Source organism: Companilactobacillus halodurans (genome assembly GCF_009600985.1).
Classification (GTDB): domain Bacteria; phylum Bacillota; class Bacilli; order Lactobacillales; family Lactobacillaceae; genus Companilactobacillus; species Companilactobacillus halodurans.
The window spans coordinates 1-43,309 of the sequence record NZ_VDFP01000024.1 but is presented as its reverse complement, the minus strand read 5'-3'; the positions used below and the strand labels follow the sequence as shown (position 1 = coordinate 43,309).

Genomic DNA, 43,309 nt, shown 5'->3' with positions numbered 1-43,309 from the left:
TCTTGCATCAAGACGAAAAACCTCTTTCATTGTTTGTGGAGAACTCCAATGATACCTGATTTTTTCGTCTTGGTGTTTTTATTTTGGAATTTTATTGAAAGTGGCTAACTTGATTATAAAATTCGCCTAATTATTTACATTCCAAAAATACGTTTTAAATTTCCCAAAATCATTCCTAGTGCAATTAATACAAAAATTAATCTTGTAGAATTCATTTTTTTCTTCCCCAATAACCAATATGAAAACATAACTATAGCCAATGGGATTAATGAAGGCATGATTTGATTTAACATATCATTGATGTTCAATGTTACTTTTCCCATTTTGTATTTCAAATCTAATGAATAAGTTATGACTGATGGTATAAGAGCTCCAACTACTGTTAATCCGAGGATTGATGCTCCTTCTGTCAGTGTTTTCATACGTCCAGCAAACTCTGTTGCCAACTTTGTTCCCTGACGATATCCAATCCAAGTAAACTTATATCTTAGCCAAAGGATAGCCAGGCCGGCTACTATAGGTAATAATAGTCCTAACGCAGATCCTGAAAGAGCCATGTATGATGCAATTGAAAACACAATCGCCCTATAAATAGCCAGAAATATAGTATCTCCAACGCCTGCAAATGGGCCCATTAAACCTGTTTTTAAACCAACAATTGCCTCTGGATCATTCATACCTGTTTTTTCCTCAATACCAAGATCAGCTCCAATAATCAAATGAGACATTGGTTGACTAGTATTAAAAAATCCCAATTGTGTTTTTAAAGCTGTTTTCATTGCCTCTTCATCATTTTTATAAAGAGCTTTTAATGCTGGCATAACAACCCATGAATAACCAAGGCCTTGCATTCTTTCATAATTCCATCCCCATTGAAGTCCAAAAAGATTACGCCAATAAACCTTTTTTATGTCTTTATCAGTTAGTTTAGTCATCAATTTCTACCTCGTCATCGTCAGAATTATCTTCTTCGTTTCCTTTTCCAGAGGAACTTGAATGCTCTGAAGGATTATTTTTAAAAATAACATAAATTGCAGCCATAGCTAACCCAACAAGTGCTGAGCCCAGAATGGAAAAGTTCTTTCCTCCATAAGCCATTAAAACAAAACCAATAATGAAAAATGGAAAATATTTTTTAATTGGAAGATAACGCATCAAAATTGCAATTCCCATAGCAGGAAGGATAGTTCCTGCTGTCTTTAATCCATCCATAAACCACATTGGAATAAAACTATTAATTGCTGAAACAACACTTTGACCAAAGAATAAACCAATAGCAACTGGTAAAATTCGTGAAACAATCCAAGGTATCATACCCCAAATATTTTGCATTTCAACTTTCTTCCAATTTCCATCACTAGCAAATTTATCTGCGCGATGTTGAAAATACGTATTAGCCATACGAGCTAAAATATCAGTTTGAGTTAATAGCAATCCAATTGGAACTGCAAGACCAATCCCATAAGATGCTCCTTTATTAGCTAGGATTGCATAGGCTGTTCCCATAACAGAACCTGTTAAGAAATCTGGTACTGTAGCTCCACCAAATGTTGCAACTCCTAAAGTCATCAATTGTAATGTAGCACCAACCATTAATCCCGTTTTAAGATCACCCATGACAAGACCTGTTAAAGCTCCACCAAATAAAGGCGAATATGGTCCAAGCTGAAGGGATATTTGATCCAATACAGCTAAACTTACATAGATACATAAAACAATAATAATACCTAAAGAAACTGTCATGATAATTATCTCCTTTTTATTTTGTAATCGCTTACCACAATTCGAATTATATAAGCTTTTATACATAAATGCAACACTTTTTCATATTTTTATAAATTTTTAAAATTTATGATTTTTTGTTTCACTATTAAGTAAAATAATAGTTTCATAATTTAATACAATTTGTAAAATTATGAAACTATATATAATCAGTTCTAAACTTTTTGGTGTTGCTGAATAAATCAACACCAAAAAGTTTAGAACCCAAAATGACTCATAAATTACAAAGTATGTAATTTATGAGTCATTTTCTATTGAACATCATCAGGTTTTTCCATCAAGAGCCATAAACCCAAATAAACTAAAATACCTGGGAAAACAGGTGTCAATGTTAGTAGTACATAAATGATTCGTCCCAAAGTAAGATTCCAATCAAAATGATTACAAAGGCCACCAATCACTCCACTTAAAATGCGGTCGTATTGAGATCTTTTTACGGGAATATGCATTTTCTTATCCTCCAATATTTAGTAATCTGGATTTTCCATTAAGAGCCAAAGAACTAAGTAACCAATAATTCCTACTGCTGTCAGTGCCAAACTTAATAGTACCCAAAGAACTCTTGCAATGGCAGGATTCCAGCCAAAATGCTCGGATAGACCTCCTAAAACACCAGCAATAAGTTTATTATTTTGTGAACGTTTAATCGGTATGTGCATAAGTTGTTTCCCCCTTTATCTATAAATATATAATAATTTATTTTTTGACAATAGTACATTTAATGGACTTACATTTGACTTACAAATTCGTCACTAAAATTAAAAGTCCTTAAAAATTTGTTCATTATACAATTCACTGAATAAATCTTTACGTCCATGAGCTTCCAACCGTTCGTCATCTTGATGAGCCTCTTGTGCCAAACGTGCCATCAAAAAGTAGCAATTAGCTAACATATAGTGCGAATCGTGTTTAGCAATAAACGTAATCCCATCAATCAAGTAAGCCGTCGAATTTTGATAATCGTTCAATTTGAAATAAATCAAAGCTGTCAGATAATAAATAATATTTTGATTTTCGTCATAAGAAAATTCATTCCAATTACGAAAAGCTAAATCAATGTTATCCACAGCCGCAGTGCGTTTGTTTTGGAGAGCATAAATATAACCAATGGCTAAATAAGCTAAACGTGAAATAGTCGTTAAATGAAGATGATTAATTTCTGCCAAAGATAATCTCAAAGACTTCAAAGCCTCATCGATTGCATTAGTTTGCAGCTGAGCCACGCCTAAATAATAATAGTAAGCCTGAATTTGCTTAGAAGTTTCTAAATTATCAAGAACATCTTTTTGATTCAAAAAGTTTAAGAGTTGTTGATATTGGTGTGCGTTACACAACTTGTCGACAATTTCATTAATTTTATCGTTTTGACTAATTTTGAAATTAACCGCCAAACTGATTTCATTCAAGTCGACTTCCAAACGATTAACCAAATTGATCAACAGATTAGCATTGGGGACGTAAATATCATTTTCAATTGCTGACAACATTGATTGCGCACAAATACCATCAGCCAATTCCTTTTGAGTCATTTTCTTTTCTTGACGTAATTCCTTTAAAACCATCCCTAAATTTTTCATATCTTATCCCTGACTTCTACTTTTAATTACCTACTTCAATTTTAGATTAAAATTTAAATAATTGCACAAAAAAAGGATGATACCAAGCAGATATCATTCTTTAAATCAATCAAATATTTTATTGTAAGACCTTATAAGTCCAAGCGGCTTTTTCATATCCGTGAAATTCCGTTTTAATTAAAGCAGCAATTTCTTTTGTACGATATGCTTTTGAAATTTCATTATATGTCGGATTATTTTTATCTTTAGCATTAACAGAAATAATATTTACATAAGGTTTTGACTTAGCAGTTATCTTTTCACGATAGACTGCGTTTTGTGGATTAAGTTTTGCATCACTGGCAACACCACTATTAACACAAGCGGCTGTCACATCATCAAGAGATTTGGCAGTTTGACCAGCATCTAGAGATGAAATCTTGATACCAACTTTATTCTTGGTAATATCTCTTAAACTAGGAATCTTCCTGTTATTCAATTCAATCAAACCAGCACTTTGAAGTAATTGCAAGGCTCGACCTTCATTAGTAACATCATTGGGAATGGCAACTTTATCGCCTTTCTTCAATTGTTTAATATTTTTAATCTTTTTTGAAAATAGAGACATCGGAGCAACCACTGTCTCGCCGATTGAAACAATATTAGTTTTGTGCTTTTTGTTCCAATCACTTTGAAAAGTATACGTCTGGAAATCGTTCATATCGATTTCCCCATTAGCTAGTGCTGTATTAGGTTGACTGTAATCAGAAAATTGTACGATTTTGATTTTTATACCTTTTTTCTTCAAATTCTTTGCAACTTTCTCTAATTCTGGATCATTTGATCCACAAATTCCAACCTTAACAACCTTTTCTTTACTTTGCTTACTTGACTGATTGCCCCCACAACCAGCTAAAACGAATAAACTAAGTGCGGTAATGAACATTAGTAATATTCCCTTAATTTTATTCTTTAGCATGATTATCCTTTATCCTCCAAGATATATATTATTTAATCCCTTAATTTAAGACTTTATAATTCCAAGCTGGACTTTCGAAACCATGGTATTCATCATTAATTACTTTGGCAATATCTTTTGATTGATATGCTTTGACAATCTTCTTGTAAACTTTATTATTTTTATCTTTAGCATTAGCTGAAATAATATTTACGTAAGGCTTTGACTTAGCAGTGATCTTTTCACGATAAAGTGCCTTATTTAAATTCAATTTAGCATCGTTAGCAACTCCACTGTTAACGACTGATGCTGTAACATCTTCAAGCGATTTAGCTGTTTGAGCAGCATCCAAAGCTGAGATTTGTAAATTAAGCTTATTTTCAGTGATATCTTTCAAATTAGGAATCTTCTTGTTGTCTAACTTAATCAAGCCAGCACTTTCAAGCAATTGAAGTGCACGACCTTCATTTGTGGCATCGTTAGGAACAGCAATCTTATCGCCTTCCTTAATTTGACTGAGCTTAGTTATTTTCTTTGAAAAAAGTGACATTGGAGCAATCACGGTTGAACCAAGAGAAACAATGTTTGTATGGTGCTTTTTATTCCAATCATTTTGGAATGTAACAGTTTGAAAGGCATTCAGATCAATTTCACCTTGTTGCAAAGCGGTATTGGGTTGATTGTAATCTGAAAATTCAACGATTTTAATATTGATGCCTTCCTTTTTGACTTTCTTAGCAACAGCTTGAAGAACTCGATCATCTGAACCAGTTACTCCAATTTTAACTGTCGTATCCTTATTACTGCTGGCTTGAGTATTTCCACAAGCAGCTAAGACAAATAAACTAAATGTAGCAACAACTAACAACACTAACCCTTTTATTCTATTTTTCATTCTTACTCCTCCTCAACATAAAAAGACGCTCCTAACTAGACAAATAATTGTCTAAGATAGAAGCGCCTTTGCGCGATACCATTCTATTTCGAAAGTAAATTCACATCTACTTTCCTCAATAACATGTAATTACATGTGTGTACTTTAATGGGTACCAACCATTATCCCCCAAGTATCGGAGATACCAATCACGGATCATTTTCAGCTACAAGTCTGACCTCATCTCAACAACCAAGGCTTTCTGTACAGACTGTGGTAGGTAACCTACTCTTCCGATCAAATTGTTATCTAGTGTTCCAACTTCCGGACGGCAAAGTCACCAATTCCTTGAATGACAAAGACCAGTACCAGAATGAATAACATAGAGACGATAGTAACATCATTTTCAAACCGTTGATAACCAACGGAAATGGCCATGTTACCAAGACCACCACCACCAACAGCACCAGCCATGGCAGTTAGTCCAATCAAACTAATGATTGTTAAAGTTCCAGAACGAATCAACTCCGGCATACCTTCACGCAAGTAAACTCTAAAAATGATTTTAATTGGTGAAAGACCGATAGCTTCAGCCGCTTCAATCACCCCGTGATCGACTTCAACTAGAGCTAATTGAACTTGTCGAGCAAAGAATGGAGATGTACCGATGACCAATGGAACTAAGGCACCTGTAGGTCCAATCGTTTGTCCAACAATCAACTTGGTGAAGGGTCCGATAACCGCTAGCAAGATGATGAATGGAATTGATCTGAATAGATTGACTAACTTATCTAAACAGTTATAAAAATTCTTATGTGGCGTGATTCCATCATCAGCTGTGATTACCAACAAAATTCCCAAGATAATACCGATAATACCGGCAAATAATGCACTGACAAATGTCATATAAAGTGTTTGCCAAATGGCAACTACGAAGCCGTTATCTCCTTCCCAGTTAGCAACAACATTAGGAAGAAATTTATTTACTAAATCTGCCATGAACTATTCGCCCTCTTTCTTTAAACTGACTTCTTTAACGTTAACGTTCAAACTATTCAAATATTGGATAGCTTGTTCCACATTGTCGTCATCACCCGTTAAAGCAAACAACATGATTCCGACAGTGGTATTTTGTAATCTTTCAATGTTACTGAACAAAATGTTAGCTTCAACTTTAAAACGTTTGTACAATTCAACAACGATTGGTTCATTGGTAGAATCGCCAATGTAATTGAGTTCAATCAAACGACCAGCTAATTTATCAACAGTTCCACTATCTCTGATTTCGTCAAGGACTGAACCAATATGAGTTGAAGTATTAACGAAGTCTTTTGTCAATTGTTCCTTTGGATTACCAAAAATTGATAAGAGACTGCCTTCTTCAATCAACTGACCACTTTCCATAACGGCAACTCGATTGCAGATTTGCTTGATAGCGTCCATTTCGTGAGTGATGATTACAATTGTGATGCCAAGTTCTCGATTCAAGCGACCCAACAGATTCAAAATTTCGGTAGTAGTCTTAGGGTCCAAAGCACTTGTAGCTTCATCAGAAATCAAAATTTCTGGATCATTTGCCAAAGCACGAGCAATACCAACACGTTGTTTTTGACCACCAGATAATTGTGATGGATAGTTTTGGGCACGGTCTCCCAAACCAACAATATCTAGCAACTTATCAATTTTTTCTTTACGTTCAGCTTTACTTAAACCAGAATCACGTAATGGAAAATCAACATTTCCATAAACTGTTAATGAATTCATCAAGTTGAAGTGTTGGAAAATCATCCCAATATTTCGACGAGCCTTACGCAAATCTTTTTGATTTAATTCCGTAAGATTTTGATTATTTACAATAACAGTACCTGAAGTTGGTTTCTGCAATAAATTAATTACACGAACCAAAGTACTTTTTCCGGCACCAGAGTAACCAATTACTCCGAAGACGTCACCTTTATTAACATTGATAGAAACATCTTTAACAGCTTCAATCGTTTTCTCTTCATTATTGAAAGTGACATCAATATCTTTTAGCTGAATTATCCCATTTTGTTCTGCCATTTAATAATTACTCCCTTAGTTTACCCAAGAATTGATCAAAGAAATCAATGAAATCTAAGTAGTCTTGAATTCTAATATTTTCGTTTGGTGCATGGTTGCCAGCCTTAGAATAACTGACACCAGTTGAAATAATTGATGCATGTGTGTACTCGTTCAAGAGATACATTGGACCAGTACCAGGGCTTGATGGTAAAGCTTCAACCTTATCTTCACCACCGAAGAAATCTTTAGCAGTTCCAATCAATTTATCAACGATTGGACTGTTTAGGTCCCAACGATATCCTTTTTCACCAAGCAAATACTTAACTTTGATATCTTTAAATCCTTGGTCGTTTAGATATTTTGTTAGTTTATCAAATAAATCATGTGGATCTTGATTAGGAACCAATCGGAATTCCAATTTTGCCTTAGCTGCTTTAGGAGTGACGGTTTTAACACCTTCACCTTCCCAACCACTGCTAATTCCTTCTATATTAATAGTAGGATTGAAAGTTAAATTGTAATTAACCGATTTGTTCTTCAACAATGGAACTTGTAAATCCCATTTTTTCTTTAAATCTGGTGTGATAGCTTTATTAACTAAATCAACTTCTATTTGAGTAGGTTCAACAACATCATCATAAAATCCTGGAATCTTAATGTCGCCTTCTGGAGTTCTCAAAGCATCTAATGCTTGAGCTAATCTCCAAGAAGCACTGTCAACAACTGCAGCAAACGATGAATGCAAATCAATATTAGCTGAAGTAGCTTCTAGTTCAAAACAAAGAACACCTTTGTTACCACCAGTAAAGTTAAATTGTTCTTCTTCATTTTTATAACCTGACTCCCAGATTATCAAGTCAGCTGACAACTTGTCTTGATACTTCTTCAAGTAATCTTCCAAGTGACGACTAGCAACTTCTTCTTGTCCCTCAACTAAGAATTTGATGTTGCAAGGCAAGTCGCCATGTTCTTGACGATAAATCTTTAAAGCTGTGATACGACTAATTAAGTCAGCTTTACAATCGGAAACTCCACGTCCGATAAATTTATCATCTGTTACTTTTAATTCAAAAGGATCTGAATTCCAAAGTTCAAGTGGTTCTTCTGGTTGAACATCGTAGTGATTGTAAATCAGAATCGTGGTATCACTTGGCTCCTTTGGCTTTGCCTCCGCGAAGACGACTGGATATTCAAATTCGTTCCAAATTGTGGCATCGGCTCCAAAATCTTCTAAAAGATTTTTGAGGAATTCGGCTGTCTCAGTAATAGATTGATTCTTTGCTGAAACGGATGGTAGTGCGATATATTTCTTTAAATCTTCAATCGAATTCTGAATTGCTGGATCTGATAATTGTGACATTAGAAAACCTCCTCATTTTTTAACACCTAATTATTAAAGCTTTGCGTTCCAAGCTGGAATTTCATTACCGCCGTAAACCTTCTTGATTTCTTTAGCAACTGCTTTAGTTTGGAAGGCTTTAACAACCTTTTTGTAAGTCTTGTTATTCTTATCTTTCTTTTGAGTAACAATAATGTTGATCCAAGGAATTGAGTTCTTGTTAATCTTTTCAGTAACAACAGCTTTCTTAGGATTCAATTTAGCATCACTTGCAACATTTCCGTTAACGATTGATGCAGTTACATCACCCATGACACGAGCTGTTTGTGCAGCATCAACAGTAGTGAATTTCAAGTTTAATTTGTTCTCTGTAATATCCTTAGTTGATGGTAATGTCTTGCTATCATCTAATTTTAGAATCTTATTATATTCTAGCAATTGTAATGCACGAGCTTCATTAGAAGCATCATTTGGAATAGCAATCTTATCGCCATCTTTTAACTGACTCAGTTTAGTAATCTTCTTAGAATATAAAGCCATTGGTTGAATAACTGTCTTACCAATTGAAACTAAATCTGTTTTGTGTGCTTTATTCCAAGAATTTAGAAAATCAGTATGTTGATAAGCATTAATATCAACTGATCCTTGGTTCAAAGCTGTATTTGGTTGGTTGTAATCATTGAAAGTTTGAATCTTTAAATTGATACCTTCGCTCTTAACTTTCTTTTGAACAACTTTCCAAATTTCCTCATCTGAAGGATTGATACCAACTTTAACTGTTTTGCCACTATTTTGGTTGCCACAGCCAGCTAATACGAAAATAAATAATGCGGTAAAGGCTAATAATATAACCTTGCTATATTTCTTAAATTTACTCATATCTTTCTCCCACCTTAAACTAATACTTAACCAACTTAATTTATTTATTAAATAAAAAAAGCCGCTTCTAAATAATGAACATTTCTGTTCAAATTTAGAAGCGGCTAAGCGCGGTACCATTCTAATTCGAAATAAGCTTACACTTATTTCCTCAACAACGTACAAAAATTCTATACGCGTGTACTGTAAAGGGTACCGGCCATTGCATCTTTATCCAAAAAAGGATTCAGCGCACCAATCACGGGTCATTTTCATTCAAGTCGTTGCCCTCATCTCAGCAAATAGAGGTTTTCTGTACAAACGGGATTGAATTACTTCCCCCGATCAAATTGTTTAATAAATATCTTTTGTTAATCGTTGGTTAGATAATACAATCTAAATTTTAAAATGTCAATCCATAAAAATCAGATTTTTTTACTAACTTTCTAATTTTATATTTTCATGCCAAGTGTTATTTATAATCTTCTTTTATAAAAAAGCCGATATTGCAAGTGTTTGGCAACACTAGCGTTACGCCTTTTATAACGATAAATTATTTTGACATTTTAAATAAAAAATAAATAAATTACATTATCCTCACAACATTAATTAGAAAAATTAATTAATTGCTAAGAAAAAAGACCTCCCAAATCAATGGGAAATCTTTTCTTGCAATCATCTATATTCTATTTTCTAAATTATGATAATACTTCAACTGAAGCTGTTGTAACACCATATGAAGGAATTTGTGAACTTGGCATAGCAACGTCTAGTTGTTGTGAGTTTGAGTTAGCAAATGTTCCTGTGTCATTAACAGTTCTGTATAGTACGGTACCATCAGATAGAGTAATCTTCAATTGTGTACCCTTAGGGAATACTGATAGGTTAGCGGCAACACCGGAGTAACCCATGTTTGAACCTAAGACAGCTGGATCATAGAAGGAAATCTTAAATGTTCCTTGTGAAGTTCCTGTTGTAGATGAAGTTGCTTGTTGTGATGATGATGTATCAGTTGTTGAAGCTTGTTGTGTATTTGTATTGTTTGTGTTTGCAGCAGTATTTGCACTAGCTGTTTGTGTTGAAGCAGCATCATTATTTGTTGTTGCTTGTGTATTAGCAGTTGAGTTTGTTACGTTTTGTTGTGCTTGTGATGCTGTATCAGTTTGTGCTGTACTTTGTTGTGTTTGTGAAGCTGTATTTTGTTGTTGTGTATCTTGTTGAGTTTGTGATGCTGTATTTTGTTGTTGTGTTGTATTTGTATTATTAGTTGTAGCAGTATTTGTAGCGCCAGGCAATGTTACTGTTTCACCTGGGAAGATCAAGTCAAATCCGCCGACTTCACGGCCATTTGCTTGTTCCAGAGCGGAGATACTAATTCCGTTAGCTTCAGCAATGCTCTTGTAAGTATCACCCTTTTCAACTGTGGCCTTGTTTCCATTTGTAACAGCGGCTTGAGCTGTTGTGTTACCTGAAGCAAGAACTCCTGTCAAAACCATTGTACTTAATAAAGCGATAGATAAAACTTTTTTCATGAATTAATTACATCCTTATATTTAATATTGTTTAGCTCTCTCTCAATTGCTATGATGTTATACTAACAGCTCAGTATTACATGACAACGACTTGCAAGTTACAATTTAGGATTTTTATGTAATTTAAGTAATACTCATGAAATATTATTTTTTTAAGCAAAAATTAAGGTAATTTGGACTTTTATTGATGTGGAGATATATTCATGATATAGTTATATATATGAAGAAAAAACAAACAAGATTGTCCTCAAAACTACTAATAATGTTAGTTGCGTTGGAACTTATCGCATTTAGTTTAAATATGTTCTTCGAACCGCATAGTATTGCAGCTGGTGGAGCCACCGGAATTGCTATACTCTTGCAAGCAGGATGGAAAATCCCAACCTTCATCTCGGTTCTTGTCATAAATATTGTGATGCTAGTACTTGCTTACTTACATTTAGATAGACAAACAACCATTAAATTAACACTTGGAAGTTTCCTATTGCCTTTCCTCCTATATATAACTCCTGTCTACAACTTGATTCCTAGTAGCCGACTGGTTTCTATAATAGTAGGAAGTATCATTTTTGGAATTGGACTTGCAATTTTATATACTTTAAACATGTCCAGTGGTGGTACAACCGTTCCGCCTATGATAATTCATAAGAATTTTGGTATTGATAAATACATAAGTTTATTCATTATTGACGGTATCGTTTGTATCGGTAACATAGTTTTAGCCGATATGACCTCATTCTTATTAGCAGTCATGTCAGTTGGAATTTCAAGTCTCGCTATTAAAGTCTTTGGAACACTCCGACAGAGAAACTTGGTTACACAATAAAGGCGCACATATCAAAGCAGATTGTGTTTTGACATATGCACCTTTTTCATTTCATAAGAAAAGCCATTAACTAATTTTATTGATTAGTTAACGGCTTTTTTTAAATTTTATTTGAGATTTTGCTGATTTTCAGAAATAATTTTATTATTTGAAATATCTATTTTGATAACTGCATCCAATTCCGGATCTGCCTGTGCCAAGTCTGATTCGTAGACTAAAGTTTTGATTCCATCTACATCAGAATATTCATCAGGATCACCTAAGACATCAAGAACCTGATTGTACTTATCACCAATTTGAAGTTGTTTAAAATCATCCAAAGTTAATAGTTTCTTCCTATCTATATCCAAACCTTGAATAGATTTTGCAATTGCTTTGTTATTTTGAACAGTAACTTGAATAGTAACATTATTATTGTCACTAGTACTGTCCCAAGTTAAACTATACAAATCTGCACCAGCTTCAATCTGTTGCATCGAACTAGGCTGACCCAGAAGGTCCATAATAGCTTTCTTACTAAAGCCACGCTTTCCCGTTTTAATAGAATTATATTTTTGAATTAAACTAGGATTCTTTTTCGTCGATTCATTGGTTAAACTCTTACTTTGTTTAGTTGATGCTTGATCAGCTTTACCCTGATAGCCAGAGAAATTAGCAAAATAAGTTGTAGCCGAAACTATTATAAAAATAGAAAAAATCGTGATCCAGAACCAGTTTCTTTTGTAGAAAGGCTTCTTCTCGTTCTTTTCTATCATATTTTCATTCCTCCATCTACACCCAACATTTTAACAATTTTTATGCCAAACAACACCTTTTTAGTATCAATATTTATTTTTAATTTAATCGTTTGGTTTGCTAAAAAAAGGAAAGTTCGCTATTATTACTAGTGGACACTTTGGGGGTGTTCTGGATTCGACATGTGTAGTAGCGTGCAGGCTGCACTTAGGGCCTTGTGTCCCTTAAAAACACACAGTTTATTATAACTGCAAAAAATAATAATTCTTACGCATTAGCTGCCTAAAAACAGTCTAAGCGTGATCCGCTCTAGCTTCGCCCAAGGGTTAGAATCGGGTCTCAAATTAATTGGGCTACGTTTAACTGTGCATTCTGAATAGTTAAAAAGAGATTATCGGAATAGTCATTGTGGCTAGCCTGGTTGTATGGCGTTCATGATGGCGAAACTTCAAATGATACAACTATGAGTGTAGAGGCTTGCATAGCATTATGCTTGGACAGGGGTTCAATTCCCCTCACCTCCATAATAGGAAATCAACCAGTTTTATCAGGGCTTAAAAGCCTTGGTATTACTGGCTTTTTTATTTTCTGAAGTTAATTAAATTTCAAATAAAACATATCAGTGCATATCATTTTGCATATCAAAAACATATCAACGAACTATAAATAATTTTACTGGTTGGGCGGGTGCCATCACATTTCTTATGTGATGGTTTTTTTTTGTTTCCAAAACAACCATATAACTTTAAATTTAATTAATCATCAATGGTTAAATTTCTCCAACATATTCAGATTTAGGAACCAAGATAATTTATAACCTAATTCATTGCAAGAAAATATGTGATCATAGCTAACGACCTCAATATGAATAACGATCATTCACTAAAATAAATGTTTGATGTAGTTCATCATGGAATCGTGATAATAATGGTAAAAACATGGCATTCACTTTGTAAACTTTAAATAATATTCATTAAACTACTTAAAAAAATACCAGTCCTTATTATTTCCTTAATTTCAAAGTAATCAACAATAATAAATTTGTGATCATACCGCTACCGCACCAATCAGGGGGTGCCTGACATATGATGTTATGAATCCTTGAAGTACTAACTAAGCAACAAAAAGATAGCTACCACAATAAAAAAACCTTAGTATCTTTTTACTAAGGATGACACTCTTATTCACTTTTACCAGTTCAATTAAATTACGAATACAGTCAAATTATCTTACTTGCCCAACATACTTGACCATAGAATACGCTCCACAACGATATTTTTATTAAGTGACAATAAAGAGAATCGTTTAAAAATTAAACCGTAATATTTTTTTGCAATTAGGTGGATCTAAGCATTTAAAATGCGTAATTGTAAAATTTAAAGAATCAATACCCCATTTATACAGGTAACGAATGGTTACAACCTAATATATATAACAATTCAAATACATCCTTTATTAATAAGTAGACTTTTAACACATCGTACCCACGGAAAAGCAACTCTAATGATCACATCATTTTTGGTAGAATCTATTTAATAGCCTACCTCTAGAACAGTGGCAATTTATAAAGGTATAGTAAACTTCCTATAAATCGAATATACGCACCCTACTTATTATCTTTTAGCCCATAAGCATGACATCATATTTTTTCTATTATCTATCAAATTTAAAAAAATGAATCATTCAACAACTTCAATTGTATTTTTAAATTTTACTATTTATTAAGATTCCTAAAAAACAACTTTCATTAATTTAATTGATATTAGATAATAATAGCGATAGCAAGTTAATGGCGGTGGCTATTCCTGAAAGGAGTGGGTACTTATGGTTATATTTCTTCTTACCTAGGTATCATGCTTTACATTCTAATAAAAGGAGTTGCGTTTTTGTCTGTTTCAAACGCTTTGAATCTTATGTTAACGTTCGGTATATTTTTGATTGCCTTGTTAACATACATTCATAGTGATAAGAAATAAACGTAAAAAAATAACCGTCTAAACTTTGGCAGGTTTACGGTTATTTAAAATATAATAATCTAATATAGCCACCGTCTTAAACGGGCTATCATGGGGGAGTGTTAACGGCACTCCTCCTTTTTTTGTACACTCATATTATAACAGGTAATACGAAATTAAACACCCAAAACAAACAGACTATCATTGAATGATTTTTCTAGAAAGTGCATCAATAACTAACTATACATTTAGAAAATTCATTGCCCATTATTACCTACGATTTGAGATACGTTGCATACTTCTTATTCGTTCAATAGGCTACTAATTCACTTCCCTTTATAATCAGGTCATTAGAAAAGGTAGGTAATGTTTATTTTCAAAGGAAAATCGTTATAAAAATATTAATAAGTGTAATCATATCTATAGCGACAACAATTAAATTTACTAACCAATACTTAAATTTTGATTATTACTTTTAGATCATTCAATGATCAACCATAAAATTAAACTGAGAACTGAAATTTTGCATTCACTTCTTTATAAACCCTCATGGAAATAAAATATTTAATTGTTTCCCCTCACCTCCATAAAGTAAAGAAAAGTCAGTCATATCAAGATATTGAATCTTGATATGACTGACTTTTTGTTTTTCCTAATTTCACCATAATGTATTGATTTCAATCTTTGAGATGGTTAAATCGTAAATATTTAGATTGATATCATGCCAGACACCATTTACTTAATTGTCAATAGTATCTTATTCTTGTGCTTAAAAGAAAAAGATTTTATTTTAATTTCCAAATTCCAATACCTTGAATAATCTAGCCCTTATTCAAATCATAATATCAAAAAAGAGAGTCCAATATATCATGTTTCCTTTCAACTAGTGGTAAAAAGCGCATTCCAATGATTAAACTTTTTCATAGAATTATTTTGAAATGCTAAAAGCTTAACAGATCAACTTTTAAATATTTTATAATTCACTTAAATTTTTATGAAAAATAATTTTTAATATCGTTGTGTTGGTACTGGATTATTACCACTAACCAATGTAATACGTTGATGTATATATTTATTTTGTTCTATAATATCCAACATTCCCTTAGCATAATCATCATAAGTTATATAATCATTGATTCCATCATTAGGGTTTCTAGATTTTGCTGGTTTAAATTCTTCGCCATCAACATGATAATATCCCACTGCTTTTCTTGTAGGGTCAAAATTATATGTCGGTGTTACATAAGTCCAATTTACATTTGAATAGGTTCGTAATATTCGTAGCCCCTCTGTATGCGCTGCGCACAAGTCTTGCATGTAGTTAGGATAATATAATGGTAATTCTTGCAAAGTATGCTGATGCTCCTTATCAATATATAGAGTATTAGCGCCACCAACTTTTAAATAATGAATTGATGAATTCTTAATTAGCTGCAAAATATGTAAAAGACCACGATAATGTACAATTTCTGTTTCAGGTGTCCATGCACCGACAGCATCAACGATAACATCAATATTCTTAATATCATTACGATCCAACTTCATCATATCTTTAATAATGATGTTTTTTTGATCAAAGCCAGGATGTTTGCGATGAGCAATTCCAATCACAATATGTCCACGCTTTATAGCCTCTCGAATAATGCGTGAACCCGCCTTTCCATAAGCACCAATAACCATAATTTTCAAGTTAACACCTCACTTCTTATTCGTAGGCATATCGCCATGAACCAATGCGACTCGTTGTCTTAAGTAAAGATTATTCTTGATTATATCTACAATACCATTCGCAAAATCCGCATAACTAATATAATCATTATGACCATCATCTCCATGAAAATTGGCTTTGAACTCCTCACCAAATACTCGATATTCTCCTGTATTAGCCCCATTTGAAACAAAGTTAAATGGCGGTGTTACATAAGTCCAAGCTATATTGGAATATGTCCTTAATAAATCCAAAGCTTTTTTATGAGCGTCACAAAGAAATTTAAACCTTGTAGGATAATAACTGCTTAATTCCTGTAACTGTTGACTATGATCCCTATTAATATACAAAGTATTAGCACCTCCGACTTTGATGTATCTTGTTTTACTTCCTGCTAATAATCGTACTACCTTCCCCAATACATCAGGAATTAAATGAGCAGTTTGTTTGTTCCAACCACCGATTGCATCCACAATGACGTCAAAATTAGATACATCCTTAGCATCCATGTCCATTGCATTCTTGATTACAATATTATTTGTCGCTAATTTAACATCAGAATGTTTCTTGTGTGCAACAGCAGTTACATCCATACCTGCTTCAACTGCATCTTTAACAACTAGACGTCCAACTTTTCCGTACGCTCCAATAACCATTACTCTCAAAATATATCTTCTTTCCTCAATCATTGAATTTATTCATTAATAAAAACTAGGTTTTGATCCATCTGTATTTGGTTCATTAATACCAACTGACTGATGAGCCTCTTTTGTAGAATCCAAAATGAGTGAAGTAATATATACGGCTACACTAACTCGAGAAACTTCTGTTCCTTTAAATTCTTGACCTTTTTGTGTCAATTCGTAGTTTACTTCATCTTTATCTGAGAACCATGCAGGTCTTATAATCGTATACTCAAGCCCGCTATTTTCTACTTGTTTAGCGCCTTCTGCATATGCGTCCAGGGTACTACCTAACATTGAAGCATTCCAAACACCATACTTTCCAGGTATTTCATTATAAATACCGTTTGCAGATATCCAAATAATTCTTTCAACATTTGCTTCGTTCATGGATCTGACCACTGATTTTCCTTGTTGGCCCAAATTTGCACCATATAGATTGGCATAAATCACATCTTGTCCAACCATAGCATTAACTAATTGTTGGTAGTTCTTGACTACATCTGCAACAACAATTTTAAGACGACTATCATTTTTTATGTCTGGTGCTAATTTTTCGGGATGTCTAACCAGTAAAGTCATTTTTACCTGATTATTTTCAAGTAGATTTCTTTCGATTAATGTTGCGATTGAACCTGATGCCCCTAAAATTAAAACATTTTTCATTTTTATCTTTCCCCTTAAAAATATATAAATTTTATGAAAATTACACCAACAAACATTATTGATAAACCAATTACTTTTGAACGAGAAATTTTATTTCTCACCGATTCAAACAAGCCAAGATGTTCAACCAAGGCACTAAATAATAATTGTCCAAATAATGCTAAGACGACTACTTGTCCAGTCCCTATTAATGGAACTAACCATGAACTACATAGAATATATAATGCTCCCAATATTCCACCAATCCATATCCACCAATAGGAAATACCTTGTTCTATAGCATACTTTAAGTTCATGATCCTAGTTTTTAATAATAAATTAATCAATATTAAACAAATGATTCCTATCGTAAACGATATAAATGAAGCGTGTATTGGTGAATCCAATATTTTACCTAAATATCCATTAATAGCAGTTTGAATAGCCATTAACATCCCTGATACAACAGCGAATATTTGATAAAAAATATTGATACGTTTATGATTCAATTCCTCTTTTTCTTCCTTGATAACTTCCTTAACATTGCTGTCAAAAATACCCAATGAAAAAATTACTCCACTAATCAATAGTATTAACCCTATAATTCTCGAAAAAATCATTTGATTTTGTGGAGAATTAAATAATCCAAATTGATCAATAATGGTACCCATTGCAATTTTTCCCATTATCGGCAAAACCGTAGTTTGTAAACTTCCTATTTTTTGAAATAATACTACAATTCCCAGTCAGAGCTATTGCACCGAAAAGTCCGCCAATCCATAACCACATCGGCTCTTGCAATAAGGTTGTATAACTAACTAACAACTGTTGATGCATTAGTAAACTTAATATCATTAAAAACAACCAAGCAATGAAAAACGATAATCCCGATGATAAATAAGGAGATAAAACAAAAGTTCTTAATTTTGAATTAACCGCTGTTTGGATTGCTAATCCAACTCCCATTGTTACTGGAAAAATCAAAAGTAACACTTGATCACATCCTATATCTTTTTAATTTCATAGCTAACTTTAGTACCTTTCTATGTTTCAACCAATTTAAATTTTCAATGCAATTGATTGGATTTACCGATGAGTTCACAAATTATCATTTATCACCGATTTAGTTTTCGATACTAATCAATCGTACTTAGCGATAAAAAAATAAAGTTGTCCAAATTATCATTTAAAATAATTTGGACAACTTTATTTTTTAAATTGGTCTTTTAAAATTTTAGCAAGGCTTTCAATATAAAAGCTTGAGTTATCTTTCTTCCAATATGCATAATAATGTTGCATCAAATCTCTACCATTATTTGTTAATTTCAAAACTCGATTAATTTTGGAATCAATTTGCCCTGATGTTCTACTATTGACAACTATATATCCTTGACCTGTTGCTCCAAGCATCTGAGCTTCTCCAAAGGTCTGTGCTATTTTAAAAGGACTTTTTATTCCTAAAATATTACGATAGTACTCTTGTTCAGACTCAAACTGATCCGCACCTACTACTAAAATGCACGGCAGATCCACAAGGTCCTTAGTGTCGATGGACTCTTTCCTATCTGGAAACATTTTTGGAGAAAGAATCACCCTGTACTCAGCCTGTGTTAATGGTAGATTCTCATATGTGTTTATTAATGTATTCCTACTATCAGAAAAATTTAAATCTAACTTATCATTCAATAATAATTTGAATAATTCTTGATACGATCCACTATGTATTTTTACAGTCACCTTTGGATATTTATCAGAAAATTGAGCAACGGCCTTAAGAAATTCCTGTGACCCAAACTTTCTTAAGTAACCCAACCTTAAAACAAATTCATTATCAGTATTTTTCTCAACTAATCTAGTATCAGCAATCAATTTATCATACTCATTTAGTACTTCTTGACAATGCTGATAAAAAAATTCTCCAGCCTTGGTTAATTCAAAACTTCTTCCTTTACGTTTGATAAGTTTCACTTCTAGTTCATTAGAAAGATTTTTCATTTGTTCTGATATTGATGACTGAGAAATATTACATTCAATTGCTGCATTGGTAAAACTATGATTTTTTACAATTGATACAAAATATCTCATTTGTTGAATCAATGAAATCTCACCCTTCTTATTATTATAATTTGCCATATATTTATAATCACTTACACCTAAATACACTTTCAAGGTATAAGTAAATTGTTTAACCATATTGTATGCAAAGATATTTAAACTTTTCTAATTAAAAATTTCTTGATTGATATCTATTACAACGAGAATAATGGTGCACAGAATAATTTAGAGCATTTATTTTAACCTAAATAACATCTATTATCTATTTTAATTATTTAATGTTTATTACTTTGATATAATTCAAAATGAAACTAGGTGAATCTTAATTATGAATAATAGCATTACATCTGAAATAAATAACTATTTAAAATCTATAAATTCTATTAGCAAGCAAACTGAAGCCCTTAAATCTACAGTTTCATTTCCAATGAACATCACAACTGATATATCTAAAATAATTGAACCAACGATTGTTAACTTTCACATCAAAAACGATTTAATCAAATCAATGGCTATTAATATACATGATCTTTCTCAGATAACTTCTTCAATCGCGCATATTACCGACTTAAGTCAATTTATAAATAGTGCTTCAAATTTTTATAAATCGATAAATATAAATGAAACGAAAATCATCAGCAATACGATAACAAACACATCAATCTCTGATATATATCAAAAACTAGCAAAAATGGATTTTCGATTATCACGAGATTTACAATCATCTTTAAATAGCATTCCAAAATTTTCAAAAGAATCATTCAAAACTATAAATAAGCTTTATAATGACGTTCGACGTTCCGAATCTTCTATTCCCTTTAGAATAAAAGAAGAAAATAACAGTACCGAAAATAGCCAAGATGTCATGACCCCCATCCAGATGATGGATTGTTTAAAATCTATAGAAAATAAACTTACAAAAGTAGAAACTCAAGTAAATAATAAACAAACGAATAATTAATATACATCCAATATTGCTTAGGATAATTTGTAAGTAACATCGTCCAATTTTTTCTTTGTGAAATCATAGAGGGTGGAACACGTAGAAGGATTCGAATGAATTTTTGCTTATCATGAAATATGATTATTATTAATATAGTATCCGAAAAACGAAGCTGACAGTGAAATTCTTATCAGCTTCATTTTTGGGATAACTTTTAAAATATACCTGTCAATTATTAAATTATATATCACTTTAAAAACTAAGTAGATACATTTTCAATTAATAATACAATGATTTATAATCGTAAATAATTATAATAATGATTCCAACAAATGATACATTTTCATCAAGGATATCGTCAAAATAACTTGCAGCATACTCTATTCCTGGTTGCTCAACATTAAAATGTCCCAGTGATAAAATAGCTGTTTTATTAATATAATCACTATTGTCATGAACATATTGACCTAAAGTAAAATCATTCAATTCCATGGAAAACAAAAACGACCTGATAACCTCCAAGAAATCAAGTCGCACATAACATTAATTGCTGATAACCACTCAGCAGTACTATTGTAGCACAAGTAACCGTTTTCTTATTGATGGATTTTTAACAAATAATTATTCTAAATTGTTACCTCATAATCTTAATTTTCTTAAATTATTTAAACTAATTCAATTAACCTTTTCAAAAAAGCCAAGGGTATACAATATCTATAGTTATCAGAAATAGTTTATAAAAGTTTTCGTTTGACTATCTAGATATCAGTTAGTTAAAAACAAACAATGCAAAGCCTAATCAGAACGATTTGATCTTAAATCTAAACACAAAAAATGTTTCATAACTGTTGAAAAAAATCAACAATTATGAAACATTTTCAAAAAGAAATTGTTCAATTCAAAGAATTGTAATCTAATTAAAATGGTTAGGCCTTCCTTTTATCATATTTATACTCACTAACAAAATATAGGAAAACAATTGCCATACTGATTGCACAAATAATAAATGAAAATTGCATTGTTGTGAAATCGGAAAGTAATCCTTGAAAAATAGGAAGAACAGCTCCACCAACAATTGCCATCACAATAAATGCACTAGCTGTTTCCGTATGTCTTTTATCATCAACAACTTCCAAAGTTCTTGCAAAAATTGTTGGCCAACAAGGACCAAATACTAGACTGACTCCAATTGCTGCATATATTGCTGTAATATTAGGAACAAAAGTAATATACAAAATCATTAACATTCCAATGAATGAATATGACATAAGAACTTTAGTTTCTGAAAATTTAGATAATAAATAACTAGCCACAAAACGTCCAACGAAGAAACAAATGTAACTATATAGCATAAAATTAGCTACAAATCTTTCATTAAATTGTGGAAACATATCCAATGCCAGACGCATAGTAAATGACCATACCCCTGTTTGAACGCCCATGTATATAAACTGAGCAGCCACCCCATGCCAATAACGAGGACGCTTCGATAAATAATTCATAGTTTCTTTGAATGTTGCATTCTTTTGACTATCACTTGTTTTAGGTTTTCCTGAAGGAAATTTTGTGATAATAAATAAAATAATCATAATTACTAAAACAATCAAAACGTATTTATAAGGAGACAAAGTACGAGCCAATGCTTGTTGACCAAATTGTTCAGCAGCCTCTTTACTCATAGATGCCATTTCCTGCTTCAAATTTCCATCGGTAAATATCAAATATTTACCCAAAAGAATACCAATAATATCACCGACTGCATTCATTGTTTGACTAATATTTAGTCTAACCGTAGCAGACTTCCTAGGACCAAGTAACGAACTATATGCGTTAGCAGAAGTTTCTAGAAAACTTAATCCAATGGCTTCAACAAATAATGCAAAAAGAAATACTTGATATGTAACCAATCTGGATGCTGGAAAAAAGAGAAAGCACCCAAGAGAAAAGGCACCTAATCCTGCAATAATTCCCAATTTATAACTATTTTTCTTAATAAAAATTGAGGCTGGTATCGCAATTACAAAGTAACCTCCATAGAAAGCACTTTGTACAAATGCAGTAGCAAAATCACTAAGAGCAAACACAGCTTTAAATTGAGTGATCAGAATATCATTTAAACTTGCCGCGATAGCCCATAAAGCAAATAGTATTGTCACTAATATAAACTGCAAAGGAGGAGTTTTATTTAAATATCCATCAGGCTCTTCTATCCATTTCTTATTTTTCACATTCTCCTGCGTTTCATTTTCCATTTATATCACCCCTTCTTTATTAATTATTTTTTAAAAAATCATCTACTTCTTTTTTAGAAGGTAGTGAAGGTTGTGCTCCCATTTTAGTCACCGCTATTGCTGACACAGCGGATGCATATTGTAATGAATCCTGGATTGAATTACCCCTTGATAGTCCATAGGCAAATGCTCCAATGAATGCATCACCAGCAGCTGTACTATCAACAGCTTTCACTTTATAAGCTGAAATTTGAATCTCTACATTCTTATTAACAAAATAGCTTCCTTTATCACCAATAGTAATAATCACATTTTGATATCCTTGTTTCAATAATTCACTAGCAGATTTTTTTATTCCATCTGGAGTACTTGTGTCAATACCAGTTAACATTTGAGCTTCATGTTCATTTGGAGTCATGTAAGTCACCATTGAGGCATAGTCCTGATTCAAATCTGCAGCAGGAGCTGGATTTAAGATTATTTGTTTATGATACTTATGTCCTAATTCAATTGCCTTATATACAGTTTCAAATGGAATCTCCAACTGTAAAACAATAATATCTGCGCTTTGAATCGTATTACTAAGTTCTTCCAAATTTTTTGGAGTTAATTTTAAATTGGCACCTGGTACAACGACAATTCTATTATTTCCACTGGCATCCACTTGGGGGTTTCCAACTCCCGACTTAGCTTTTCCAGTAAATAATACATGATCATGCTTCACATTATTATTTTCTAAAGATTGTATTTGATCTTTACCAAACGAATCTTTGCCTAATTCGCCAATCATTTCAACGTTGCTACCTAATCTTGCAGCAGCAATCGCTTGATTAGCACCTTTTCCACCAGTAAATTGATTAAAAGAGTTACCTATGATTGTCTCTCCCTCTTCAACAAACCGATCAGCTTTAACAACTAAATCTGTCATAAAACTACCAATTACTAAAATTTTTTTCAACATTTATCACCCTTCCACTAAACCATCATCAAATAATTTTTTGCCTAAAGCTCCACCGGGATGAAACATTGCAAAATCTTTTTCTTTAAAACTATTTAACTCGGAGACAGTAATCGCTAAAGAATCTCCAACAGCTAATACAGCTGTACTACTTTTAGTTGGTGCTAAATTAAATTTGTCTGCCTCACCATCCACTGGAACAATCAAAACAAAATCAGAAATTTTTGCTAAATTAGAATCTAATTTTTTTGTAATTCCAATAACCTCTGTACCAATTTTATGAATTGCAGAAATTGGTGCTAGAGCTTCTTTTGTCTCTCCTGAATTAGATATCATTACTACCAAATCTGATTTGGTTATCATTCCTAAATCTCCGTGCATTGCTTCAGTAGCATGGACAAAGAATGAAGGCGTTCCTGTACTCGAAAAAGTTGCCGCTAGTTTTTCACCAATATGACCAGATTTGCCAACTCCCATAAAAATCAAATGGCCACTAAGGTTGGAAATTTTATTCACAATTTTCAAATAGATATCTTTATCACTTTCAATGCTTCTTTTCGCATCTTTTATAGCATTAGCTTCGTCATCCATAACTCTTTCAAAGATTTTCAAAGCATCCATTATTGTCCTCCTTTAATTATTTTATCTAACTCCAACGGTCAAAAGTATATTTGCAAAAACTCTTGTTTCACCTGTATTAATTCCAAGTTTCAAATTAGTTGATTTCTTACATGCATCATAAAACTCTTGACGTCCAAGTTTAGATAAATCATCCATTTTTAATATATCCTTGAATTCTCCATAAATTTCTGGCTGTTCACCTTTTCCTGGAGTCATAACTTCTGCTTTTTCAAAATTAATCGTTGAATTTAAAGTTTTCAGAACATCTGTAACTGTTGGTAAATCGGGTCTTAAAGCTAAGTAAACCTTTTCAGTAGCCTCATTAACATCAGAATCCAATGGATAATTACCATCCGTAATCAAAATTTTATCTCCATGTCCACAGTTTGCAATAGCTCGTAAAATGGCTGGGTGTAATAATTCTTGTGTAAGCATAATTAAAAATCTCCTTCATATTTTTTATAGAGAACGTTTTCTATTAATAAACAATTATTAAAAGACCATATTTCAAGCGAATAGTCCTTTATATCTCGATATTTTTTTCATATATAGAAAACGTTTTCTATCAACAAAACTAATGTAGCATTTTATGAAAGCGCTGTCAATGGTATAAAAATAATTTTTCTTTTTTATTTATTACTTAATAATTTACTCAAATTCAAGAACTTTCATTCAAATATTGTAATAATATGCTATATTCAGATTGGTGAAACTTTTAAAAGAGGTATATGATGAAAAGAGCAACAATAAAAGACGTGTCAGCACTTTCTGGATTTTCAATTTCTACTGTTTCCAGAGTATTAAATGGTAACTATCCAGTTAAAAAGGAAACTAGAAAAAAAATTCTTAAAGCCGTTAATGAATTAGATTTCAATCGTAATTCCATTGCAAGAAATTTAAGAACAAAAAAATCAAATCTTATTGGTTTGGTTGTTGCTGATATAAAAAACCCTTACTATTCAAATATTGCAAAGGAAATTGATAATGCTTTATTTAAATATGGATACAATTTACTTGTATGCAATACAGATGAATCAGAGAAGAAAGAAGAAAAAATTCTTAAAGCTTTAACTGAAAAACGAGTTGATACAATTGTGATATCACCGGCTTCAAATAATACTAATTCACTACGAAAAATCCAAAGTTCTGGAACTCGGATAATAATAATTGATAGAAACTTAGGAGTAAATGATTTTCCTTTTATAGGGAGCAACAACTTCGATGAATCTAAAGCTCTTACACAAATTTTAATTGAAAATGGCCATAAAAAAATAATATTTGTTGCCGGAACCCCAAATGCAATGACATCCCGAGAACGTGTTTCGGGATTTAAAGCATCACTAATAGAAAACAATATTAAATTATCAAACGCAAAAATAATAAATGGTATGTATAAAGAAAATTTTGTTTACAAAAAAATGTTAAATTTTCTGGCCTATAATTCTAAGAATAGAAATGGTTTTACCGCAATATTCAGTTCCAACAATTTAATGACAGCTGGAATTATAAAAGCTGCAAATGAAGTGCAAGTATCTATTCCCGAAAATATATCGCTTGTCTCTTTTGGCCAATTAGATTTTCAAGAAATTATCAAACCAAAAATCACCTGTATAAGACAGGATATTGATACCATTTCCGAAAAAATCGTAGAAAATATATTATTGATGAACCAACCTAATTTCTCAGCAAAAAATACAATTGTTAAAGATTTTATTGAGATTGGATCTTCAGTTCAAAAGATAAGATAAGTTAAAGTTATATAATCAAATTAAATGATCAGAGGAAAATTGATATTGTATCAATTTTCCTCTGATCATCTTTTGTCATAATTAATTTTTATTTTTAAAAAGAAAATATATTCAAAAAATTTACGTATGATACGTATGAAATACATAGTATTTACTTGCTAATTCTAAGCGAATTTACATATTTTCAAATCATTCGATTTATATAGTCATTTTAACGTGCTAAATTCATTATTATCCTCCACAAAATTACCAAATTTCTATATTTAAACTTTACATAATCAGCTTTACTGAATTATTAAATTTTATTCAATAAAATAATGATTGACCCTTAAAAAAATTATTCACAAGTTTAGTAAACTAAGTAGTTAATGGACTCAATGAAATATCATACCACTCAACGTACTAATAATAGTCATCACTAATATATTGTTCAATTTGCTCAATGAATTTCATAAGTAACTCACGTTTGCCTATTATAAAAGGAAAGTCTTAATCAGATCTGTTAAAAATTTCATAACACATTCTATAACATTACGCACAATTAAATTTAATATAAAAGTCAATGTCACTTTAAATAATACTCTCTAAAGAATAAATGTTATTGATGTGTTTACCTTACAAACATGGCTACATTTAATTGTTATTGATTATATTTAATTAAAAATTATCATCAGGTGATCAATTTTTAATTTGATTCTTCAATTGTCATACCTCTCTAAGCTGTTCACTCATAAAAAAATGGTTCTAAACTTTCTGGTGTTGATGGATAAATCAACGCCAGTTTTTTATTCTCTTTTAGATAAAAAAAGAACATCACTGTTCTCATGCTAAGATTTAAGCAATCAAACCGAATCAAACAGGAGTGAACATGATGTCCCAAAACAATTCTATACTATGTACATTAGATATAAAAGACGATATTATAAAAATTATTTCAGTAAAAGATGCCAAAATAAAAAAACGTGGCGTTATAAAACGTATAAAAATTGTGAACGCAAAATTATCCTACACCTTACATAAGTGTCCTCAATGTGGAATGATTTCATTAGTTAAAAATGGTAAAAGAATTACTAATTCGAGGCTGGCCAGTTTTAATGGTTTTGAATATCATTCAGTAATTAAGAAACAACGATTTTTGTATAGGGACTGTAGAAGCACCTGCAGTGCCCACAGTGACTTATTGAGCAAAAATTGCAAGTTAAACATAGAATCTTTTCCACGGCTAAGATTATTGATATTTCGGCTAGTACTGTAGACAGAATTTTGTATGGTAATACAAAGATTCCTCATCGAGGCTCACATTTATCTAAAAATATTTGTTTCGATGAATTTCGCTAAGTAAAAAACCTTTTTACATTTATAGCTATTGATGCAGATACACATGGACTAGTTGAGTTGATACATGACAGACTATCAAGCACAATATTTGAGCACTTTATAAATCAGTATAGTTTTCCAGAACGACAAGCTGTTAAAATTGTATCTATTGATCTAAATGCCAATTATCAATTAGTTGTTCATCGTATTTCCCCCAATGCTCGTATAATCGTGGATATATTTCATATTGTTCAACTTTGTAGTAGGGCTATAGATCGAGCACGTATCAACTCTTTAAAAAAATTTCTGATAAAATGTCTCGTATATACCGTCTACTTCATCTTCCAGAGGAAGATGTAGACGCCAACCATGTAAAAATAAATGAATATACTACTATTCAAAATATCATTGACATAGCTACTGATAAAATACCAGTATTCGAAGAAACCTATGATACTTATCAAAGTGTTCAAGAAGCAATAAGGCATCATGACATAGAGATACTTAGAGAAACCCTTTATAATGGAACCGCAATGGATACAGCCATTACAACGTTACGAAAAAATATAAAATATGTAAAAAACGGTTGCTTATTGCCATATTCCGATGGCTCTCTTGAGGTCACCATTGGAAAAATAAAGAAATTGAAAAGAAATTCTTATGGATTTAGAAATCTTGACCATTTTATTACGAGAATAAGATTGATTTGTGCAAAAAAAAGTACCCTCATTGAGGGTACTTAATAAGTTCAAAAATCATTCATCAATACGTTTTGACAAAGCACCAAAAAAATTAGACCAATTATGGTCTAACCGTATGGAATTGTAATCTATTTAATTCAAAAATCATTAAATTCATTTAATTACTATGGGCACTGTGATCTGTTGGTTTCCTTGTTTTTTTTCTTCATCCAATAAACTAATCATCAAATTTGCAACTGTTTTCCCAATTTTGGTTGGATTGATACTAATGGACGTCATTAATGAACTCATATTTCCTAAAAATTTAGGCCCTCCGTAACCTATGACTTTTAGTTCTTTCGGAATCATAATTTTTCTTCTTTTAGCCTCTAAAATAACTTGATAAGCATTTTGATCATTTCTTGCTAAAACCGCATCAAAATCATTAAATTCTGCAAATAGTTTTTGTGTACCTTCAATACCATATGGATCATCTTGATTAACTAATTGTAGTTCATAGTCAACTTGAGAACCATTAAGCGCATATACTATTGCATCTAAACGATCTTGTTCTTCAGATAATGATAAAGGGCCATGTTGTACTATAACCCTTTTGCGATTACTTCCTTCAATAAGTTTAACAGCAGCTTGCCCCACTTTATAATCATCTGTTATCACATTAACTTTTCTTGAATAATCAACTTTTCCACCACCAAGCTGTACAAATGGAACGTTTTCTTCAGCCACTGTCACTGGAAAATCATAAACTGCGGAAATAATTCCGTCAATATAACTATTCAACATATTTTTTAATTCTAATTCATACTGTTTTGAATTACGGGGGCAAAGATATAAAAGAATGCGTAAACCATTTTTATTCAAAACTCTTTCTATTGTATCAATTTCCTCAGAATAAACTGGATCGATTATTGAAGGAACAATAACTCCTATAATATTCGTTCTCTTACTTGACAAAGATCTTGCAACCTTATTCGGTACATAATTCAATTCTTTAACTACTTTTTCAATTTTTAATTTTGTTTTTTCTGATACATACGATTTATTATTTAAAGCTCTTGAAACAGTTGTAGTTGATACGCCAGCCAACTTTGCTACATCTTCAATGCTACTCAAAATCAAAATCCTCTTCTCAATGAAATATAAATATACCCTAAATCCAATTTAACAATTATGAAAGCAGGCATAATATAATAATATCACTGTTTAATTCAAATTTTAATTAGATGTACTTCACATCATTCCGATTTAGTCATAATATTTATTAACTGATTAATAAGATCAGCAATATATTTTGAATCATTTTTAATTTCACCCTCTGATTTTATCGCAATTAACGAATTGTCAGGTGTCAACAATTCCTCCGAATCATTATCCACGAACTTTCCAATTGGTAGATAAATGGAAATATCAAATAATTTTGTTTTTTCAACATTTACATGTGTTATATATAATTCTGGTGAATTAACTATATACCCCATTATTCTTGGAAAATCTAGTTTATCATTATAATACTCATATATACGTTTTAATTCATCAAGTATTAAATTAATTGAATTAGTAGAATCAATATCATCAATCCTTGGTTCGAACTTTCTAACCTGCTTACCATTTTTTTCAGATAAATAATGTAATTGATTCAACAATTGCATTATTTTCTTTGAGTCTTCTTCAATAATTGGTAATGGTACTCCACTCATGGCCATTTTAGCTGGCTTAAAAAATGAAATTTTCTTTGAATCAATAACGGCAACGGGCACTTTAATATTTAAATTCTCATCATTTTGAAATTGAATATCCCAAACGTTAATGACTTTTTCATTAATTATCCAGGTATTTATAATATTAAAACTAGTTGTATCACCATACATCAAAAAAATATTTTTTAACTTACTAATAATACTATCCATTTTATCGTCCATAATTTCTCCCAATTAATTAGAATATTTATTATATTTTAACAAAACATTCATTCACATCATAGATCATCAAGGAAAACGATAACATAATATTTAGAGATTATATTAAATTAACAGAATTAAAAACCACTTATATATTCATTTATTCATCTATATTATTCCATGAAAATTCTGGTGTATTCTTATCAACATATCCAGTTTGAACAGAACAATTGAATTTATTAATTAATATTGTTTTTAGATCTTTAACTGCTGCATCTACCCTATCATCGTTAATACCTTTAAATCCATCAATTGGGAAAAATACTGTATGTGTATTCTCACTAATTTTACCGTGATTGCTTTGCCTCCATGTCCAATGTCTAGTTCTTACGTCATTACCAATTGCATAAACAACTTCATTTTTGTCTGGTTTTTCAACTTCATCAGAGCCCATAGGGACAAATACATCGTTATCAACAGAAAAACGCATTTGAATATCTTCTGACTCTACCCCTGTTAAATCATGTGTCCCCATTGGCAATATATGTTTCAACGAAATAGCATTATTCAAGTCAACTAATGGGTTAATTGATGGAATACGCTTTCCCTTGGAAATCCTAGTAAATAATGCCTCAATTGAACAACGATATTTATTTGGATTAATATTTAATTTTCGAAATGCATTTCTATAAGGAATAATATCTTTATCATCCTTCATTTTTTCACCAAGATATCTATCTTTTACTTCGTCAGTATATGTGCTTAACATTTTCTTGAATACTTCGCTGTTTTTTGTATTGTCAACGCCATTCGCTATAACAACACCCACATATAAATTATTAATTTTTTCAAATATTTTATTTTGAATGATAAATTTCATTATTAGCCCCTCCAATTAAATTCCAAATATTATATATTCTTTAGTATAGCGCATTTTTTTATTAATATTAATTTGAGCTAGAATATTCATAATAAATTTTATATTGCTATAATTAAAGTACTAAATATATTGTACTGGAGACACTAAATTGAATATTAGACAATTCGAAGATACTATTATACATCAAAAAATCAATAAATTATCAGGAATAAAAGGATCAATTAAGATGAACAATTCTTTCGTTCAGGATTACTATGAATCATTTATTGAATGGCTGAGCAATTATCATGTAATAAAAATTGTTAACTCAACAAAAAAAAGGCCTATTTCATTAAAAAATGTTACTTCTTATGACTTTACTTTGTGGCTTTTTCTCACCGGAAACGTTTATGGCAGAATAATAAATCTTAATTCAATTGATAATAACAAAATCCAATTAGATGATATATCTCTAAACTATATCCATAACTTAGGTATAAAGCATCCAATTTTTTCTTGGGTCGTATCCATCACTTATTGGATGAATACTAGTAATATTTTTTCAGACAAAAGCAAAAGTGAATTAAAAGCTATTTTACAACAAATACATAATGAATCAGAAAATAAGAATATAAATATAAATCGAAATAGAATTGCCCTTTACAAATCTTTATCTTTACTTTCGGGAATGGCCAATGAACGGGAAAAGTCATCTTATTAAGGATCATAAGCTATTGAATACAAGTAGATTCAAATTTATTCAGGCTATTTCTAATTCAAACTATTAACCAACAGTGAGCATGCTAATTTAATCTAAAACAAAAAAACAAACTAACATTTATGAAGAATAATGATTCGACAAAATCGTGATTCTTCATTTTACTTTTTAAAAGTAAAATGAGAATGAAGTTGATAAAAGTCGAAGGGCCTATTGGCACATGATGTCGTAAAAAAGCTGGCAACTTCGCAGGACTCAATTTAATTCCGTTCGAAGTCTGTTGGCCTAGATGCCGAGTATTGAAAATTGAAATAAGTGTATCCAGAGTGAATAAAACTTTAATAGGAGCGATATTTATGGAATTCATATTTGGGATTGATGGTAGTAAAACTACGTCTAATATAGCTATTTTGGTAAATGGCCAACCAGTAAAACAATTCAAAATAAATAATAATGCCAAGGGATTTGAAACTCTTGGCAAGGAGCTAAATTCTTTTACTGAACCATCAATAATCTTCGAATTTATTGTAGTTTACTCTAGAAGTTTGGAAAATTATTTATTACAGGAGGATTATCAATTCACGAGAATCAATTCTTTGCGTGCAAAGAAGGATATGGATAGTTTTAGACATAATAAAACTGATTCTCTTGATGCTCTCGGACTCTCTAAAGCGATGTCCGTGCATCATTATGACCCTCTGAACTATCTGACCCAATTTATTCAAAACTACATGCATTAGAACGGTTTTATCAAGAACAAAACGAAGACATTGTCCGTGAAAAGGATCATCTACATAAAATACTTTCAATTACATTCCCAGAAATAGAAAATCTTTTAAGTTCCACTGATGGAGATCTATATTGGAATCTTGTACAAAAATTTCCATCATCTGATTTTGTTAAGAAATATGATATTTATACATTGTCTAGAGTAGTATTAGAGTCGACTCCCAAAAATATGGGAATTGGCCGTTCTCAACGTATTGCCAGCCGATTAATCGAGCTGGCAAAATAATCTTTTTTATAACCAATATTGATTATGAAGTTAGAGAAGCAAGATATCACGCACATGAAGTTCAACGCATCAATCATTTGAAATCTCAATTGATTAGTGAAATGGCTGAACTATCTAAAAATCTACCAGAAATAAAAATACTAATAAGTATTCCAGGAAGTGGAATCAAAAAGGCAGTCTGTTTGACTGCTGAATGGGAGATATCAGGAGGTTTTATAGTTCAAATGCCATCAATGCATTCATAGAAATAGATCTTATTCATTACGAATCTGGTAACTATACGGCTGGAAAACACATACGAAAACGTGCCAATGCTTACGCTCGTAAAATACTTTTTAAAGCAATATTAAATATCATATCGGCTTCAAAAACGATCCCAACAAATATCCGTTTAGTTTATAAAAGAAAAAGACAATCTTCAGGTTCCAAAGGAACCAAGAAGATTGTCATATCTGCTATACATCATCTTATAAGGACGATATATCATCTAGTTTTAAATAATGAGATGTATGATACAAAAATGTTCTTGGGCGAACATTAATCATCTCTCACTTATCATTTTACCACCTCATAAAAAATATAATATATGAAGCTTTATTTAGTAAACTCTAATTTTCAAATATCAATACCTTGAATCTTCTGATCCTTACCCATATCATAATATCAAAAAAGAGAACCCAACAATATCAGGTTCTCTATTGACTAATGGTAAAAAATAGGAAGCAATTTGTGTCAAACAAAAAATAATAGATTTAGACAAATAATTTTGAAAATTTAAATCCTAGTCAACTAGAAAATGATCATTACATAAATAGCCAATACACTCACTAATTCTCTCATTATAAAATAAATCAAATTTCAATCTTTAAATTTAGATTATTATAATTTTTGATAAAACTTTGTTTTTAGTTTTATGTAACCGCTTGCTTATTTTACTCTGAGTGCTATCCTTGAATAGGGATTATTTGTATGAGCATTTAAATGTCATAATCTTTTATTATTGCTATTGTCTTAATAGTAATAATTTACACTTTGAAATCATCAAATATTAAACCAAACAATTTATTAATTCAAAACTCCAAAATAGTTAATTATCTTTTAATACAAATGTCTTTTAAAATCCTAACTTTTATTACGCGTTATCATTGATATATTTTCATTTATTTTGCTCATATTTTAAATTGGTCCCGTTCAAATCCACAGCACTAGCTATAATGAAGTTGATAAGTAATTTACTATCAGCTTCATTTTTGTATCTCATTTAATAAAAACTGTATTTCGTAGCATACGGACGAACTAATTTTTAGAAAAATTATAACTTTATTGAATTACATTTTAAGTTTTATCTCCATAAAACTGGATTGGGATAAGAGTGAACTCAATTAAATTTGTAATCTCAATAGGTTATATCCCAATTCAGAATATGTTAGCAATGGATTTAGGAATCGAACTTTGAAAGAAACAATCATACTGATATTTGTAAGATTTTTAGTAAATGTTTAAATTTACATACACTTTCTATAATTGTTGAAAGATTATATTAAAGAGTTTTACTTTAAAAATTTCACGAGTATAACTTTCAGATATTAGCGAAGTGTCCGCCTCGATTTATTGTCACACTGAGCTATTCCCTTTGTTAATCTAAGTTAAAATAGATTATCTACTTATTCTTCAAACGTTTCAATCTAATACAGTTTATATCGACTTTCAACACTAGGATAGTTATCCCTGCCGGACGCAAAAAGCAGCTAGACTAATATGGTCTAACTGTCAGATGTAACTACCATAAACTTAACTTTATATCAACTAACAATCTCAGATAAATCCAGTCACCAGTTGATTATAACAATATGGAAGGGAGTGGATTCGAACCACCGAACCCGAAGGAGCGGATTTACAATCCGCCGCGTTTAGCCAGACTTCGCTACCCTTCCTTCAAAACATACCTCAATACGTAATTAGTATAACTAATTTTCATTAATATTTCAATCCATTATTATAACATTGACAATTTTTATTATAATAGATTGCAAATATGATCCGAACACTTTAAAAAATACTCTCTAAATGTTTTAATGGAAATTTTCCAACCTAAAATTTTTAGTATCCATCTGTTTATTAATTCAATTGCCTCGATGACATCGTCATCGGCAATTGAATTAAAGTTGGTTTTCTTTGGAAAGAGCCAACGTAACTTACGGTTGAAATATTCATTAGCTCCACATTCCCAAGGAGAGAGTACAGATGACAAAAATAATTTGATAGACCATGACCTTTTATTAGCTGTTGACATCAGTAAATTTTTTTCCGTGATAAACAGTGGTCGATTGGATATCTCTAATATTCTAGCAATTTCATTTTGTGATTTACCCATCAATTAATAAATAATAGATGGCACCGCGCTCGAACTGTGATAAAGTAGATACGCTCATCGTAAATGCTTCTTTCATGATCGGTTTTGTCACTAACCATTGTAAAATATTTTACTGTAAGTGTTTTTTATTTAGATATTCATATTAATATTACAATTTGAGAAATAAAATATATTTTTTATTATATTTAATGATGATTTTTTATTTGAAAACCTTACAATTAAACATTGTATAATGTTTTTATTACTTAAAGTTCATGAACACATCCCTTCCTATAATTTATTGAAATATAAGTATAATTAACTGATTCATATTTTGTTTCGGTTCTTAAAGGCCTTCCAAATTAAATATTACTCACATTTAATAGCTCCATTTGACAAGGGATTTTATTTCAAATCACTTGTTTTACCAGCCACCCCTTTCAATTTAATGCTTCTAAACTTTCTGGTGTTGATGAATAAATCAACGCCAGTTTTTTATTCTCTTTTAGATAAAAAAAGAACATCACTGTTCTCATGCTAAGATTTAAGCAATCAAACCGAATCAAACAGGAGTAAACATGATGTCCCAAAACAATTCTATACTATGTACATTAGATATAAAAGACGATATTATAAAAATTATTTCAGTAAAAGATGCCAAAATAAAAAAACGTGGCATTATAAAACGTATAAAAATTGTGAACGCAAAATTATCCTATACCTTACATAAGTGTCCTCAATGTGGAATAATTTCATTAGTTAAAAATGGTAAAAGAATTACTATTGCGAGACTAGCCAGTTTTAATGGTGTTGAATATCATTTAGTAATTAAGAAACAACGATTTTTATGTAGGAACTGTGGAAGCACCTGCGGTGCCCACAGTGACTTATTGATCAAAAATCATACAATGACTAAGCAAGTTAAACATAGAATCTTTTCTATGGCTAAAGAATCCTTTACTTTGTCATCCATGGCTAAGGTTATTGGTATTTCGGCTAGTACTGTAAATAGGATTTTGTATGGTAATACGAAGATTCCACGTAGGTGTTCACATTTACCTGAAAATATTTGTTTCGATGAATTTGGCTCAGTAAAAAATCTTTTTACATTTATAGCTATTGATGCAGATACACATAGACTAGTTGAACTGATACATGACAGACTATCCAGAACAATAATTGAACACTTTATAAATCAGTATAGCTTGTCAGAACGACAAGCTGTTAAAACTGTATCTATTGATCTAAATGCCAATTATCAATTAGTCGTTCATCGTATTTTTCCCAATGCTCGCATAATCGTAGATAGATTTCATATTGTTCAACTTTGTAGTAGAGCTATGGATCGAGTACGTATCAATTCTTTAAAAAAGATCCATGATAAAAAGTCTCGTATATACAAAGCTATGAAATCTGACTGGAGTCTATTTCATCTTCCCGAGGAAGATGTAGACGCAACCCACGTAAAATACATCACCGGTATAAACGAATATACTACTATTCAAAATGTCATTGATATAGCTACTGATAAAATACCAGTATTCAAAGAAACCTACGATACTTATCAAAGCATTCAAGAAGCGATAAGGTATCATGACATAGATATACTTAGGGAAACCACTTACAGGTATAAAAGAAATGGAACCGCAATGGATACAGTCATTACAACGTTACGAAAAAATATAAACTATGTAAAAAACAGTTGCTTATTGCCATATTCCAATGGCCCTCTTGAGGGCACCATTGGAAAAATAAATAAATTGAAAAGAAATTCTTATGGATTTAGAAATCTTGACCATTTTATTAAGAGAATAAGATTGATTTGTGCATAAAAAAAGTACCCTCAATGAGGGTACTTAATAAGCTCAAAAATCATTCATCAATATGATTTGACAAAGAGCCAAAATAGTAAATCTACTTACTATCTACTTTTTAACTTGTGCTATTTTCAATACGATTCAGAAGAAAAATCACAATTAATATTAACTAATCTCTTTAATTTGCGTCTTCTACACTAATTAACGTGTAATTCTTCTTTCCTTTACGAGCCACAATATATTTACCATCAAAGCCATCTTTAGGGTCTATCATAGACTCTACATCAGTAACTCTTTCACCGTTTATAGTTATGGCTCCATTCGTTACATCTTCACGTGCCTGACGTTTTGAAGGCTCAATCTCAGTATTTACCAAGAGATCAACAATATTTGTCAAAAGATTGTTAGCATGTGCTGACGGAACCTTATCAAAAGCTTGTTTAATTTCTGATGCTGACAACTGTTTAATGTCACCACTGAATAAAACTTCAGAAATTTTTTCAGCTTCTTTCATTTCTTTTACTCCATGAACAAATGACGTTACCTCTTGAGCCAATCGTTTTTGAGCCTCCCTCTTTTCTGGTTCCCTTGTAACTTTTTCCTCCAAAGCATTGATTTCATCATGTGACAAGAACGTAAAGTACTTGAGATATTTAACGACGTCACGATCATCTTGATTAAACCAAAATTGATAGAATTCAAATGGAGAGGTCTTCTTAGGATCGAGCCATACAGCACCACCAGCAGTCTTACCAAATTTAGTACCATCAGCCTTAAGCATCAAAGGAATAGTCAGTCCGTAAGCTTCAGCTTTAGAATCTTTTTTATGAATTAAATCTACACCGTTAGCCAGATTGCCCCATTGGTCGGCACCACCAATTTGAAGCTGAATATCCTTTTCTTTAAGTAAATGATAGAAATCAATAGACTGCAAAATCTGATAACTGAATTCAGTAAATGAGATACCATTATCTAAACGACTAGCAACTGCTTCTTTAGATAGCATTGTATTTACATTAAATGATTTACCATAGTCTCTTAAAAAACTTAGCAAATCAATTTTACTTAACCAATCGTAATTATTAACAATATCAAAATTTTCTGTACCAAATAATTTAACCATTTGGCTAGTTAAAGCTTTTTCGTTATGTTCAACTTGACTAGTCGTTTGAAGTGATCTTTCAGTTTTTCTACCTGATGGATCACCTATAAAACCAGTACCTCCACCAATAAGGATATATGGATGATGTCCTGCAAGTTGAAACCTCTTTAACATAATAAATGGAATTAAGTGTCCAATATGAAGTGAATCACCGGTAGGATCAGTACCACAATAAAGAGAGACCTTTTTATTTTTTAATAATTTGCGAAGTCCTTCAAGATCAGTACACTGATTGATGGCTCCACGCCATTGCAAATCTTCTAAAATGTCCATAAATATCTTCTCCTTAAAAAACGCTTTAGCTTTATTAAACAACAATTAAATTAATTAATCAATCAATTATTAGTCTTATTTTAATGTTCTCTTTTTATGTTCTAGTATAAATCCAACAAAAACAGTAAAAAAGGGAACCAACAATGGGAAGAATGAATATGGTATATATTGTATAGGACTAACTTGCAATGCTCCTTGAATAAATACTCCACTGACACTCCATGGGATAATAGAATTAACTGCTGCACCAGCATCATTAAGTGTCCTAGTTAATCTTGTTCTTGGCAAATTCATTTTATCAAATGAATCTTTAAAGCTTTCACCTGGCAAAATAACTGATAAATATTGTTCGCCAACTAAAAAATTTACACCAACACATGTAATAGCTGTCATTAAAACCAATTTTCCTGCAGTATTAATAAATTGTCCAAGCCCATCTATTAAGGATCCAATGATATGAAATTTAATCAATAATCCCCCTAATGACAACGCAAAGATAATCAAGGCCAAAGAACTCAACATACTATCAATTCCACCCTTTGATAATAAAACATTCATCGTCTTACTACCAGTTTTAGCTACATATCCATTCATTATATACTTAGCTAGGGTGTTTAATTTTATTGGACGATGTAACCAACCAATAATAACAGCAAAGAACGAACCAAAGGCTAGTGATGGCACTGCTGGAACCTTTAACCACGCAAGAACTAATAATAAAATGATAGGTAGAACTGTCCAAAATGAAATCCAGAACCCATTTTGGAGCTGTTGCGTCATAATGGTTATCTTCTCCAAGCTTACATCCTTATGGCCAAATCCAAGTAGTGTATATCCAATCAAAACCACACCCCAAACTGGCAAATCAGTCCAAATTAGACTTTTGATATGCTCATAAATATCTATTTCACCAACACCAGCAGCTAAATTCGTTGTCCCAGATAATGGAGAAACGTTTGCACCAAAGTATGCTCCTGAGATAATAGCGCCAGCAGTAATACCTGGATTTATTTTCAACGCTGATCCTATTCCAATAAAAGCAATGCCCATTGTTGATACTGTAGTAAACGAACTGCCACAAGTAATACCAACGAGTGAACAGACAATAAACACTGTAGGTAAAAAGTACTTAACTGATATTATTTTAAACCCAAAATACATGATTGTAGGGATGGTTCCCAAATAAATCCATGTTGCAATTAAAACACCAATTAAAAGAAAAATCATCAAGGGAATTACTCCAGGCTTAATTCCTTCTTCAATTGCTCCAACTACTTCATCCCAATTGAATCCTCTGATAATTCCATAAAGCATAAGAGAAACTACTGAAATCAGCAGAGGAACCTGGGGCGATTGACCCGAAAAGATAATTAAGTACCCCAGTATAATCAAAATTATAATAACAACAATTATACTTTCTAAAACGCCAACATTTGGTTTATGTCTTTCACTCTTTCTCAAATTAGTTACACCCCAATCTAATAAATAATTACATACTATTTATTTTCGTATGCTCGAGCATCCTTAAGCCACTGATCATTTTTGTGTGAATTAATAATTAATGGGATAATAGTCATTACAACAGTAATAACAACCATGGCAATTCCATTAGTAATTCCAGCGGTAGCTACTGTTACAATACCAATGGCAAAAATACCAAAAATAAACAATATCGTCCAAATCCAAGCAGCCACATTACCACTTTTACCAACACGGTATGGTCTCTTTGCATTTGGCTGTGTGTAACGTAATCTGATGAATGCTATTGCAATTAAGAAATAAAGAACACAATACAATAATGTCGTTGTATTTGTTAGCATTAGAAAAACACTATTAATATCTGGTAGAGCATACATTAAAGCAAATAGTGTAATACAAGTTGTTTGTGTCAAGATAACATTTCTTGCAACACCAATGTCATTGTGTTTAAAGAAGCCCCATTTTGATGGTACTAGCCCTTCACGTGCAACTTGAATCATTGATTGTGAAGGTCCTGTTACCCAACCCGACAGTTGAAGGAAGACACCAACGGCTGCCAATAAGCTAAACACATTAGCAATCCATAATGGCCAACCTAAAATTTTACAGAATAGAATAATTGGTTGTGTAATATTTGTTAATTCTGTCGAACCTTTTGGTACAACATCAGCAACAATGAAAGCATTTAACAAATTCAAAATAACCATTGCAACTAATGCAAAAATGACACCTTTAACGAAATCATTTGACTTTTTCATTCTTGGAACATAAACACCTAATGTTTCAATTCCTGTGAAGATGAATGAAATAGCAGCAACATACTTCAAAGTATCAACACTAGGAATTAATTTACCAGAAGAAAATGATCCTAAAACACTATTAACATCAATTCCTGTCTTGGCAAGTGCGGCAATTCCCATAATAATCATAACTGCAAATGGAATATAAACACCAAACCAAACACCAAAATTACCAGCAAATTTAGCCATATCAAATTTCAAATTTAATATTGTAATAATCCAGTAAATAACAATAATACATGCTAAGGTAAACCAGTGATTTTGTCCCAAAACTTGATTACCAATTGTATTACCCAACAATGGTCCAAGAGTGGAAGCAACCATAACCATACCTGGGAAAATTTGTACCCAAAGTAGCCATGCTGTGGTGAAGCCCCATTTTGACCCCAATCCAGTACGTACCCATAACTGAGGACCACCGGCATCTTGAAGCATCGATGAGAATTCTCCTGACATAATTGAAACAGGTAAAGCAAAGAAAATAACAGCAAAGATCAAATAGAAGAACATTTGCCAACTTGCGGCTGCCAATGTTGGAACACTACGGACTGTGGCAATCATAGCCATACCAATCCCGATAAATGTACCAAGGCTTATTTTATTATTTGAGCTCATTTTTATTTCAACTCCTAAACACGTAAAGCTCAGCAGCATCCCTACTCCTGAGTTTTACGAAAAGTTATAATATTAATACTTATTTAATAAACTGTTTATTGTTACTATTTCATTTGATTTAAAATCTTTGACAATTTTTCAGCCATAGCACTCTTAATTTTACCTGCATATTCAGCAAAATTATCTTTATCATATAGAAGTGGTGTCAATACACATGCACGTAAAATTCCAACAGCTTTTTCATTCTCCCAATCATCATGTGTAAAGCCCAGACTCTTTACATAAGCTTCAGGACTATCACCATAACCATCTTTTGCAAAATCAGTATGTGATGTAATAAAATCGTTATTATAAATAGGGCCCTTAACGAATGAGGCCTCTTGATAAAATGCAAGATTTAAGCTGTTCATCTTGGCAAAATCCTTATTGCCCTTAACATTAAATGTCCAATCAACCATGTTGAAGTCAGGCTTTGTTAATGGATTAACTTCAATCTTTTGTCCATTAATGTCAAAGCTCAAATCATTCAAAAAGTCATAATAACGGTTAGCTGCTTCAATTGAACGACCAATTAACTTACCATACCCTGAAACATTCAATGGCAAAACACGATGTGCAGTCCAAACAGCCGCTGCAGTTGCACCAGCCTTGGAACCTTCAAGAATATAAGCACCTAACATTGATGGTGCCTTTGAACGTTTATCAAATACGTATGTAGCAAAATATGAAATGATGTTGCGCATAGTAATATTACGAATTGCAATTCCACCAGCTGCATAAGGTACATAGCCCATCTTGTGAGGATCTACTGTTACCGTTTCAGCTTCTGAGATGGCCTTGAATGCATTATAGACATCTTTTGAAATGTATTCTTTATTTTCTTGGAAATCACCATACTTTTGATGAACTTCTTGTAACTTATCATATGGAATGAAATTCCCATCTTCATCTAAGAATAATGAACGTGCATAAGCTCCATAAGCAGCATCAACATGTAAATAGAAATATGTCCCTTGTTTCATCAATTTTTTACGTAATTCGACAACTTTATCGACAGGATCAACAGCACCCTCTTCAGTAGAACCAGCAACCGCTACAACACCAAGTATTGGAGTTTTTTCAGCAACTAATTTATTGATTGTCTTTTCAAGTTCATTTACGTCAAGTCTGTAATTGTCATCTACTGGAACAGGAACAACTTGATCCAAACCAATACCAACGACATCGGCAGCTTTCATCCAGCTATAGTGTTTAGTCTGTGGTACTAGCCACTTGCCTAGTTTAGAAAGATCCACTCCTCCACGAGCTGACTTTGCTTTGATGGCATCAATAGTTTTATCATCTTGACTATTAAGAATATCCATAATATCGTCCACAGACATATTGAGTAATTCCCAATCACTCTTGCCTTCTACTAATTCTGGCTTTACTTCCTTCATTGCTAATGGTAGACTTTTGACATTTCTTGCATACCATAAGCCTTCCATATTTGCCAATGAGCCATCGGCAACGATATGACCCCAACCATGATTGAAGTTAAATAACTTAGCAAAATCCTTACCTACTTCTTCTTCCATTTGAGAAGTACCTGGTGATGATTCATATGCAACATTATTACCATTCCATAACATCGCATATGTATATGCCAAAATTGAAGGCATTAACGTCTCAGAATTCATGTGTCCAAAATAACGAGGTGAGTGCCATGGAACAGAATTTGTACGTAAACGAACGGATAATTCATCTAAAACAGCATTCATTTTATTTACAGTTGATTTAAATGACTCAGAAGTTTTTTCATCTTCCGAGATTAATGGTTCATCTTGTGGCATATAATTCTTGCGCCATCCCATATGTTCATTAACCAACTTAATTAATGTTGTTTTGAATAAATCCGCATTTTCGGCTTTATCACCGATAAAAAGTGCATCAAGATTTAAATTATCATTATTATTACCGATATTGTCAGTCATACTAAAAACCTCCCATATTTATATTTGCCTGATCGACTAACCAAGATTTATCTTAGATCTTTTATAGAATATGTCAACGTTTTCATAAAGTGGGATAGTCCTTTTAAATGGATTTATATATATTTTCTAATTTTTCGACTTTCACATACTTTATTTGGCGAATTTTATAATCAAGTTAGCCACTTTCAATAAAATTCCAAAATAAAAACACCAAGACGAAAAAATCAGGTATCATTGGAGTTCTCCACAAACAATGAAAGAGGTTTTTCGTCTTGATGC

41 protein-coding genes, 1 tRNA gene and 1 other RNA gene are annotated in these 43,309 nt (G+C 31.8%); 11 read left to right on the top strand and 32 right to left on the bottom strand.

What is annotated here, in order from left to right:
* Positions 1-134: 134 nt before the first annotated feature.
* The 12 genes from FHL06_RS10310 to FHL06_RS10255 form a co-directional block, all read right to left on the bottom strand.
* Entirely contained in the window at positions 135-935 is an 801-nt protein-coding gene (locus FHL06_RS10310; RefSeq protein ID WP_153386344.1) for a PTS system mannose/fructose/sorbose family transporter subunit IID, read from the bottom strand.
* Positions 928-1,743 (bottom strand): PTS mannose/fructose/sorbose/N-acetylgalactosamine transporter subunit IIC, encoded by an 816-nt coding sequence (locus FHL06_RS10305; RefSeq protein ID WP_153386342.1) that lies wholly within the window; start codon positions 1,741-1,743, stop codon positions 928-930. The genes FHL06_RS10310 and FHL06_RS10305 overlap by 8 nt, the downstream gene beginning before the upstream one ends.
* 290 nt (positions 1,744-2,033) lie before the next feature.
* Entirely contained in the window at positions 2,034-2,231 is a 198-nt protein-coding gene (locus tag FHL06_RS10300) for a PspC domain-containing protein (RefSeq protein WP_153386340.1), read from the bottom strand.
* A gap of 18 nt (positions 2,232-2,249) precedes the next feature.
* Positions 2,250-2,441, bottom strand: a complete 192-nt coding sequence (locus FHL06_RS10295) for a PspC domain-containing protein (RefSeq protein WP_153386338.1) — start codon at positions 2,439-2,441, stop codon at positions 2,250-2,252.
* Positions 2,442-2,540: 99 nt separating this feature from the next.
* Positions 2,541-3,359 (bottom strand): helix-turn-helix domain-containing protein, encoded by an 819-nt coding sequence (locus FHL06_RS10290; RefSeq protein ID WP_153386336.1) that lies wholly within the window; start codon positions 3,357-3,359, stop codon positions 2,541-2,543.
* Positions 3,360-3,477: 118 nt separating this feature from the next.
* Positions 3,478-4,317, bottom strand: a complete 840-nt coding sequence (locus FHL06_RS10285) for a MetQ/NlpA family ABC transporter substrate-binding protein (RefSeq protein ID WP_153386334.1) — start codon at positions 4,315-4,317, stop codon at positions 3,478-3,480.
* A 40-nt stretch (positions 4,318-4,357) separates the two neighbouring features.
* Positions 4,358-5,191, bottom strand: coding sequence for a MetQ/NlpA family ABC transporter substrate-binding protein (locus FHL06_RS10280; protein ID WP_153386332.1), 834 nt, complete (start codon positions 5,189-5,191; stop codon positions 4,358-4,360).
* 288 nt (positions 5,192-5,479) lie between these two features.
* Positions 5,480-6,169, bottom strand: coding sequence for a methionine ABC transporter permease (locus FHL06_RS10275; RefSeq protein WP_153386330.1), 690 nt, complete (start codon positions 6,167-6,169; stop codon positions 5,480-5,482).
* A 3-nt stretch (positions 6,170-6,172) separates the two neighbouring features.
* Positions 6,173-7,231: a methionine ABC transporter ATP-binding protein gene (locus FHL06_RS10270; protein WP_153386328.1), complete on the bottom strand. Its 1,059-nt coding sequence runs from the start codon at positions 7,229-7,231 to the stop codon at positions 6,173-6,175.
* Between the two features lie 7 nt (positions 7,232-7,238).
* A complete protein-coding gene (locus FHL06_RS10265) occupies positions 7,239-8,573 on the bottom strand; it encodes a M20/M25/M40 family metallo-hydrolase (RefSeq protein WP_153386326.1) in 1,335 nt (444 codons plus the stop codon).
* Positions 8,574-8,606: 33 nt separating this feature from the next.
* Entirely contained in the window at positions 8,607-9,431 is an 825-nt protein-coding gene (locus FHL06_RS10260; protein WP_153386324.1) for a MetQ/NlpA family ABC transporter substrate-binding protein, read from the bottom strand.
* 677 nt (positions 9,432-10,108) lie between these two features.
* The gene (locus FHL06_RS10255) at positions 10,109-10,942 is read right to left on the bottom strand and encodes a DPBB and LysM peptidoglycan-binding domain-containing protein (RefSeq protein ID WP_153386322.1); all 834 of its coding nucleotides are present in this window, start codon (positions 10,940-10,942) and stop codon (positions 10,109-10,111) included.
* A gap of 220 nt (positions 10,943-11,162) precedes the next feature.
* Between FHL06_RS10255 and FHL06_RS10250 the strand changes: the two genes are divergently transcribed.
* The gene (locus tag FHL06_RS10250) at positions 11,163-11,768 is read left to right on the top strand and encodes a YitT family protein (RefSeq protein ID WP_162000234.1); all 606 of its coding nucleotides are present in this window, start codon (positions 11,163-11,165) and stop codon (positions 11,766-11,768) included.
* A 107-nt stretch (positions 11,769-11,875) separates the two neighbouring features.
* Here the strand turns inward: FHL06_RS10250 and FHL06_RS10245 are convergent, their stop codons facing one another.
* Positions 11,876-12,523: a DUF3862 domain-containing protein gene (locus FHL06_RS10245; RefSeq protein WP_153386319.1), complete on the bottom strand. Its 648-nt coding sequence runs from the start codon at positions 12,521-12,523 to the stop codon at positions 11,876-11,878.
* Positions 12,524-12,665: 142 nt separating this feature from the next.
* On the opposite strand from FHL06_RS10245, the gene ssrA reads away from it, so the two are divergent.
* Together ssrA and FHL06_RS15135 are read left to right on the top strand one after the other, a co-directional pair.
* Positions 12,666-13,030: a transfer-messenger RNA gene (gene ssrA, locus FHL06_RS10240) on the top strand.
* Positions 13,031-14,356: 1,326 nt separating this feature from the next.
* The gene (locus FHL06_RS15135) at positions 14,357-14,479 is read left to right on the top strand and encodes a putative holin-like toxin (RefSeq protein ID WP_420360968.1); all 123 of its coding nucleotides are present in this window, start codon (positions 14,357-14,359) and stop codon (positions 14,477-14,479) included.
* Between the two features lie 987 nt (positions 14,480-15,466).
* Here the strand turns inward: FHL06_RS15135 and FHL06_RS10230 are convergent.
* From FHL06_RS10230 to FHL06_RS10205, 6 genes are all read right to left on the bottom strand, one after another.
* A complete protein-coding gene (locus FHL06_RS10230) occupies positions 15,467-16,147 on the bottom strand; it encodes an NAD(P)-dependent oxidoreductase (protein ID WP_153386315.1) in 681 nt (226 codons plus the stop codon).
* A 9-nt stretch (positions 16,148-16,156) separates the two neighbouring features.
* Positions 16,157-16,822, bottom strand: a complete 666-nt coding sequence (locus tag FHL06_RS10225; RefSeq protein WP_238334022.1) for an NAD(P)-dependent oxidoreductase — start codon at positions 16,820-16,822, stop codon at positions 16,157-16,159.
* A gap of 45 nt (positions 16,823-16,867) precedes the next feature.
* Positions 16,868-17,515: an NAD(P)H-binding protein gene (locus FHL06_RS10220; RefSeq protein ID WP_153386312.1), complete on the bottom strand. Its 648-nt coding sequence runs from the start codon at positions 17,513-17,515 to the stop codon at positions 16,868-16,870.
* Positions 17,516-17,529: 14 nt separating this feature from the next.
* Complete coding sequence (locus FHL06_RS10215; protein WP_153386350.1) at positions 17,530-18,180, bottom strand: DMT family transporter; 651 nt, start codon at positions 18,178-18,180, stop codon at positions 17,530-17,532.
* Positions 18,149-18,487, bottom strand: coding sequence for a DMT family transporter (locus FHL06_RS10210; RefSeq protein WP_153386310.1), 339 nt, complete (start codon positions 18,485-18,487; stop codon positions 18,149-18,151). The genes FHL06_RS10215 and FHL06_RS10210 overlap by 32 nt, the downstream gene beginning before the upstream one ends.
* Positions 18,488-18,700: 213 nt before the next feature.
* On the bottom strand, positions 18,701-19,687 hold the full coding sequence (locus tag FHL06_RS10205) for a LysR family transcriptional regulator (RefSeq protein ID WP_238334020.1): 987 nt from the start codon (positions 19,685-19,687) through the stop codon (positions 18,701-18,703).
* 190 nt (positions 19,688-19,877) lie between these two features.
* On the opposite strand from FHL06_RS10205, the gene FHL06_RS10200 reads away from it, so the two are divergent.
* Positions 19,878-20,510 (top strand): hypothetical protein, encoded by a 633-nt coding sequence (locus tag FHL06_RS10200; RefSeq protein ID WP_153386308.1) that lies wholly within the window; start codon positions 19,878-19,880, stop codon positions 20,508-20,510.
* Between the two features lie 261 nt (positions 20,511-20,771).
* Here FHL06_RS10200 and FHL06_RS10195 read toward each other — a convergent pair whose 3' ends face one another.
* The 5 genes from FHL06_RS10195 to FHL06_RS10175 form a co-directional block, all read right to left on the bottom strand.
* The gene (locus FHL06_RS10195) at positions 20,772-20,984 is read right to left on the bottom strand and encodes a hypothetical protein (protein ID WP_153386306.1); all 213 of its coding nucleotides are present in this window, start codon (positions 20,982-20,984) and stop codon (positions 20,772-20,774) included.
* Between the two features lie 434 nt (positions 20,985-21,418).
* Positions 21,419-22,744: an L-fucose:H+ symporter permease gene (gene fucP, locus FHL06_RS10190; RefSeq protein WP_153386304.1), complete on the bottom strand. Its 1,326-nt coding sequence runs from the start codon at positions 22,742-22,744 to the stop codon at positions 21,419-21,421.
* 19 nt (positions 22,745-22,763) lie between these two features.
* The gene (gene rbsK / locus FHL06_RS10185) at positions 22,764-23,684 is read right to left on the bottom strand and encodes a ribokinase (protein ID WP_238334019.1); all 921 of its coding nucleotides are present in this window, start codon (positions 23,682-23,684) and stop codon (positions 22,764-22,766) included.
* 3 nt (positions 23,685-23,687) lie between these two features.
* Positions 23,688-24,302 carry a KpsF/GutQ family sugar-phosphate isomerase gene (locus FHL06_RS10180; RefSeq protein WP_153386302.1) on the bottom strand — a complete coding sequence of 205 codons (615 nt, stop codon included), beginning with the start codon at positions 24,300-24,302 and terminating at the stop codon, positions 23,688-23,690.
* Between the two features lie 21 nt (positions 24,303-24,323).
* Positions 24,324-24,737: an RbsD/FucU family protein gene (locus tag FHL06_RS10175; RefSeq protein WP_153386300.1), complete on the bottom strand. Its 414-nt coding sequence runs from the start codon at positions 24,735-24,737 to the stop codon at positions 24,324-24,326.
* Positions 24,738-25,033: 296 nt separating this feature from the next.
* Here FHL06_RS10175 and FHL06_RS10170 point away from each other — a divergent pair, with 296 nt between their 5' ends.
* The 3 genes from FHL06_RS10170 to FHL06_RS14945 all read left to right on the top strand — a co-directional run bounded on the left by FHL06_RS10170 (position 25,034) and on the right by FHL06_RS14945 (position 28,110).
* Entirely contained in the window at positions 25,034-26,050 is a 1,017-nt protein-coding gene (locus tag FHL06_RS10170) for a LacI family DNA-binding transcriptional regulator (RefSeq protein ID WP_162000295.1), read from the top strand.
* 1,359 nt (positions 26,051-27,409) lie between these two features.
* Entirely contained in the window at positions 27,410-27,727 is a 318-nt protein-coding gene (locus FHL06_RS15130) for a transposase (protein WP_162000297.1), read from the top strand.
* Complete coding sequence (locus FHL06_RS14945; protein WP_153386293.1) at positions 27,682-28,110, top strand: transposase; 429 nt, start codon at positions 27,682-27,684, stop codon at positions 28,108-28,110. The genes FHL06_RS15130 and FHL06_RS14945 overlap by 46 nt, the downstream gene beginning before the upstream one ends.
* Before the next feature lie 111 nt (positions 28,111-28,221).
* Here FHL06_RS14945 and FHL06_RS10150 read toward each other — a convergent pair whose 3' ends face one another.
* From FHL06_RS10150 to FHL06_RS10140, 3 genes are all read right to left on the bottom strand, one after another.
* On the bottom strand, positions 28,222-29,181 hold the full coding sequence (locus FHL06_RS10150; protein WP_192917960.1) for a LacI family DNA-binding transcriptional regulator: 960 nt from the start codon (positions 29,179-29,181) through the stop codon (positions 28,222-28,224).
* 122 nt (positions 29,182-29,303) lie between these two features.
* Complete coding sequence (locus tag FHL06_RS10145; RefSeq protein WP_153386289.1) at positions 29,304-29,987, bottom strand: hypothetical protein; 684 nt, start codon at positions 29,985-29,987, stop codon at positions 29,304-29,306.
* 139 nt (positions 29,988-30,126) lie between these two features.
* Positions 30,127-30,846 carry a B3/B4 domain-containing protein gene (locus FHL06_RS10140; RefSeq protein ID WP_153386287.1) on the bottom strand — a complete coding sequence of 240 codons (720 nt, stop codon included), beginning with the start codon at positions 30,844-30,846 and terminating at the stop codon, positions 30,127-30,129.
* 148 nt (positions 30,847-30,994) lie between these two features.
* On the opposite strand from FHL06_RS10140, the gene FHL06_RS10135 reads away from it, so the two are divergent.
* The 3 genes from FHL06_RS10135 to FHL06_RS14750 all read left to right on the top strand — a co-directional run bounded on the left by FHL06_RS10135 (position 30,995) and on the right by FHL06_RS14750 (position 33,099).
* Positions 30,995-31,546, top strand: coding sequence for a hypothetical protein (locus FHL06_RS10135; RefSeq protein ID WP_153386285.1), 552 nt, complete (start codon positions 30,995-30,997; stop codon positions 31,544-31,546).
* Positions 31,547-31,899: 353 nt separating this feature from the next.
* A complete protein-coding gene (locus FHL06_RS14755; RefSeq protein WP_238334018.1) occupies positions 31,900-32,283 on the top strand; it encodes an IS110 family transposase in 384 nt (127 codons plus the stop codon).
* Between the two features lie 468 nt (positions 32,284-32,751).
* Positions 32,752-33,099 carry a transposase gene (locus FHL06_RS14750; RefSeq protein ID WP_238334017.1) on the top strand — a complete coding sequence of 116 codons (348 nt, stop codon included), beginning with the start codon at positions 32,752-32,754 and terminating at the stop codon, positions 33,097-33,099.
* A gap of 1,310 nt (positions 33,100-34,409) precedes the next feature.
* On the opposite strand, the gene FHL06_RS10125 is transcribed toward FHL06_RS14750, so the two are convergent.
* Positions 34,410-34,492, bottom strand: a tRNA-Tyr gene (locus FHL06_RS10125).
* Positions 34,493-35,492: 1,000 nt separating this feature from the next.
* On the opposite strand from FHL06_RS10125, the gene FHL06_RS10120 reads away from it, so the two are divergent.
* Positions 35,493-36,743 (top strand): ISL3 family transposase, encoded by a 1,251-nt coding sequence (locus FHL06_RS10120; RefSeq protein WP_192917959.1) that lies wholly within the window; start codon positions 35,493-35,495, stop codon positions 36,741-36,743.
* Between the two features lie 163 nt (positions 36,744-36,906).
* Here FHL06_RS10120 and tyrS read toward each other — a convergent pair whose 3' ends face one another.
* The 4 genes from tyrS to tdc all read right to left on the bottom strand — a co-directional run bounded on the left by tyrS (position 36,907) and on the right by tdc (position 43,030).
* The gene (gene tyrS, locus FHL06_RS10115; protein ID WP_153386281.1) at positions 36,907-38,163 is read right to left on the bottom strand and encodes a tyrosine--tRNA ligase; all 1,257 of its coding nucleotides are present in this window, start codon (positions 38,161-38,163) and stop codon (positions 36,907-36,909) included.
* Between the two features lie 75 nt (positions 38,164-38,238).
* Positions 38,239-39,624, bottom strand: coding sequence for a Na+/H+ antiporter NhaC (gene nhaC / locus FHL06_RS10110; protein WP_153386279.1), 1,386 nt, complete (start codon positions 39,622-39,624; stop codon positions 38,239-38,241).
* 35 nt (positions 39,625-39,659) lie between these two features.
* Entirely contained in the window at positions 39,660-41,057 is a 1,398-nt protein-coding gene (locus tag FHL06_RS10105) for an amino acid permease (RefSeq protein WP_153386277.1), read from the bottom strand.
* 104 nt (positions 41,058-41,161) lie between these two features.
* Positions 41,162-43,030 (bottom strand): tyrosine decarboxylase, encoded by a 1,869-nt coding sequence (gene tdc, locus FHL06_RS10100; RefSeq protein ID WP_153386275.1) that lies wholly within the window; start codon positions 43,028-43,030, stop codon positions 41,162-41,164.
* Positions 43,031-43,309 lie beyond the last annotated feature (279 nt).

Coding starts and splice junctions, on each gene's coding strand:
- FHL06_RS10310 (WP_153386344.1), bottom strand. CDS start 935: ATGACTAAACTAACTGATAAAGACATAAAAAAGGTTTATTGGCGTAAT.
- FHL06_RS10305 (WP_153386342.1), bottom strand. CDS start 1,743: ATGACAGTTTCTTTAGGTATTATTATTGTTTTATGTATCTATGTAAGT.
- FHL06_RS10300 (WP_153386340.1), bottom strand. CDS start 2,231: ATGCATATTCCCGTAAAAAGATCTCAATACGACCGCATTTTAAGTGGA.
- FHL06_RS10295 (WP_153386338.1), bottom strand. CDS start 2,441: ATGCACATACCGATTAAACGTTCACAAAATAATAAACTTATTGCTGGT.
- FHL06_RS10290 (WP_153386336.1), bottom strand. CDS start 3,359: ATGAAAAATTTAGGGATGGTTTTAAAGGAATTACGTCAAGAAAAGAAA.
- FHL06_RS10285 (WP_153386334.1), bottom strand. CDS start 4,317: ATGCTAAAGAATAAAATTAAGGGAATATTACTAATGTTCATTACCGCA.
- FHL06_RS10280 (WP_153386332.1), bottom strand. CDS start 5,191: ATGAAAAATAGAATAAAAGGGTTAGTGTTGTTAGTTGTTGCTACATTT.
- FHL06_RS10275 (WP_153386330.1), bottom strand. CDS start 6,169: ATGGCAGATTTAGTAAATAAATTTCTTCCTAATGTTGTTGCTAACTGG.
- FHL06_RS10270 (WP_153386328.1), bottom strand. CDS start 7,231: ATGGCAGAACAAAATGGGATAATTCAGCTAAAAGATATTGATGTCACT.
- FHL06_RS10265 (WP_153386326.1), bottom strand. CDS start 8,573: ATGTCACAATTATCAGATCCAGCAATTCAGAATTCGATTGAAGATTTA.
- FHL06_RS10260 (WP_153386324.1), bottom strand. CDS start 9,431: ATGAGTAAATTTAAGAAATATAGCAAGGTTATATTATTAGCCTTTACC.
- FHL06_RS10255 (WP_153386322.1), bottom strand. CDS start 10,942: ATGAAAAAAGTTTTATCTATCGCTTTATTAAGTACAATGGTTTTGACA.
- FHL06_RS10250 (WP_162000234.1), top strand. CDS start 11,163: ATGAAGAAAAAACAAACAAGATTGTCCTCAAAACTACTAATAATGTTA.
- FHL06_RS10245 (WP_153386319.1), bottom strand. CDS start 12,523: ATGATAGAAAAGAACGAGAAGAAGCCTTTCTACAAAAGAAACTGGTTC.
- FHL06_RS15135 (WP_420360968.1), top strand. CDS start 14,357: ATGCTTTACATTCTAATAAAAGGAGTTGCGTTTTTGTCTGTTTCAAAC.
- FHL06_RS10225 (WP_238334022.1), bottom strand. CDS start 16,822: ATGGTTATTGGAGCGTACGGAAAAGTTGGACGTCTAGTTGTTAAAGAT.
- FHL06_RS10220 (WP_153386312.1), bottom strand. CDS start 17,515: ATGAAAAATGTTTTAATTTTAGGGGCATCAGGTTCAATCGCAACATTA.
- FHL06_RS10215 (WP_153386350.1), bottom strand. CDS start 18,180: ATGGGAAAAATTGCAATGGGTACCATTATTGATCAATTTGGATTATTT.
- FHL06_RS10205 (WP_238334020.1), bottom strand. CDS start 19,687: ATGGTTAAACAATTTACTTATACCTTGAAAGTGTATTTAGGTGTAAGT.
- FHL06_RS10200 (WP_153386308.1), top strand. CDS start 19,878: ATGAATAATAGCATTACATCTGAAATAAATAACTATTTAAAATCTATA.
- FHL06_RS10195 (WP_153386306.1), bottom strand. CDS start 20,984: ATGGAATTGAATGATTTTACTTTAGGTCAATATGTTCATGACAATAGT.
- fucP (WP_153386304.1), bottom strand. CDS start 22,744: ATGGAAAATGAAACGCAGGAGAATGTGAAAAATAAGAAATGGATAGAA.
- rbsK (WP_238334019.1), bottom strand. CDS start 23,684: ATGTTGAAAAAAATTTTAGTAATTGGTAGTTTTATGACAGATTTAGTT.
- FHL06_RS10180 (WP_153386302.1), bottom strand. CDS start 24,302: ATGGATGCTTTGAAAATCTTTGAAAGAGTTATGGATGACGAAGCTAAT.
- FHL06_RS10175 (WP_153386300.1), bottom strand. CDS start 24,737: ATGCTTACACAAGAATTATTACACCCAGCCATTTTACGAGCTATTGCA.
- FHL06_RS10170 (WP_162000295.1), top strand. CDS start 25,034: ATGAAAAGAGCAACAATAAAAGACGTGTCAGCACTTTCTGGATTTTCA.
- FHL06_RS14945 (WP_153386293.1), top strand. CDS start 27,682: ATGTCTCGTATATACCGTCTACTTCATCTTCCAGAGGAAGATGTAGAC.
- FHL06_RS10145 (WP_153386289.1), bottom strand. CDS start 29,987: ATGGACGATAAAATGGATAGTATTATTAGTAAGTTAAAAAATATTTTT.
- FHL06_RS10140 (WP_153386287.1), bottom strand. CDS start 30,846: ATGAAATTTATCATTCAAAATAAAATATTTGAAAAAATTAATAATTTA.
- FHL06_RS14755 (WP_238334018.1), top strand. CDS start 31,900: ATGGAATTCATATTTGGGATTGATGGTAGTAAAACTACGTCTAATATA.
- FHL06_RS14750 (WP_238334017.1), top strand. CDS start 32,752: ATGGGAGATATCAGGAGGTTTTATAGTTCAAATGCCATCAATGCATTC.
- FHL06_RS10120 (WP_192917959.1), top strand. CDS start 35,493: ATGTCCCAAAACAATTCTATACTATGTACATTAGATATAAAAGACGAT.
- tyrS (WP_153386281.1), bottom strand. CDS start 38,163: ATGGACATTTTAGAAGATTTGCAATGGCGTGGAGCCATCAATCAGTGT.
- FHL06_RS10105 (WP_153386277.1), bottom strand. CDS start 41,057: ATGAGCTCAAATAATAAAATAAGCCTTGGTACATTTATCGGGATTGGT.
- tdc (WP_153386275.1), bottom strand. CDS start 43,030: ATGACTGACAATATCGGTAATAATAATGATAATTTAAATCTTGATGCA.